This is a genomic window from Actinomyces mediterranea, assembly GCF_900155595.1.
Taxonomy (GTDB): domain Bacteria; phylum Actinomycetota; class Actinomycetes; order Actinomycetales; family Actinomycetaceae; genus Pauljensenia; species Pauljensenia mediterranea.
Window position 1 is genome coordinate 806,245 of record NZ_FTPB01000004.1, and the last position, 56,355, is coordinate 862,599.

At 65.5% G+C, this 56,355-nt stretch carries 53 protein-coding genes and 1 tRNA gene (1 of these 54 only partly in view); 21 read left to right on the plus strand and 33 right to left on the minus strand.

The genetic code is table 11. The features are described from left to right. Positions 1-128: 128 nt before the first annotated feature. From BQ7471_RS07600 to BQ7471_RS07615, 4 genes are all read right to left on the minus strand, one after another. A complete protein-coding gene (locus BQ7471_RS07600) occupies positions 129-1,577 on the minus strand; it encodes a variant leucine-rich repeat-containing protein (RefSeq protein WP_076465343.1) in 1,449 nt (482 codons plus the stop codon). A 58-nt stretch (positions 1,578-1,635) separates the two neighbouring features. Further along, positions 1,636-2,376, minus strand: coding sequence for an anaerobic ribonucleoside-triphosphate reductase activating protein (locus BQ7471_RS07605; RefSeq protein ID WP_076465344.1), 741 nt, complete (start codon positions 2,374-2,376; stop codon positions 1,636-1,638). 1 nt (position 2,377) lies between these two features. Continuing rightward, positions 2,378-4,258, minus strand: coding sequence for a ribonucleoside triphosphate reductase (locus BQ7471_RS07610; protein WP_076465346.1), 1,881 nt, complete (start codon positions 4,256-4,258; stop codon positions 2,378-2,380). A gap of 940 nt (positions 4,259-5,198) precedes the next feature. Continuing rightward, positions 5,199-6,155 carry a phosphatase PAP2 family protein gene (locus tag BQ7471_RS07615; RefSeq protein ID WP_235821267.1) on the minus strand — a complete coding sequence of 319 codons (957 nt, stop codon included), beginning with the start codon at positions 6,153-6,155 and terminating at the stop codon, positions 5,199-5,201. A gap of 243 nt (positions 6,156-6,398) precedes the next feature. On the opposite strand from BQ7471_RS07615, the gene BQ7471_RS07620 reads away from it, so the two are divergent. The 3 genes from BQ7471_RS07620 (at position 6,399) to BQ7471_RS07630 (ending at position 9,901) form a co-directional block, all read left to right on the plus strand. Further along, a complete protein-coding gene (locus BQ7471_RS07620) occupies positions 6,399-6,863 on the plus strand; it encodes a YbjN domain-containing protein (RefSeq protein WP_205408270.1) in 465 nt (154 codons plus the stop codon). Next, positions 6,860-7,339, plus strand: a complete 480-nt coding sequence (locus BQ7471_RS07625) for a YbjN domain-containing protein (protein WP_076465349.1) — start codon at positions 6,860-6,862, stop codon at positions 7,337-7,339. The genes BQ7471_RS07620 and BQ7471_RS07625 overlap by 4 nt, the downstream gene beginning before the upstream one ends. Before the next feature lie 117 nt (positions 7,340-7,456). Then, a complete protein-coding gene (locus BQ7471_RS07630; protein WP_076466269.1) occupies positions 7,457-9,901 on the plus strand; it encodes a DEAD/DEAH box helicase in 2,445 nt (814 codons plus the stop codon). 251 nt (positions 9,902-10,152) lie between these two features. Here BQ7471_RS07630 and BQ7471_RS07635 read toward each other — a convergent pair whose 3' ends face one another. The 6 genes from BQ7471_RS07635 to BQ7471_RS07660 all read right to left on the minus strand — a co-directional run bounded on the left by BQ7471_RS07635 (position 10,153) and on the right by BQ7471_RS07660 (position 14,998). Next, complete coding sequence (locus tag BQ7471_RS07635; protein WP_235821268.1) at positions 10,153-10,638, minus strand: Rv3654c family TadE-like protein; 486 nt, start codon at positions 10,636-10,638, stop codon at positions 10,153-10,155. After that, positions 10,635-11,021 carry a TadE/TadG family type IV pilus assembly protein gene (locus BQ7471_RS07640; protein ID WP_076465350.1) on the minus strand — a complete coding sequence of 129 codons (387 nt, stop codon included), beginning with the start codon at positions 11,019-11,021 and terminating at the stop codon, positions 10,635-10,637. Before BQ7471_RS07640 ends, BQ7471_RS07635 begins: the two co-directional genes overlap by 4 nt. Beyond that, positions 11,018-11,257 carry a DUF4244 domain-containing protein gene (locus BQ7471_RS07645; RefSeq protein WP_083663311.1) on the minus strand — a complete coding sequence of 80 codons (240 nt, stop codon included), beginning with the start codon at positions 11,255-11,257 and terminating at the stop codon, positions 11,018-11,020. The genes BQ7471_RS07640 and BQ7471_RS07645 overlap by 4 nt, the downstream gene beginning before the upstream one ends. A gap of 275 nt (positions 11,258-11,532) precedes the next feature. Then, the gene (locus tag BQ7471_RS07650) at positions 11,533-12,711 is read right to left on the minus strand and encodes a type II secretion system F family protein (protein ID WP_083663312.1); all 1,179 of its coding nucleotides are present in this window, start codon (positions 12,709-12,711) and stop codon (positions 11,533-11,535) included. Beyond that, a complete protein-coding gene (locus tag BQ7471_RS07655; RefSeq protein ID WP_076465353.1) occupies positions 12,708-13,883 on the minus strand; it encodes a TadA family conjugal transfer-associated ATPase in 1,176 nt (391 codons plus the stop codon). Before BQ7471_RS07655 ends, BQ7471_RS07650 begins: the two co-directional genes overlap by 4 nt. Beyond that, the gene (locus BQ7471_RS07660; RefSeq protein WP_076465355.1) at positions 13,880-14,998 is read right to left on the minus strand and encodes a CpaE-like family protein; all 1,119 of its coding nucleotides are present in this window, start codon (positions 14,996-14,998) and stop codon (positions 13,880-13,882) included. The genes BQ7471_RS07655 and BQ7471_RS07660 overlap by 4 nt, the downstream gene beginning before the upstream one ends. A gap of 115 nt (positions 14,999-15,113) precedes the next feature. On the opposite strand from BQ7471_RS07660, the gene BQ7471_RS07665 reads away from it, so the two are divergent. Continuing rightward, positions 15,114-15,920, plus strand: a complete 807-nt coding sequence (locus BQ7471_RS07665) for an HAD family hydrolase (RefSeq protein WP_076465356.1) — start codon at positions 15,114-15,116, stop codon at positions 15,918-15,920. A 49-nt stretch (positions 15,921-15,969) separates the two neighbouring features. Here the strand turns inward: BQ7471_RS07665 and BQ7471_RS07670 are convergent, their stop codons facing one another. Then, positions 15,970-16,809, minus strand: a complete 840-nt coding sequence (locus BQ7471_RS07670) for a hypothetical protein (protein WP_076465358.1) — start codon at positions 16,807-16,809, stop codon at positions 15,970-15,972. Between the two features lie 107 nt (positions 16,810-16,916). Between BQ7471_RS07670 and BQ7471_RS07675 the strand changes: the two genes are divergently transcribed. The 3 genes from BQ7471_RS07675 to BQ7471_RS07685 all read left to right on the plus strand — a co-directional run bounded on the left by BQ7471_RS07675 (position 16,917) and on the right by BQ7471_RS07685 (position 20,653). Continuing rightward, positions 16,917-17,891 carry a hypothetical protein gene (locus tag BQ7471_RS07675; RefSeq protein ID WP_076465359.1) on the plus strand — a complete coding sequence of 325 codons (975 nt, stop codon included), beginning with the start codon at positions 16,917-16,919 and terminating at the stop codon, positions 17,889-17,891. A 78-nt stretch (positions 17,892-17,969) separates the two neighbouring features. After that, positions 17,970-19,763 carry a hypothetical protein gene (locus BQ7471_RS07680; RefSeq protein WP_076465361.1) on the plus strand — a complete coding sequence of 598 codons (1,794 nt, stop codon included), beginning with the start codon at positions 17,970-17,972 and terminating at the stop codon, positions 19,761-19,763. 206 nt (positions 19,764-19,969) lie between these two features. Further along, positions 19,970-20,653, plus strand: a complete 684-nt coding sequence (locus BQ7471_RS07685) for a Crp/Fnr family transcriptional regulator (RefSeq protein ID WP_076465362.1) — start codon at positions 19,970-19,972, stop codon at positions 20,651-20,653. 77 nt (positions 20,654-20,730) lie between these two features. Here the strand turns inward: BQ7471_RS07685 and BQ7471_RS07690 are convergent, their stop codons facing one another. Both BQ7471_RS07690 and BQ7471_RS07695 read right to left on the minus strand, forming a co-directional pair. Then, positions 20,731-20,892, minus strand: coding sequence for a Sp36 family protein (locus tag BQ7471_RS07690; RefSeq protein ID WP_076465364.1), 162 nt, complete (start codon positions 20,890-20,892; stop codon positions 20,731-20,733). A 4-nt stretch (positions 20,893-20,896) separates the two neighbouring features. Continuing rightward, positions 20,897-21,235 (minus strand): WhiB family transcriptional regulator, encoded by a 339-nt coding sequence (locus BQ7471_RS07695; RefSeq protein ID WP_076465365.1) that lies wholly within the window; start codon positions 21,233-21,235, stop codon positions 20,897-20,899. Between the two features lie 151 nt (positions 21,236-21,386). On the opposite strand from BQ7471_RS07695, the gene BQ7471_RS07700 reads away from it, so the two are divergent. The 5 genes from BQ7471_RS07700 to BQ7471_RS07720 all read left to right on the plus strand — a co-directional run bounded on the left by BQ7471_RS07700 (position 21,387) and on the right by BQ7471_RS07720 (position 26,578). Beyond that, positions 21,387-23,540, plus strand: a complete 2,154-nt coding sequence (locus tag BQ7471_RS07700; protein ID WP_076465367.1) for a transglycosylase domain-containing protein — start codon at positions 21,387-21,389, stop codon at positions 23,538-23,540. A gap of 18 nt (positions 23,541-23,558) precedes the next feature. Then, positions 23,559-24,557, plus strand: a complete 999-nt coding sequence (locus BQ7471_RS07705) for a metallophosphoesterase (protein WP_083663313.1) — start codon at positions 23,559-23,561, stop codon at positions 24,555-24,557. Positions 24,558-24,644: 87 nt separating this feature from the next. Continuing rightward, a tRNA-Pro gene (locus BQ7471_RS07710) sits at positions 24,645-24,718 on the plus strand. A 238-nt stretch (positions 24,719-24,956) separates the two neighbouring features. Then, the gene (locus BQ7471_RS07715; RefSeq protein WP_076465368.1) at positions 24,957-25,760 is read left to right on the plus strand and encodes a hydroxymethylpyrimidine/phosphomethylpyrimidine kinase; all 804 of its coding nucleotides are present in this window, start codon (positions 24,957-24,959) and stop codon (positions 25,758-25,760) included. A 197-nt stretch (positions 25,761-25,957) separates the two neighbouring features. After that, a complete protein-coding gene (locus BQ7471_RS07720) occupies positions 25,958-26,578 on the plus strand; it encodes an NYN domain-containing protein (protein WP_235821269.1) in 621 nt (206 codons plus the stop codon). Between the two features lie 435 nt (positions 26,579-27,013). Here the strand turns inward: BQ7471_RS07720 and BQ7471_RS07725 are convergent, their stop codons facing one another. Beyond that, complete coding sequence (locus tag BQ7471_RS07725; protein ID WP_076465371.1) at positions 27,014-28,003, minus strand: bile acid:sodium symporter family protein; 990 nt, start codon at positions 28,001-28,003, stop codon at positions 27,014-27,016. Positions 28,004-28,046: 43 nt separating this feature from the next. Further along, positions 28,047-29,111, minus strand: a complete 1,065-nt coding sequence (gene hisC / locus BQ7471_RS07730; protein ID WP_076465373.1) for a histidinol-phosphate transaminase — start codon at positions 29,109-29,111, stop codon at positions 28,047-28,049. Between the two features lie 111 nt (positions 29,112-29,222). Here hisC and BQ7471_RS07735 point away from each other — a divergent pair, with 111 nt between their 5' ends. After that, positions 29,223-29,606 carry a phage holin family protein gene (locus BQ7471_RS07735; RefSeq protein WP_076465374.1) on the plus strand — a complete coding sequence of 128 codons (384 nt, stop codon included), beginning with the start codon at positions 29,223-29,225 and terminating at the stop codon, positions 29,604-29,606. Between the two features lie 44 nt (positions 29,607-29,650). Here the strand turns inward: BQ7471_RS07735 and BQ7471_RS07740 are convergent, their stop codons facing one another. The 5 genes from BQ7471_RS07740 to BQ7471_RS07760 all read right to left on the minus strand — a co-directional run bounded on the left by BQ7471_RS07740 (position 29,651) and on the right by BQ7471_RS07760 (position 33,695). Further along, entirely contained in the window at positions 29,651-31,294 is a 1,644-nt protein-coding gene (locus BQ7471_RS07740; protein WP_076465376.1) for a hypothetical protein, read from the minus strand. Next, positions 31,284-31,592 carry a hypothetical protein gene (locus BQ7471_RS11160; protein WP_129583385.1) on the minus strand — a complete coding sequence of 103 codons (309 nt, stop codon included), beginning with the start codon at positions 31,590-31,592 and terminating at the stop codon, positions 31,284-31,286. The genes BQ7471_RS07740 and BQ7471_RS11160 overlap by 11 nt, the downstream gene beginning before the upstream one ends. A gap of 182 nt (positions 31,593-31,774) precedes the next feature. After that, a complete protein-coding gene (locus BQ7471_RS07750; RefSeq protein WP_076465379.1) occupies positions 31,775-32,323 on the minus strand; it encodes a hypothetical protein in 549 nt (182 codons plus the stop codon). After that, positions 32,320-32,730 carry a hypothetical protein gene (locus BQ7471_RS07755; RefSeq protein WP_129583386.1) on the minus strand — a complete coding sequence of 137 codons (411 nt, stop codon included), beginning with the start codon at positions 32,728-32,730 and terminating at the stop codon, positions 32,320-32,322. The genes BQ7471_RS07750 and BQ7471_RS07755 overlap by 4 nt, the downstream gene beginning before the upstream one ends. Further along, a complete protein-coding gene (locus BQ7471_RS07760; protein ID WP_129583387.1) occupies positions 32,730-33,695 on the minus strand; it encodes a hypothetical protein in 966 nt (321 codons plus the stop codon). The genes BQ7471_RS07755 and BQ7471_RS07760 overlap by 1 nt, the downstream gene beginning before the upstream one ends. A gap of 165 nt (positions 33,696-33,860) precedes the next feature. Here BQ7471_RS07760 and BQ7471_RS07765 point away from each other — a divergent pair, with 165 nt between their 5' ends. Continuing rightward, positions 33,861-34,643 (plus strand): fructosamine kinase family protein, encoded by a 783-nt coding sequence (locus BQ7471_RS07765; protein ID WP_076465383.1) that lies wholly within the window; start codon positions 33,861-33,863, stop codon positions 34,641-34,643. Between the two features lie 116 nt (positions 34,644-34,759). Here the strand turns inward: BQ7471_RS07765 and BQ7471_RS07770 are convergent, their stop codons facing one another. Then, the gene (locus BQ7471_RS07770) at positions 34,760-34,939 is read right to left on the minus strand and encodes an ATP-binding cassette domain-containing protein (RefSeq protein WP_407922683.1); all 180 of its coding nucleotides are present in this window, start codon (positions 34,937-34,939) and stop codon (positions 34,760-34,762) included. 75 nt (positions 34,940-35,014) lie between these two features. On the opposite strand from BQ7471_RS07770, the gene BQ7471_RS07775 reads away from it, so the two are divergent. From BQ7471_RS07775 to purB, 3 genes are all read left to right on the plus strand, one after another. Then, positions 35,015-36,346, plus strand: coding sequence for a sensor histidine kinase (locus tag BQ7471_RS07775; protein ID WP_083663314.1), 1,332 nt, complete (start codon positions 35,015-35,017; stop codon positions 36,344-36,346). Then, the gene (locus BQ7471_RS07780) at positions 36,343-37,059 is read left to right on the plus strand and encodes a response regulator (RefSeq protein WP_076465386.1); all 717 of its coding nucleotides are present in this window, start codon (positions 36,343-36,345) and stop codon (positions 37,057-37,059) included. The genes BQ7471_RS07775 and BQ7471_RS07780 overlap by 4 nt, the downstream gene beginning before the upstream one ends. Positions 37,060-37,147: 88 nt before the next feature. Then, positions 37,148-38,608 carry an adenylosuccinate lyase gene (gene purB / locus BQ7471_RS07785; RefSeq protein WP_076465388.1) on the plus strand — a complete coding sequence of 487 codons (1,461 nt, stop codon included), beginning with the start codon at positions 37,148-37,150 and terminating at the stop codon, positions 38,606-38,608. A 136-nt stretch (positions 38,609-38,744) separates the two neighbouring features. On the opposite strand, the gene BQ7471_RS07790 is transcribed toward purB, so the two are convergent. The 3 genes from BQ7471_RS07790 to BQ7471_RS07800 are packed head-to-tail and all read right to left on the minus strand — an operon-like array spanning position 38,745 to position 42,740. Further along, positions 38,745-40,403, minus strand: a complete 1,659-nt coding sequence (locus BQ7471_RS07790) for a glycoside hydrolase family 13 protein (RefSeq protein WP_076466276.1) — start codon at positions 40,401-40,403, stop codon at positions 38,745-38,747. Positions 40,404-40,438: 35 nt separating this feature from the next. Beyond that, positions 40,439-41,113: a pyridine nucleotide-disulfide oxidoreductase gene (locus BQ7471_RS07795; RefSeq protein ID WP_235821270.1), complete on the minus strand. Its 675-nt coding sequence runs from the start codon at positions 41,111-41,113 to the stop codon at positions 40,439-40,441. Between the two features lie 10 nt (positions 41,114-41,123). Next, on the minus strand, positions 41,124-42,740 hold the full coding sequence (locus tag BQ7471_RS07800; RefSeq protein WP_076465389.1) for an alpha/beta hydrolase: 1,617 nt from the start codon (positions 42,738-42,740) through the stop codon (positions 41,124-41,126). A gap of 150 nt (positions 42,741-42,890) precedes the next feature. On the opposite strand from BQ7471_RS07800, the gene BQ7471_RS07805 reads away from it, so the two are divergent. The 3 genes from BQ7471_RS07805 to BQ7471_RS07815 all read left to right on the plus strand — a co-directional run bounded on the left by BQ7471_RS07805 (position 42,891) and on the right by BQ7471_RS07815 (position 46,017). Further along, entirely contained in the window at positions 42,891-43,172 is a 282-nt protein-coding gene (locus BQ7471_RS07805) for a metal-sensitive transcriptional regulator (protein WP_076465391.1), read from the plus strand. Between the two features lie 57 nt (positions 43,173-43,229). Then, complete coding sequence (locus tag BQ7471_RS07810) at positions 43,230-43,475, plus strand: heavy-metal-associated domain-containing protein (RefSeq protein ID WP_076465393.1); 246 nt, start codon at positions 43,230-43,232, stop codon at positions 43,473-43,475. A 76-nt stretch (positions 43,476-43,551) separates the two neighbouring features. Further along, positions 43,552-46,017, plus strand: coding sequence for an HAD-IC family P-type ATPase (locus BQ7471_RS07815; RefSeq protein WP_076465394.1), 2,466 nt, complete (start codon positions 43,552-43,554; stop codon positions 46,015-46,017). A gap of 29 nt (positions 46,018-46,046) precedes the next feature. On the opposite strand, the gene BQ7471_RS07820 is transcribed toward BQ7471_RS07815, so the two are convergent. From BQ7471_RS07820 to BQ7471_RS07850, 7 genes are all read right to left on the minus strand, one after another. Further along, positions 46,047-46,922, minus strand: a complete 876-nt coding sequence (locus BQ7471_RS07820; protein ID WP_076465396.1) for a glycosyltransferase family 2 protein — start codon at positions 46,920-46,922, stop codon at positions 46,047-46,049. A 125-nt stretch (positions 46,923-47,047) separates the two neighbouring features. Next, complete coding sequence (locus tag BQ7471_RS07825) at positions 47,048-47,929, minus strand: DUF5926 family protein (protein ID WP_076465397.1); 882 nt, start codon at positions 47,927-47,929, stop codon at positions 47,048-47,050. Between the two features lie 28 nt (positions 47,930-47,957). Then, positions 47,958-48,887, minus strand: coding sequence for an HAD hydrolase family protein (locus BQ7471_RS07830; protein ID WP_083663315.1), 930 nt, complete (start codon positions 48,885-48,887; stop codon positions 47,958-47,960). Next, positions 48,884-50,158, minus strand: coding sequence for a serine--tRNA ligase (gene serS, locus BQ7471_RS07835; protein WP_076465399.1), 1,275 nt, complete (start codon positions 50,156-50,158; stop codon positions 48,884-48,886). Before serS ends, BQ7471_RS07830 begins: the two co-directional genes overlap by 4 nt. Beyond that, the gene (locus tag BQ7471_RS11910) at positions 50,151-50,306 is read right to left on the minus strand and encodes a hypothetical protein (RefSeq protein WP_407922684.1); all 156 of its coding nucleotides are present in this window, start codon (positions 50,304-50,306) and stop codon (positions 50,151-50,153) included. The genes serS and BQ7471_RS11910 overlap by 8 nt, the downstream gene beginning before the upstream one ends. 472 nt (positions 50,307-50,778) lie before the next feature. Beyond that, positions 50,779-51,276: a hypothetical protein gene (locus tag BQ7471_RS07845; RefSeq protein ID WP_083663317.1), complete on the minus strand. Its 498-nt coding sequence runs from the start codon at positions 51,274-51,276 to the stop codon at positions 50,779-50,781. Then, complete coding sequence (locus tag BQ7471_RS07850) at positions 51,273-52,424, minus strand: WXG100 family type VII secretion target (protein WP_076465400.1); 1,152 nt, start codon at positions 52,422-52,424, stop codon at positions 51,273-51,275. Before BQ7471_RS07850 ends, BQ7471_RS07845 begins: the two co-directional genes overlap by 4 nt. Before the next feature lie 209 nt (positions 52,425-52,633). On the opposite strand from BQ7471_RS07850, the gene BQ7471_RS07855 reads away from it, so the two are divergent. Continuing rightward, positions 52,634-53,953 (plus strand): diacylglycerol/lipid kinase family protein, encoded by a 1,320-nt coding sequence (locus BQ7471_RS07855; RefSeq protein ID WP_235821271.1) that lies wholly within the window; start codon positions 52,634-52,636, stop codon positions 53,951-53,953. A gap of 32 nt (positions 53,954-53,985) precedes the next feature. Here BQ7471_RS07855 and pheA read toward each other — a convergent pair whose 3' ends face one another. Together pheA and BQ7471_RS07865 are read right to left on the minus strand one after the other, a co-directional pair. After that, positions 53,986-55,005, minus strand: coding sequence for a prephenate dehydratase (pheA, locus tag BQ7471_RS07860; protein ID WP_076465402.1), 1,020 nt, complete (start codon positions 55,003-55,005; stop codon positions 53,986-53,988). A 120-nt stretch (positions 55,006-55,125) separates the two neighbouring features. Beyond that, positions 55,126-56,355 carry the 3' portion of a DUF6541 family protein gene (locus BQ7471_RS07865; RefSeq protein ID WP_076465403.1) on the minus strand. The gene runs 1,059 nt beyond the window's last position, so 1,230 of the gene's 2,289 nt are visible here — the last part of the coding sequence; the start codon falls outside the window, past its right edge; its stop codon occupies positions 55,126-55,128.

The window sequence follows — 56,355 nt, forward strand, 5'->3', positions numbered from 1 at the left end:
CTTCGCCGAGCCAATAAGATCACGAAAGCCGCGTCGGCTTTTCGCAGCCGAGCAGGTCGCCCCGGCCCGCGATGATCCGTTTCACCACTGAACATAAGGCTCCATGTGGCCTCTGTGTCAGTGTGGAGTCAGCGCCAAGAGAATCGGTCCGGGGTGATCTCGCCCTTGTCTCCGGTCATCCACCCGCTGCGCGACAGGGCGAAGGAGTGACCGGAAACAGTGTTCCAACAGGAGATGCCGTCCTCGGTCGCCGTGCACGCCGAATGGCCGTTCACCGCGTAGCGACCATAGTCGAGGACTGCGGTGACATCCCCCGCGTCTCCTTGCGCGCAACTGTTCTGCGCGCCATCGGCGGTGGCGATGAGGACGCCCCCCTGCGCGCCGCCGCACGCCTCGTAGCCCGTGCCCGCCCAGTTCGTCCGATAGATCTGGCAGAGCACCCGGTCGCCGCCGAGGAGGCAGACGATGTTTCCGGAGGGGGCTCTGAACTGCCTCATGGTCGCAGCGGACGCCGGTGCCGGATACTTCACCTCGTCCTCGTCGGCTTCACTTCCCCGCGACTGGGCGGCGTCGGGCGTCGTCGGAGCTGAGGACTGCGCCGTCTGCGAGCCGGGCGAGGGCGACGGGGCCCGCTGTGTTCCGAATCCGTTGGTGAAGACGAAGGCCACCGCTATGAGGAGGATGACGGCGAGGGCGATGAGCGCGCCGAGCAGTCCGGCGAGCCACGAGCCGCCCTTCTTGGACCCGTCCTCGATAGCCGTTGGCGCCGATGCCGGGACACTGGAACGTGCGGGCGCCACGGCGGGGACCGGCGCATGAACCGGGGGCGTTGCTGCCTGTGACGTCGGAGTCCACCCCATCGGCTGAGTCTGACCGGCGAACGCCGAACCGGGGGCGGCCTGTGCAACGGCGGGCGACGGCCCGGCGGGGTCTATCGGAGACCATGAGAAAACGGAGTCGCCCGGCTCTACCGGGGCGCTTGCAGGCGCGGGGAAGACCGATGTCCGCTCCACAATCGGCTGTTCTCCCCCGGCGCCTGCCCTAGGCGCAGTCTCAACCGCCGGGAGCACTGCGGTGCCACCGGCTGCGGCGGGCGAGAAGACCTCCGGTTCGAGGACCGTCGTCTCTTCAGCCCGGGGTGACGCGGATGTTTCGTGTCTGTCGGCGGCCTCCCCAGTTGCGGGGGTGTCCTCAGCCTGCGGGGTCTTTGCGATCCCCGGTGCGTCTGCGGCCCCAGCCGTCTCCCTGATCTCGGGGGCGCCCTCGTCGGCCTCGGGGTTCCGAGACGACGCAACTGCCTGCTGCGCGGTGTCCACCTGCGGATCTGCATCCGCCTGGGGCGGCGCGTCATCACGGGGCGTCGGCCCTGCTCCGGATCCTCTCACCGCGAGCGCGGCCGCAACCTGCGGATCCCCGAGGTTCTTCAACCACTCGAGCAGCCCCGGATACGCATTCGGATGCACGGCGACCTGCGCGCGCAACTCGGGGTTGTAGTAGGCAATGAGGCGCAGTTGCTCGGCGCTCGTCGTGGGGTCGGCTGCGGCGCGCGCAGCGTCCGGGATCTGCTGATTCGACATCAGTGCTCCTCACGCTCGGGACTCTTCCACGATCCAGCCTAAACCGCGGCGGGCGAACTCACGCGGGCCGGAACGTGAAAACTTCAAATCCCAGGGCTTCGCAGTCGCGCGCGAGGGCGGCCACCTGATCGTCCCACCCGGCCGCCTGCGCCACGAATCCCTCCGAAGTGCCCAGCGCCCTCGCCTGCTGCAGGGCGAAGCACGTCACCCCCATATCCCGCAGCCGACGCGCCACCTCGGCGCCGTCACCGGGACCTTCAGGGTAGACGGTGAGGCGGACCTCGTAGTCGACCTCGGGATGGTCAAGGAGGATGCGCAGCGACTCCCACGCCTTCTCCCCCGCGCCCTGGCGCCCTGCGACGGCCGCGTAGTTCTCGGGCAGCGCCTTGATGTCGATGCCGACCCAGTCGATGAGGCCCTCGTCGAGGAGTTCCTCCAGCCGTTTAGGGTAAGGGCCCGCAGTGTGGAGGCCGACCGCGTAGCCGAATTCCTTCACGCGACGCATCGCAGGGGCGAGGGCGATCTGGCGAGTCGCCTCACCACCGGAGAAGACGACGCCGTCGAGGAGCCCGTGGCGCCTGGCCAGCAGATCCTCCAGCGCGCTCCACGCGACAACCCCGGGGATTTTCGGATCGATGATCGCCACATTCTGGCAATACGGACACATCCACGGGCACCCCTGCAGGAACAGGGACGCGGTGAACTTCCCCGGCCAGTCGACGCTCGACATGGGGACCATGCCTGCGATCTGCAGGTCGTCGGGCAGCCACCGCCTGCCCGACGCCGCAGAGTCGTTCATCTCAGCGCGCCTCGATAGGAGGGAAGGCGGAGACGAGTTCGCCGTGACGCGACGCCGCATCCTCGGAGAACATGGTGCGCTCGGCGTACTCGCCCTTCTTACCGATGTTGAAGGACTGGACGGGGCGGAAGTAGCCCATGACGCGGGTCCACACCTCGCAGGTCTGCGGCTCGCGGTCGGGATGACGCTCGGCACACTTCTCGCAGGTGAAGTGCTCGCCCGCGAGGTAGCCATGAACCGGGCAGATCGAGAAGGTCGGGGTGATCGTGATGTAAGGCAGCTTGAAGGCGGTGAGCGAGCGCTTCACCATCTCCTTGCAGGCGGCGCCGGAAGTCATGCGCTCGCCCATGTACAGGTGCAGGACGGTGCCGCCCGTGTACTTGCCCTGGAGGACCTCTTGATCCTCGAGCGCCTGGAACGGATCATCCGTGTATCCGACGGGCAGTTGCGAGGAGTTCGTGTAGTACGGCTGGTCGGGGGTGCCAGCCTGGATGATGTCCTCGAAGCGCTTCTTGTCCTCCTTCGCGAAGCGGTAGGTGGTGCCTTCGGCGGGGGTCGCCTCGAGGTTGTAGAGGTGGCCCGTCGCCTCTTGGAGTTCCACCATGCGGTCGCGAACGTGATCGAGGATGCGCACGCACATGTCGAAGCCGCGCGGGTCGGTGATGTCGTAAGCGTCGTCGGTGAAGTTGCGGACCATCTCGTTCATGCCATTGACGCCAATGGTGGAGAAGTGGTTGTCGAGGCTGCCGAGGTAGCGCTTGGAGTAGGGGAAGAGACCGTGATCCATGTGGAACTGGATGGTGGAGCGCTTGCGCTCCAGCGACTGGGATGCGAGGTCGATGAGATGGTCGAGGGCTGCGACGAGGCCGTCCTCGTCCCCCTTGAAGAGGTAGCCCAGGCGCGCCATGTTCATGGTGACGACGCCGATGGAGCCGGTGAGCTCGGCCGAGCCGAAGAGGCCATTGCCGCGCTTGAGGAGTTCGCGCAGATCGAGCTGGAGGCGGCAGCACATGGAGCGGATCATGTGCGGGTCGAGGTCGGAGTTGATGAAGTTCTGGAAGTAGGGCAGGCCGTACTTCGCGGTCATTTCGAAGAGGCGGTCGGCGTTGGGGGTGTTCCAGTCGAAGTCGGGGGTGATGTTGTAGGTGGGGATGGGGAAGGTGAAGACGCGCCCGTCGGCGTCGCCGCCGCTCATCACGTCGATGAAAGCGCGGTTGATGAGGTCCATCTCCTCCTGGAGTTCGCCATAGGTGAAGTCCATGACCTCGTCGCCGATGAGTGGGTACTCCTCGGCGAGGTCGTCGGGGCAGGTCCAGTCGAAGGTGAGATTCGTGAAGGGGCACTGGCTGCCCCAGCGGCTGGGCACGTTGAGGTTGTAGATGAGCTCCTGCATGCACTGGACGACCTGCTCGTAGCTCATATTGTCGATGCGCACGAAGGGGGCCATGTAGGTGTCGAAGGAGGAGAATGCCTGGGCGCCCGCCCACTCGTTCTGCAAGGTGCCCAGGAAGTTGACGATCTGGCCGCATGCGGAGGAGAAGTGCTTGGGAGCGGCGGAGGAGATCGCGCCAGTCACCCCGTTGAAACCCTCCTGAATGAGACGCTTGAGGCTCCACCCAGCACAATACCCGGCGAACATGTCGAGGTCGTGGATGTGGTAATCGCCCTCGCGGTGGGCCGCGCCGATCTCAGGGGTGTAGATCTGTTCAAGCCAATAGTTCGCGGTGATCTTCCCAGCGGAGTTGAGGATCATGCCGCCCAGCGAGTAGCCCTGGTTCGCATTGGCGTTGACTCGCCAGTCGGAGCGGTCGAGATACTCCTCGACGGTGGAGATAGCGTCAACGTCGTAGCGCGGGGCACGGTCCTGGGGGCACTGGTCCATGTTTGTCACCTTCATTGGGTACGTCAGTCGGGATATTTCGTCGGGTGTCCGCGCATGCTCGGGCATCCGACGTTCAAACACTGCATCTAGGGTTTGAGACGAACAGGCACCACTGTATCTAGGGGCCCCTGGGGAGTCGAGCCACTAGATATGCAACACGCCGGAATAATTCACCAGACGGTCACCGACCCATAATCTCCTAGGTATAAAGTCCCATTACTGAGTAATGTTCGTCGCTTCATTCACTTGTTTCCCGCATGATCGACCGCCCGTCCTTGGTGCTGCGAGATGCGACCGATGCCGCCGACCGCCCGGCGGGCGGTCCCGGCAGACCTGGTCCGCCCGCTCGTTGTTCGTGTTGGCTGGCATAACTGCACACAGTCTGTGTGTTGGTTCGTGGTGGTCTGTTGAGTTGTTGTTTATATCTGCAGTTCACAGTCACGGACACGTGTGTCGCACAGTGTGGTGTTCGGGGAGTGTGTGCAGTTTGGCTGGTTGCCGTTCGATCGGACGCTATTACAGCATCCTTCCGTCTGCGGGTGGATCAGTGCGTGTTTCCACACGCTGTGGTCCTGTTCCACACGGTGTGGCCTTGTTCGGAGCGGTGCGGCCTGGATGTGAACGGTGCAATGTTCGGATGGTGTGCGGAGTGTTCCGATGGTGTGTGTAGCGTTCGGATCGGCGTTGGTGTTGTGGGGCGCAGGTGGCGGCGTCGACCAGCGCAGGCTTCGGTCGCGGGCACGAGTCGCACAGCCAATCCGAAGCGGACGAGGACGGAGCCCCACCACCTGTGTGTGCTCGGGCGACCTGTGGTCGGCCCCACCGACTGCGAAAACCTTAGACAACCACAGACGAAGGCGCGGCACAGCACGCCGATTCCACCGCTCCCTATGACAACCTCGTACGCATCTTTCGGATCGCCGGTCGTGGGACTTTCGGATCACCGGTCGTGGGAATCGCACAGGGAGTCGACCTCGTGGATGACGAAGCCGGTGACGCTGATGATCCACAGCATCCCGGTCACGGCAAGCAGGCGCGCGCGCCACGGCTGCTCCGCCAAGAAATGGGAGAACCCGTAACCCGACGCCCCGGGAGTCGCGACGGCTGCGACATCCACTCCGATGAGTGCGATCACCGAGGCGACGACGGCGAAGGCGAAGACGATGACGACTGCCCACAGCATTGTGCGGCGCATCCCGGGGACATGCCGGGCCCGCTGCTCGATGGGGGTGAGCAGCAGCGCCCACGCTCCACAGATGAGGACGGAGACGAGAACATCGGCGAGACGGTGCCACGCCGACATCATGACGGCGAACCCCATGAGCGCAGTCCACAGCCACCCCACCCACGCGGACGGGCCTCGCAGCCATTCAGGCGCCACCATGACCAGGGCGAGGGTCACCGACATTGCAACAGTCGTATGACCCGATGGCAGCGAGTTGGGGATCACCGTCGTCACATCGAGATCGGGCCGTTCCAGCACTGCTTTAAGCAATTGGGTCGACGCATTCGCGGCGGCGACCATGCCGACGGCGCGACCGGCGAGGGTCGGGCGACGCCTGGCCACTGCTACTCCGACGACTGCGACCGCGACGAGAATGATCGCCGGCACCGACACGAGCCCCGTGATGAGCGAGGCGTACGAGCCCAATGAGAATCTCCATCTCATCGCCGCCTCCATGAAGAGGGTGTCGGCGCTTTGACCCCAGGCGGTGTATACCGCGCCCCGGGTGAGCGCCGCCGCGGCGATGATGCAGGCAAGGGCCGCGACGAGCCTCCTGCGCAGCCTGGCCCCGTACCACTTGGCCTCCGACAGCGCCCGGCGCTCCCCGGCGGACGGGCGGGGTTCGGCGGAGGGCCGGCGAGTGCGGTCCGCCGATGGGTGCTCGTATGACATCGGAGGCTCCTTCCACATCGCTATCTGCATCGGCCCGGACTTCATCTGTGCTGCGCGCAGTCGGATGACGTTCGAACGCCACCTTACCGTCTTATGCTGCACGATCCCCCGGCGGGTCCTCGACAGTGACTGAATACCGACGAGCATCCGCTCACCGCGCGCACTCGTTTGCCCGGGCCGAGGCGTGCGCCCTCGGATAGAGTTGGTGAGACTGAGTTGCCATCCCTCGCCCCAGGAGAATCCGTGCCCGCCACGACGCCCGTCGACACCGAGCGAATCAGAACGTTGCTCGCCGGTCGCGACGTTTCCTTCGGCCAGTTCGACGATGCCGAACTCGCCTGCCCCACGCGCAACGCCGTCTACTTCTGGAACGCCTCAAACCCGCAGATCCTGCAGCTGCGCGCTCAGTGGCGGGGTATCGCTGAAACGGACGCCCAATTCACCGACCTCGTCGATGAGGTCGCCGCCTGCAACTCCACGCGCACCGGCCCCAAAGCCTATCTCGCACCCCTGGAAGACGGGCGCCGATACGGCCTCATCGCCGAATGCAATGTCGTCGCAATGGAGGGACTCACCGAAGCCCAGTTGAATTCCTTCTTTGAAACATCCATGGCAATGATCATGGGGTTCTTCTCCGATCTCGAAGAGGGGCTGCCTGATTTCGTCACTTGGGCCGATGAGTCCACACCAGTGCAGGAGCAGGCATGAGCACCCCCTATTCCGTCCCCTCCGACGACTCGACGCCCTTCCCTGTCGACTTCGCCCGCCTCGTGACCGATGTGCGTGACATGGGCTACGAACTCGACATCCTCCTCGAAGGGCGAGCCGCAGGAGCCGTCTTCGACAAGGTCCTCTTCCTCCTCACCTTCGATGCATCGGGACGCTTCATTTCGATCCGCGCCATGTGGGACACGGAGCTGTCGGCCGATGCCGCAGCGCATTCGATCTTCGCGGCGGCGGACTCGTGGAACCGCGAGAAGTACTTCCCCACCGTGTACTGGATCCCCTCGGACTCCGGTTCGGTGCAGGTCTGCGCCGATTTCGTCATCGACGCGGGCGCTGGAGTGTCGCGCCGCCAGCTGCGCGAGAATATCTCCGCAGGAATCTCCACCGGCATCTCCGCCATCGCATACATGAAGGAAGCCGCGGCTCACACACTCGGTTGGATGGATCCGCGCACATAGTCCGCCACAAGGAGGTCACTGGTGGAGTCCACACCCTCGTCGACGCCTCCACCCGGCGTAGGCGCCCTCGTCGATCTGTTGCACCGGCGCAGCGCCGACAATGATTGCCTCGTCGGCATGCACGTCCTCCCCGGGCGCAGTGCCCGCCACGCAGACTGGCCCGCATGGGTCGCTCCGCAGGTCGTGGCCGCGTGGGCCGCGCGCGGAGCGGAGTGCCCGTGGAGTCACCAGGCCCAGGCGCTCGACGCAATTCACAGCGGACGTGACGTCGTCGTCGCCACTGGCACCGGCTCGGGCAAGTCCACCATCGCATGGACGCCGATCCTCTCCGACATTATCGAGGGCGACGAAGTCGGGCGCATCTCCCAGATCCGGCGCCGACCCACGTGCTTGTACATGTCGCCGACGAAGGCTCTCGCCGCGGATCAGTTCGCAGGCCTCGGGCGCCTCCTCGGATCCGGCGCCTCGGGCACAGGCTCGGAGCTCGCCGGGGTGCGCGCCACCACCGCCGATGGGGACACCCCGCGCGAGGCGAAGGACTGGGCGAGGACGAATGCCGACATCCTCCTCACCAACCCCGATTACCTCCACTACGTCATGCTGCCCGGCCACGAGAGGTGGACCCGTTTCCTCGCGTCCCTGCGCTACATCGTCATTGACGAACTCCACCACTGGCGCGGCGTCACCGGCAGCCACATCGCCCTCGTTATCCGCCGCCTGTTGCGCATCGCCCACCATCTCGGCGCCGACCCGCGGATCATCATGCTCTCGGCGACCATCCGCGACCCCGCTGCAGTGGGCGAAGCGATGACGGGCAGGCCGACACTGGCGATCGACGAGGACGGCTCCCCAGCGGGAGCGCACCACCTCGCCCTGTGGCAGGGGCAGCTCATCGCCGACGAGTCGGAGGTCGACATCTCCGACTTCCTGCGCGCCGCCTCAGGAGAGGATGTCGTTGTGGAGGCGCCGACGCGCCGCCTCTCCGCACACACCGAAGCCTCCCGGCTCGGCGCCGCAATGGTCGCCGAGGGCGCCCGCCTCCTCACCTTCGTCCGCTCCCGCGGGGGCGCGGAAACAGTGGCGGCGCAAATGCAGCGGCGTTTGAGTGCCCTCGGCTCCCCTGACGCGGGCAGGGTCGCCGCCTATCGGGGCGGATACCTGCCCGAAGAGCGCAGGGCGTTGGAACGGGGACTGCGCACGGGCTCTCTGAGGGCCGTCGCGACGACCTCGGCACTGGAGTTGGGGCTCGACATCTCCGGCCTCGATGCGACGATCAGCGCCGGTTGGCCCGGCACGCGTGCCTCCCTGTTCCAGCAGATCGGCCGCGCGGGGCGGGCGGGCTCTGCGGGAGTGTCCGTGCTCATCGCCTCCGACAATCCCCTGGATGCTTATCTCATCCGCCACCCGGACCAGATCTTCGCGCCCGTCGAGTCCGCGGTCATCGACCCGGGCAATCCGTGGGTCCTCGCCCCGCACCTGTGCGCGGCTGCATCGGAGCTTCCCTTGTCGAAGTCGCGCAATGACGATGAAGACCTGCGGCTTTTCGGCCCGGGTTTTATCGCTCTGGCGGAGCGTTTGACTGCCGATGGTTATCTGCGGCGCAGGGAGGCCGGCTGGTTCTGGGATGCAACGAGGCTCGAACGCGTTTCGGATCTGACGGATCTGCGAGGCGGCGCGGGGGATGTGCAGATCGTGGACGCCCGTTCGGGGGCAGTCATCGGCACCGTTGACGAGGCTGCAGCCGATGCCCAGGTCTTCCCCGATGCGATCTACGTCCATCAGGGCCGCACATTCCACGTCCTGTCCCTGTCGTCCTTGGAGGCCCCCATCCGGGAGGATTCGGTGCAGCAAACGCCGGTGTCCTCACTCATGCCCCCCTCCGCTAGAAGGTCGGCGGATCGGACGAGGGTCGCCGTCGTCGAGGAGGTCCGCACCCCGCTACGGACGAGGGCGAAACAGCACGTGTCGGTGTCGATCGTCAACGCCGAACGATCGTGGTCATCGTCCGACGGTCTCGTCACCTGGAGATTCGGCGCAGTCGATGTGTCGACGCGGGTCACCGACTACGATCTGTTGCGCCTGCCCGGCCTGGAGTTCATCCGCAACGTGGAGCTGAGGATGCCGACGAGGACTCTTGAGACGAAGGCCGTGTGGTACGAACTCGGCCCCGGCGCACTCGTGGCGGCGGGGCTGGAACAGGAGGATCTTCCCGGGGCGCTGCATGCGGCTGAGCATGCGGCGATCGGCCTATTGCCGCTGATCACGACCTGTGACCGCTGGGATCTGGGCGGCTTGTCGACTGCTCTGCACGACGACACGGGAACGGCGACGGTATTCGTCCACGATGCCTTCCGCGGTGGCGCGGGGCACGCGGAGTGCGGTTTCGACAGGGCATCCGAGTGGGTTGAAGCGACGTGGAATGCTGTGGCATCGTGCGACTGCGAGGAGGGGTGTCCGCGCTGTATCCAGTCCCCCAAGTGTGGGAACGGCAATGAGCCCTTGTCCAAAGCGGGCGCCCTCGCGCTCATGGACTTCCTGAGGGAGCGCTGCCCCGGGGAGTAGCCGCGCCCGGCCGCACCGCCATCGTCAGTCGCGGCGGCTCCGGAGCGGCGGTGCTTACTGCAGACACCGTGAGGGGCCGACCGAAGCGGTCGACCCCTCACGGCATCCCATCAACACAGTGCAAGTCTTCGAATATGTCCCTTTCTCGCCTCTCGTGGTGCTCGCTCCACTCGGGGCATTGGCTCGATGGATATAAAGATACGGAGCCCTCCTTGTAACACCATGGAGTGGGCCTGTGAGTTTCCTGGGAATTAGTCGCCCCGGATTGAGCTTTCTTCGGGCCCGGCGCGAGAGCGGGCCCGAAGCGTCACCGACCATCCCGCGATCACCGTCGCATCGGAGACGATCACTCTGGTGTCCGCACCCACGACCTCGCAGGATTCGAGGGTCATGGAATTGCGCTGAGCAACTGTCGCCGCTTGGTCGCAGGGCCGCGACCCCACGTCCTGGAAGGGTGCCGTCGCAGACGCATCCCCTCCCGCCAGTGCGGCGAGGTCGCCGACCGCTTCGACCCGGGCTCGCGCCGCGTACACGTCGCCCATTGCGCCGACCGCGATGGCGAGGACGAGCGCGCAGGCGACAATGCCCGCGACGAGGACGGTGCCCGAACCCCGCTCTCCCCGACGGAGCCCCGAGTCCCGACGCTCGCCGTTCATGCCGATCCGCATGCAGATCACTGCGATGAGCCACGACGCGCCGACGAGTCCGCGACTCATTCGCGGGGTGCGGGATCTCATGGCGCTGTCGATTCCATGAGGGTCTGCACCGTGCACGAAGCGGATCCCGCTGTGAAGGATCCGATGGCGACACCGGGCGCTGTTGCGGTCGCCGTCACCCATCGTTCGGATCGTGACAGGTGCACGGCGCCTCCGCGCTCCGCGAGCACTCCGAGTGCCTTATCGGCCACCGATGCGCTATCGGGGGCACCGAGCGAATAGGCGCGCGCCCCTTCGCGGGCGGCGTGGCACAGCCTGTGCCGTGTCAGGGAGGTCTGGGCGACGACGAGGATGAGGGCGATCATCGTGACGACGGCGACGAACCCGATGGCGAGTTCGACTGTGACGGATCCGCCGTCGCGCCCCCGCCCCGGCCCCCGACGGCGCTCGGGCAGTGCCCTCATAGCGTGAGCGCGGACTCGATGATGCCCTGGAGCAATCCTTTGACGGCCCCCGATTTCAAGATGACGAGGAGCAGGCCCGCGAATCCCGCTGCGGCCACTGCTCCGATCGCGTATTCGACTGTTGTCGACCCCTCTTCTGAATCCCGCCCGTCGGCGCGCGCAAGGGATTCGAAGTGCGCTGCCATTGCGATGCGCGCCGCGATGAGGCGCGTGTGGGCTGCGGCGATCGTGTACATGAGTCCTCCTGAATGTAGTACCGGTAATCGGCCCCGATGTGGGGGCTTTCAGACTCGTTGACGCGGGCGCTCGCGGCGAGTGCGCGGCCTCTGCTCTGTGAACGAATTGGCCTGTCGCACTTCTTTGTGGATCGAGGTGCGCTGTGCACGCACCGCACTATTATGACACAGCGTCAGAAAACAATGTTGTTGTCCACCCCGCCGACCAGCGCCCGCGGGGCGCGCTCGTCACCCTGGCACTCCCCTCGGATCGGACTCGGAGCTGATAGGGGGCTCTACGTGAATCCGCTGCCCGTCGCCATGAGGTGCATGATGATCGGCAATATTCCGAGGGCGATGAATGCGGGCAGGAGCAGGGCGCCCAGAGGGGCGACCAAATGGACACCGAGTTTCTCGGCTTCAATGCGGGCGTCGGCCGCACGCCGGGAACGGATTTGAGCGGATGCGCGGTGGAGCATCGGCCCCGGCGCCACCCCGTCGCACCAGGCGGATTTGAGGGCGCGCGCGAGCGCCCGCGCCTCTTCGGGGGATTCCTCCCACGCGCGATCCCAAGCGACCCCGAGCGCGATCTCGCGGCCGATCCTCTCGAGCCGCTCACTGCCTTCGGCCATTCCAAGGGCTTCAATGATGCGGGGAATCGACGCTCCTGACTCCAAGCCCGCGCAGGCGAGGTCGCATAGGACCGCCGAATCGACTCCGTCGGCTGAGCATTGGGCGCGCCTGATCAGAGTTCTGCTCACAAGATGAGCCGCGATCATGCACGAGACGCCGACGAGGGCGGATAGTGTTCCCACCCCGCCGTCAGTGAAGCGCGCTATCGGATCGGCGCCCAGTCCCCATGCGCCGCCGAGTGCGACGAGGGGCAGGGCGGTCATGATTCGCGCGGAGGTCTGTACTCCTGAGGTCGCGGCTTGTCTCGATTCCTCAGCCGATTCGGCCTCGTCGACTCCGTCGGCGACGAGGTCGAGCACCTGTGCGACGGGCGAGCCCAGCATGACCGTCAGCGAGCATGCCGCCTTAAGGGTTTGCGCCGCTCGTCGCGCGGCCCTGGCCCTCACTCCCCTCCCCCTCCAGTATTGTCGCAGGTCACCGAGGCCCCTCACCTCGGCAAGGGAGTGCTCGTGAGCGAGGGCGGCCACGACGCGCGGAACTCCCCTGTCGTCAATACCGCACCAAGGCGGACGAAGTTCCGCCTCATCCCAGGCGGCGCGCCATGCGCCATCCAGGGGAGCACCCGCGCGCAGTCTCGCTGCGACATCGACGATGAGAAGTGCGAGCACCGGGCCGCTGGGCTCGCGCGCGCTTCCCGCTATCGCCCGCGCTCTGGCGTGTTCTGTCGCACGACTGCTCGTTCTCCGCCACGCGACAATGCATCGGCGCCGGTAGACTCCATCGCCAACGATGACCATGGCGACGAGCACGACGGCGCTGACACCGAGGAGCGTCCCCATCATTCGCCCCGGTCGGGTACGAATGCATCACAGTCAATCGGCCCGGTGACGACGCAGAGCCTGTCCCATCCGGCGTGTGTGCGCGCTGCTCCGTCCTCGTCGACGGTGAGGGCGAGGACGGAGCGCAGTTCCCCGCCTTCTCGTTCCAATACGGCGACCTGCGCCACCCACCGCCTTCTGTTCACGCCGTCTGCCCCGACCGGGCCCCTGCGCATATGAACGACGGCGTCAATCGCTGCGACGGCCTGCGCGGCGATCGCCGTGTCGCTCATCCCCGCAAGCGCTCCGAGCGCCATCAGACGCGCGGGCACATCGTCCGCCCCATTGGCGTGCAGCGTCGCCCACCCGCCGTCGTGGCCCGTGTTGAGGGCAAGGAGGACATCGCGCACCTCGACTCCCCGGCATTCACCGAGGATGAGCCGGTCGGGCCGCATCCTCATGGCGGCTCGCACGAGTTCCGACAGTGGGATCGCGCCCGCCCCCTGGATATTCGCCCTCCTCTCGGCGAGGCAGACGATATGCGGGTGGTCGGGCCGCAGTTCGGGGATCTCTTCAATGCAGACGATCCGCTCGTGAGCGGGGACGAGGCCGAGGAGCGCGGACAGTAGGGTCGTTTTCCCACAGCCCGTCGCCCACGAGACGAGGACATTCGCGCGGCGTTCGACGAGCCTGCGCAGTACCGCCGCCATGAGCGCAGCGATGGAGCCCGATTCCTCCATATCTGTGATGCTCAGCGCCTGCGCCCGCGATGTACGCAACGACACAAGGGTTCCCGATGCGCTCGGGTGGGGCAGGACCGCGTGAAGCCTCACTCCTCCGGGCAATGTCCCATCGACGATGGGGCTCGAGTCATCAAGGCGTTTGCCGCAGGCAGCGGCCATGTGGATGGCGAGGCGACGGGTCCCCTCTTCTCCTGCAATCGCGGTGTCGACCCGTTCGAGTCCCCCGCCGCGGTCGATCCACACGGCCCCGGAGTTGATGAGGACGTCGGTGACCAGAGGGTCTGCAATGAGGGGCGCGAGGTCGGGGCCGATCCCCTGGGCGAGTGTACGCACCCGTTCCATCGCCATAGTGGCCTCGCGCATGCCCGATCCGGGGCGCGCAGTCGATTGGATCGCACGTGCCAGGCCCTCTCCCGCTGCGAGTGCTTTGAGTGCCGCGTCGTCAGTGGTCATGAAGCCTCCTGAGTGAAGCGGTTCGCCCAGTGGCGTCCGAGGAGTCGCCGCACTGCGGTAGTGATGTCGTCGCGTCCGAATCGAAGAGCCCTACTGCCCGATGCATCGGCGTAGGACAGGAGTGGTGCCCCCGGCGCCGCCGCTTCGATGTGCTCGCGGTGGCCGCCGCGGAAGACGAGGATATGGGGCAACTCAGGCGTCCACAATTCGTAGGAGCAGGCCAGAACGGATGCCCCACGAAGGCCGGAGTGTCCGACAAGGACGAGGGCGTCCATATAGGCAATCGATCCTCGGTGCGCGCCCTCCCCCCAGCGCCCCGCGTCAACGACGATGAGGGGATGGTCGCCCGCACCGCGGCGAATGCGGATTCCCCTGCGGCAGGCGTCAATCACTGGGATGAGCCGCGGATCCACGGGGTCTGCGACTCCCCCGACGTCTCCGGCGAGAAATGGGAGGCTCCCCGACTCGGGCAGGTGCGTGATGAAGTCCGCGGCGAAAGCGTTTTCGGCGGGGTCGATATCGCACCACCTGAGGCCCGGGTGCGCCGCTGCGCCCTCGTCAATGATTCCGGGAGCGGACCCCGAGGCGTCGATGAGCACTCCTCCTGCACGGATTGCGAGGCGGTGAGCGAGTGTCGACGCCCCGGCCCCTCCGTTCCAGCCGCACACGCCGATACAGGCAATTGGTGCTGTACGGCCGGACTCCGACTCGTAGTCTGAAGCATCGATAGCCCGCGCCGAGCACTGCCAGGCGCGCGTCAGCCACGAGGCTCGCAAGCGTCCAGAGCGGCTGCCCGGTGGCGTCTCCTGCGCTGTTGCCCCTTCGGTGGAGGCGATGATCTGAGCGAGCAGGGAATTGTCCTGTGGCAGGCGCAGACTCCCGCGCTCCCCGATGCGCACCGTCGCCACTGCGAGACCCGCCCAGTGGGCCGCCGTCTGCGCATCTTGGGTACACACGAGGGCGGGAAGGGAATCCTCGTAGCTCATCGTCCATTCGGTTCCCCCTACGAGTGCGAGGATGTCGCGGACATGCGCGAGGTCGGGGCCCGTCAGTCCATCGCAGTGCACGCCCCGCCTGGGCGTCTGGCGCCCCTGGGCTTCATCTGATCCCGTCATGGTCCTAGGCCACCTCATTGGCACCACCGAACACAAGGACGCGACAGCGGATCTGTGGAAGACTTATTCAACCGATGAAACTGTGGATAACGACACCCCGCCTAGTGGAGGCCCGATGACCGATCAGCCGTCATCTACTCGCTGCGCAGCATTCTTCGACCTGGACAAGACGATCCTCGCGACGTCCTCGTCGCTCGCCCTGCAGGGCTCCTTCGTCGACGCCGGGCTCATTTCGAGGCGCGCCGCACTCATGTCGGTCATCGTCCACCTGCCCTATCTCATCCAAGGCGCCGATGAGGAGCGGATGGATCAGATGGCGCGCGTCATCGGCGATCTCGCTCGGGGCATGGATGCGCATGCGGTCGAGAGGATCGTGGAGGATTCGCTGGGCGCAGTCATCGACCCGGTCTGCTACGTACAGGCGCTCGAGCAGATCGCCTCCCATCGCGCACAGGGGCATCCGATCGTCATCGCCTCTGCCTCCGTCGAGCAGATCGTCCGCCCGATCGCTCGGATGCTCGGGGCCGACCACGTCCTGGCGACCAGCGCGGGCATCGACGAGAATGGCGCATACACCGGGGAGATCCTCCACTACAACCAGGCGCATGGCAAAGCAGAAGCGTGCGCGAGGCTCGCAGCACAACAGGGCTGGGACCTGGCCGAATGCTGGGCGTATTCGGATTCCGTGTCGGATGAGCCTCTGCTCGCGAGCGTCGGGCACCCCGTGGCGGTGAATCCCGACAGAGGACTGCGCGATATCGCTGTTGAACGAGGCTGGCAGATCATGCATTTCACGACGAGGGCGAGAGTGCGCCGCCGAGTCCCGCAACTCCCGCTGCCCGTCGCGGCCGCCGGGGTCGGCATCGCGGTGGGCGTCGGCGTCGGCGCATGGGCGCTCCTCGCATCTCGCAGGGCCGCCTAGGCCATCCGATTCCCCGCCGTCACATGTGGCGCACACGGCGGCTAAATACTCACGACAGCTTGCGCGCTTGAACGTGGAGCGCGATGTCGGCTCCCACCTCGGCGCCGTAGACGATGGAGTCGGCGAAGTGGACCATCCAGCGGGCGAGCCCGTCCTCGTCGACACTCACCCACCCCGCGAGGTCGCGCACACCGCCCGCCTGATCGAGGGCGTCGGCCGCTGAAATGACGCATACCCCCGTCGGGTCGACGCCCCTGACGGTGAGGACCCACCGGGCAAGAGCCGCCCCGACCGCGGCCGAGGCGGGGGTGAAGACCTCGCGGACGCGGAAGTGCGCGACGAGGGCGGCTGCGGATTCGATGGCTCCGAGTCCGCTTCCCAACAGCCGTATCGCGTAGGCGAGCCGGACCGGATCAGCGGGGATCGCCACACCACTGGGGTCGAGGCGCCCCGACTCGACGAGCGCGGAGCACAAGTCCCTGTGCAGGGATGCGATAAGTGCGGGGAATGCGGGCGGACGGTGAAGCGCCGACATGCGCGTATTGAGAGGCGGGAAGAGGGAGACGAGGTGGAATTGAGCCCTCCACGCTCCCAGAGCGGCATCCATCGCGGGATCATCTGCGGCGCGCCCCTCGCCACGGGCATCCTTCAGGGAAGCGATGCGCAGGTCGTCAACGCTGGTGCGCGCACCCATGAGGATCGCGAGTGCGGTCGCCTCCCTGACGCCGGCCTCTGCTCGGGCCTCCTCCCATCCGCGCCGCAGCCCTTCGTGGAATCTCAGGTCGGCGAGCACGCCGCGGGCGGAATCGAATGCCCCGCGCACATCAGCGCGTCCGGCGACGGCTGCGATGAGGCTGATCTCAGGATCGACGAGGGCGTCAATAGTCACCCGTCAAGAGTACGTTGCCGCGGCTCGGAGAGCCCGGCTCCGCTCATCAGCGAGGGCGGGCAGGGCGCGCCCCCTCCAAAGAACTCGTAAAGCACCATACTTAGGGTATGCCGACTCCATCGCCCCTGTCCTCAGCGCATGCGCGCAGCGGCCTCTACGCGCTCATCTTCTCGCCCATCGCCCTCGTCCTCCTCGGGTCGTCAATGGTCGACGTCCAAGGGCAGACGGCGATCGGCCAGCCCCTCGCATCTGTGGAGGGACTCATCGGCATGGCACTGGCTTCCATCCTCCTCGCCCTCATTTCCATGAACTGCGAGGAGTCCCCTGCAGGCATGATCGTGACCTCCGTCGTCTCCTTGTTCATCGGAGCGGCACAATTCACCGGTTTCCTGCGCATCCCGCTCTTGCAGTCGACGCGCATCGACGCATTGGATATGCGCGCGGCCGTCGTGTGGAGCCTCTATCCCGTGTCGGTCACCGTCATGACGGCGTGCGCCGCCATCGCCATTGCGTCGGCTCGACACGCGCCGACCGTTGTCGACGCCGATACTCCCCGGCGAGTGCTGCGCGAGCACAGACATGCGTGGGTGACCTCCGCGACCCTCCCTCTCGCCCTGCTCGCGGTGGTCCTCACCATCATGATCGCCCCCGACGATACGACATCGGTCGCGGCACACGGCCTATCGGGACTGTCCTCGTCGCATCCGCTCATACCCGTGTACGGGCTGGTCATCGCCCTCATCTTCGGGTGCATCACCCTCATGTCGGTCCACTCGCTGACTGGCCCTCAACTCGTCGCGTGGATCGTCCTCGTCATTCCCGGCTATATGCTCGTCCCACTGTGGACGTCCCTCACCGGCAAGGTTGCAACGCCCGGGTATTCGCTGTCGACCCAGGTGTCGCTCGCCGCCCCCGTTCTGACTGCACTCGGCCTTGTTTTGGCGACGACGAGCGTCGGCGTCCATTGGGCGCGGCCACGCCCCGTCGCCGCCCCCGAGGATGAGGGAGAGACAGTCGTCAAGGAGGGGCCCGAGGACGCTGTTGCGCTCGACGACGAGACGGTGACGAACCCGTCCTCCTGAATCGGAGGCGGGCCGACATATGAGCGTGGAATTGCGCCGTTTTCCCGCTATCGTGTGCCCACAAGCAGGAGGAGCACCATGTCTGATACGGATTTCCGCGGCCCCACAGAGTCGGGGGATGCAGCCGACACCGAGTTCACTCTCGACCCCGCCTTCGTCTTCGAGTCCGTTCCCCGAACCGACGGGGACTCAGATCCGCGACGAACCGACGCGGACGAGCACGTCGATTCGCACGCGGATGACCCGGAAACCGATAACGAGTCCGCGTCCACGGATGATTCCACAGTTGAGCCCTCCGACGTCAAACAGCCGGAAGAGGCCGACACTGCGGCTCATGAGGACGCGCCGATTGCGGACGGGGATGCCACGGTCGCGCACGAAAATGCTCCTTTATTCGACCAGGACGAGGAGCCGACACGCTTCGATGAGCCGGAACCGGTTGAAGAGAGCCTCCGGGTCGACGAGCCGGACCCCATAGCGGCTGAAATGGATGACGCCGCTGCTCCGACGCCCGAAACCTTCGAAGAACCCGAGGCGCCCGCCCCTGACATCGACACCGTCGAGGAGCCGATGACGGCACCGGTTGCGGACAAGGCCGAAGAATCCGAGGACCCAACCCGCGATGCCGCTGCTGAAGAAGCACGGCTCGTCGTCGAGGAGGCCGGACCCGTCGTCGCCAAGTATGACGAGCTCAGCGTTGAAACGAGCGGCCCCGTCCTCGTCGATGAATCGCCGGACGAGACGGCGAACTCATCGCCCCTCTCGCCGTCTCCCGCAGATGCGGCGCCCATCACGGCGCCCGAAGCGATGCCCGCCCCTGTGGACGCGGACGACCCGTCGGAGAGGATGTGGGCGGCGGTGCGCGACCGGGGGGCCGTCCTCACCGGTGAAGAAGTCGACATGCCCGGCGAAGTCACCGACGCCGAGGACATCATCGGAGAGTCCTCCCCCGTTGAAACCGCTCAGATCGAACCGGTGATCGTCGGCCATCGCACGACGACCATCCCCGCGATGAGCCCGCAGCCGGAGCCCGAACCCGAAGCCATCTCCACTGACCCGACGCCGACGCCGCGCGACGTCCTCGCGAACCGCACAGAACCAGAGGCGACTGCCCCTACCCCGCGCTCGGATCTGGAAGACACGCTGACACGGCGCCGCTCCCTCATCACCCCGGCGCCCCTCGACGCGCCCGAACCCGAAAGAGAGGCCGCGTGGAAGCCCCGCGAAGAGACCGCAGGGCACCGCATCGCCTCAACGACGCCGAAATCCCTCGATGACGCGCTCTTCGAAGGGACAACCCTCATCGCGGAGGTCCCTTCACGGACCGGGGCGCATTGGGGCTCCCTACTGGGGACCCTCATCGCGGCGCCCGTCGCCTGGTACCTCATGGCGGACGCGGGGGCGCGCTTCACCCTCGCCGACAATAACTCGATGACGACCGGGATCGTCTCCGCTCTCGGGGTGGGCGAACTCCTGGGGGGCCTCCTCGCCCTCGCCGTTATCGTCGCCTTCGCCCGCACATCATCACTGGGCTCCTGGTTCACCGGCGTCCTCGCGCTCATCGCGGGACTGCCGTGGGTCATCGTACCCGGGCTGACGGCGCAGACCGTGCTTCCGATGCTGCGCTGGCTCGACCAGTGGAACACCTTCGGGGCGAATATCTCCCACCACCTGCAAGCATCCGGCTATTCGGGTCGCTTCATCATCGCAGGCGCGCTGCTCATCGGCATGGGAATCGTGTCCCATTCGGTGCGCAGGCGTGGACGCGACGAGGAGGCGCTTCGCGCGCAGGTCGAAAAAGTGAATCCGGTCGGTGCCCATTTCACCGCCCGCGACCGGCGCCAGGCGGAGAAAGCGGCGGACCTGCGCTGAGCGTGGTCGTATTCCCACACCGGTCATCGCTCGTTGACGAATTCAACGGCTCACCGCGCATTGTTACGCACGGCGCACTTCTCGGGGCATAATGTGTGGTGAGTCATGAAAGACTCCAGGACCGAACGTCTTGGAGTTGATGAGACAACCATCGTCGGCCATCCGGACTCCTCCGGGGCCAATGAGCAGAACGGAGCTCGCGCCAAATGTTCGGTGACGGCAACTTCATCAGCCAGGTTCCGCTTTTCGGCGGCCTCGACGAAGCCCAGCAGATTTCCCTCCAACAGAAGATGGGCCACACGACGCTTCGCCGCGGTGAAACCCTTTTCGACGAGGGCGACCTCGGGGATCGTCTGTATATCGTGACCGAGGGCAAGGTGAAACTCGGTCATACCTCGAATGATGGACGCGAGTCCCTGCTCGCCGTCCTCGGCCCCGGCGAGATCATCGGTGAACTCACCCTCTTCGATCCGGGCCCCCGCTCCACGACGGCGACCGCCGTGTCCCCGGCCTCCCTGCTCTTCCTCGAGCACGAGGACCTTATGGAGATCCTCGATACGAATCCCGCACTGGCGAAACACATGCTCAAGGCTCTCGCCCAGCGCCTGCGCCGCACGAACGAGTCCCTGTCCGACCTGGTTTTCTCCGATGTGCCCGGGCGCGTCGCCAAGGCGCTCCTCGATCTGGCGGACCGTTTCGGAACGGTATCCGACAAAGGAGTCCACGTCCCCCACGACCTCACCCAAGAGGAACTCGCCCAGCTGGTCGGCGCGTCTCGTGAGACGGTCAACAAGTCCCTCGCCGACTTCGTGTCGCGCGGATGGATCCGTCTCGAGGGTCGCGCGGTGACTCTGCTCGACGTCGATCGTTTGGCGCGCCGCGCGCGGTGACCCGACGTCCCCCGCCAACGTCACGAGCGGCCTCGAACCGAATGGTTCGAGGCCGCTTCGTCAGTCGGATCAGCGGGTCATTTCTCGATCGGGCGCTTGAGGTAGGCGACGAGGTTCTCCGACCCGGTCGGACCGGGAATCACCTGGACAAGTTCCCACCCGTCGGCGCCCCACTGGTCGAGGATGGCTTTCGTGGCGTGCGTGAGCAACGGGATCGTTGCATATTCCCATGTAGTCATGGCGTCATCCTCTCACGTGTGCGAGGACTCGCGGAACCTTCGGCTCGCGGATCTCCACCGCGAGAGGATCGTTAGACGCCTCCAGCCATTCCTTCCAATTCGTCACGTGGGAATAGTGGCGCAGGATCGCCCGACGCTCTCGTTCGGTCAGGCCGCCCCAGACGCCGAAATTCGCTTCGGATTCGAGGGCGTCGGCCAGGCACTCGAGGCGGACCTGGCATTGAAGGCAGCGCAGCCTCACTTGGCGCTGACTCGCGCCTTGAACGAACAACGCGTCGGGTTCGTAGGAGGCGCACAGCGCCTTCGCCACCCAACTCTGGTCTTCATCGACACCGAGGGTCATGAGATGCACTCCAAATGGCTCGCCTATGAGCTTTCACCTGTGACGATACACACATGTCATGGTTTTCGGCAAACCGAGTCCACGGTGTCATCGGTCATCTCTCAGGCAACACTCAGCGCCGAATCCGTGTACAGCACGTATTCTTGGTGCTATGTCGCAACCGCATCCGCGTCTCGTCCGTCCGGCACAACTCGTCGCGCTACTGCTCGCCTTCCTCAGCGTCTCCGCACTCATGGGAATCCTCGGCGCGGGGATGCTCGTGCCCGCAGCGGGGTCGGCCGCGATCGTCGCGAAGTCCGTTCCGACGATCTTCGACGACCTTCCCAGCGAGATCCAAGTGGTGCGGCCCGCCGAACAGTCGAAGATGCTCGACGCATACGGCGGAGTCATCGCCAGTTTCTACGACAAGCAGCGCATCGTCGTCCCCTCGGCGAATATCGCCGACACCATGAAGCAGGCGATCGTTGCGATCGAGGACAAGCGCTTCTACGACCATCACGGTGTCGACGCGACGGGTATCGCCCGAGCCCTCGTCTCCAACCTGTCGGATTCTGGCACCCAGGGCGCATCCACGATCACTCAGCAGTACGTGCGCAACGCCCTCCAGGAAAAGGGCTATCTCGAGGGCGACACCGATCAGGTGACCTCCGCGACGGAGCAGACCCCCGCGCGCAAGCTCCGCGAAATGAAGTACGCCCTCGCCATCGAACAGAAGATGGATAAGGATTCGATCCTCGCGGGCTATCTCAATATCGCCCCCTTCGGCCCCATCACCTACGGCGTCGAAGCTGCAAGTCAGCGCTACTTCTCCAAATCCGCTTCGGAGCTCAACTACCTCGAGTCCGCTTTGCTCGCCGGCCTCGTCCAGTCGCCCGTCGCCTACGACCCGCTCACCTACCCCGAGGCCGCCCAGGAGCGCCGCAACACCGTCCTCTTCGTGATGCTCAACGAGGGTGTCATCACCCAGGAGGAGTACGACCAGGGCATTGCGACCCCGATCGCCGACATGCTCTACCCGACCACATCGGCCGAGGGCTGCTCGGGCGTCTCTACCTCCGCCGGATACTTCTGCGACTACGTCCTCAGCCAGTTCCTCGCCGATGAGACCTACGGGGCGACCTCGGCTGAACGCGAACACCTGCTCAAGACGGGCGGCCTGACGATCCGCACCACTCTCGACCCCAATATGCAGCAAGCGGCGTGGGACGTCCTCACCGCGACGATCCCCGTCAATGACGCATCCGGCGTTGACGACGCCCTCGTCTCCCTTGAGCCTTCCACCGGCAAGATCTTCGCCATGGCGCAGAACACTGAATACGGTATCGAGGGCGCGCAAACGATGAACAACTACGCCGCCGACGGCGAATTCCAGGTCGGATCGACATTCAAAATATTCACCCTCCTCGAATGGTTCAAGGAGGGGCACTCGGCGTACGAGTCCGTCGGGTCGACGAACCGCAGCTACGGTTCCAGCGCCTTCAGGTGCGGCGGCCAAGCCATCTACACCGAGCCCTACAGAGTGAACGACCTTCCGGGCAAGGACGGCCCCATGAACGTCATCAAGGCGACCGGACTGTCCGTCAACCAGGCCTTCGTCAATATGGCGTCCAGGGTCGATTTCTGCCAGGTGTTCCAAACTGCCTACGACTTCGGCATCACTCAGAACGGTGAGGTGCCCGCAGCGCTTCCCGCGAATATCATCGGCTCCTCATCGGCCTCCCCCCTCGAAGTCGCCAGCGCATTCGGCGCCATCGCGAACCGCGGCCAACTGTGCACCCCCATGTCCATCCTCACGGTCACCGATCGAGATGAGGACACGCTGAAGGAGTACGAGCCGTCCTGCGCGGAGATCGTCTCCCCCACCGTCGCAGACCAGGTGGCCACCCTACTGACCGCGTCGGCGGGTCAGTACTACACGTCGACGCGGCTGTCAGACGGCCGCCCATTCGCAGCGAAGTCGGGAACGACCGACGGCAATTCGAATACGTGGCTCACGGGGTTCACGCCCTCGATCGTCACCTCCGCCTGGGTCGGCCACGCGAACGCCTCGACTACGCCGGTCGCAGATGTCACAATCAACGGACGGTACTACTCCGCGATCTACGGCGAGACCTTCGTCGGGCAGAACATCTGGGCGCCCTACATGTCGGCAGTCCTGGCGGGAACGGAGGCGGAGGCAATGCCCAACGCCTATATCGGCCCCCAGCAGGCCACCCGAACCACCCGGCAGCAGACGACGACCGACTCGGACAACACGCAGGCCCGCACTCAAGAGTCATTCAGCGCCGCCCCCGGGCGGCGCTGAATGAGGACAGGGGGAGCAATGACTGACGCATATCTGCCGCTCGGCCTCGAATACCTCGCCGATCAGCCGTCGATCGCGCCCCGCGGCCTCATCGCATCGGGCCGCGCCCTCGGCATCGCCCTCGGCGGTTTTACCGTCGCGGGTATGGCAGCCCTCGCGTGGGGATCGGTTGAGCGCAGACTGCCCGTCCTCCGCCACGTCACCGTCACCCTCCCGCCCGAGCGCGAGATCCGCGATCTCGACATCCTCCACATCTCCGACCTCCACCTCTACCCGGGCCAGGAGTTCATCGTCCGCTTCCTCAAGGACGTCGCCTCCGCCCACGACATTGACCTCGTCGTCTCAACGGGCGACAACTTCGGCGCCGTCGAGGGCCTCGACCTCGTCAAACGCGCTTACGAGCCCTTCATCCACCTTCCCGGGGTGTTCGTCCTCGGGTCGAACGACTACTACTCGGCGCGCAAGAAGAATTGGGGACGCTACCTCATCGGCGGGCACAAGCTCCCCGAGCCGACGATCCCCGATCTGCCGTGGACGCATATGGTCAAGCTCTTACGCGACGCGGGGTGGCTCGACCTGTCGAACCGTTCGGGCACCCTTGAGATCCCCGTCAATGGGGCTGGTCCCGCCCAGACGGTGTCGTTCCTCGGGACGGATGACGCGCATATCAACCGCGATCGGATCACCCCCGTCGGTGATGAGTGGGCGGCCGAGAACTCCCTGCGGATCGGCGTCACCCACTCCCCCTACACCCGTGTCATCAACGCCTTCACCTCGGCGGGTGCGGATCTCATGCTCGCCGGCCATACCCACGGCGGGCAAATCGGTCTGCCCGGCTTCGGCGCGATCGTGACGAATTGCGACATCGACCGGGCTTATGCGAAGGGTCTGCACGCTTGGAGCGCCAATGGTCACGAGTCGATGCTGCACGTGTCCGCAGGCTTGGGCACCTCCCCCTATGCTCCTGTAAGGATCGCGACGCGCCCCGACGCGACAATGATCCACATCCGTTCATGATCCACACCTGCCCGTGGCGTGTGATGCACACGGCAGCACCCGTTTTTTGCAGGGCGATTCCCCGGTCGCTATACTCAAACAGTCATACGGGGTGTGGCGCAGCTTGGTAGCGCGCTTCGTTCGGGACGAAGAGGCCGTGGGTTCAAATCCCGCCACCCCGACCGTGTGAAGTCCCAGGATATTGTTCCGCAATGTTCTGGGACTTCGTTCAGAACGCACACAGTTTCTGGAAACCAAAGCTAAGCTGAACAGCTCCCAAGCCGGTGACCTGCAGATATGTAATGATCGTCCACGTGCGTGAGGAGTTTTGTAGGGAAACTGTGTGCGTAATAGCGTAGCTTGAATCTCGGTGTCTTCCCCCGAGTGGTATTCCTGCGCCTTTTGGTCCACTCTTGAGTCATGACTACTTTCACGCTCGCAATTGCAGGGTCTGAGGCCTCCGGCGGAGCCGGCGCTCAGACGGACATCAAGACCTTCCACCAGCTCGGCGTATTCGGGGCGACGGCGCTGACGTGCATCGTCTCCTTCGATCCGGCGAACGACTGGGGGCACCGCTTCGTCCCCATCGATCCGACAGTCATCCACGACCAGATCGAAGCGGCGGTATCCGTCCACGGCACGCCCGACGCAGTGAAAATCGGGATGCTCGGCACCCCCGCAACGATCGACGTCGTCGCCCAGGCCTTGGACGAGTACTCGTTCCCGAATGTCATCGTCGACCCGGTCCTCATCTGCAAGGGACAGGAGCCCGGCGCAGCCCTCGACACCGACAATGCTCTGCGCGAGCTCATCCTCCCCAAAGCGACGGTCATCACTCCCAACCTGTTCGAGACGCAGATCCTGTCGGGCATCGACGAGATCACAACGGTCGAGGAACTCTCGGACGCCGCCAAGCGCATCCACGACCAAGGGGTTCCCGTCGTCATCGCGAAGGCGGGGACTCTGTTCAACACGGGAACCGCTCTCGACGTCTATTACGACGGCGAGACCCTTGAGGTCCTTGAGGTTCCCGCAGTCGGCAGGGAACGAGTCTCGGGCGCCGGGTGCACCCTCGCCGCGGCCATCACCGCTGAGATCGCCAAGGGCGCGTCCGCCCTCGATGCGACGCGCACCGCGAAGGATGTCGTGGTGAGCGCCATTGAGAACCGTATGCACGGCAATGCGCCCTTCGACTGCGTCTACCAGGGGCGCTACGGGCGCTAATTCCCCTTCGATACGACGGTGGCCCCGGAGTATCGCTCCGGGGCCACCGTTGATTCACAGGCTGCTCGCCCGCGTCGATGCGCTGTGCGGGCTTGCATGGGTGGTCGGGCACTGATAGTGTCATGCCATAGCTCCCCGTCGTCCTTTGGGATTGGCGGGGTTTACTCTACCTACAAGGGGCCAATATGCTGCCGAAGATGGCCGTTGTTATCGACTACCAGAATGTGCACCTCACAGGGGTTGAACTCTACCTGCCGGGCCGCCCCAAAGAGGAAGGACTCATCGATCCGTTCAAGTTCGCGTGCCAGCTTGCCAAGGCACGCAACAAGGACGGAGACCATGAAGTCGAGCTTGCACGGGTCGAGGTCTACCGCGGCCTCCCCTTGCAGGAGGACGATGCCAGCGCATACAGGCGGAACCTCGAACAACAAGCCAACTGGCAGAGTGGCCACGTCGGTGTGGTGTCAGTGAACCTACGCCCGTTAAAGTACGTGTGGGAGTGGCAACACGGCAAGAAGGTCCCCATCCGATCCACACGCCAAGAAAAGGGCGTGGACGTCCTGTGTGCTCTCGCCCTTGTTCGCCTTGCCCGCTCAGGAATGTACGACATCGTCGTTTTGGCCTCCCGGGACACCGACCTTGCGCCTGCCTTGGACGAGGCCGCGAGCTTGAAGAAGGCCAAGGTTGAGGCCGCGAAGTGGTATGACCACGATGAAAAGCGCACCTACGGCAACATCAAAACTAAGGCGCGGATCTGGACCACGTCCATGTCGCGCGAACACTTCCAACACTCGCTAGATCGACACGATTACAGGTGATTGAGTGCCACTCGTGTGTATCGTCACCATTTCTAGGGCATTCACGGTACCAGGAAGGACACGGACCTAAGGGGAATCCGGGATTGTTGGACTAAATGCACTGCTCTGATCGAGGTCTTCGACTCTCTCATGGAGGAAAGTCCTGGTTTTAGTTGGGTGTGTGTCGTGAGAGTGAACACTGATTCGTGTCCGGTGTGTGGCTCTCGAATGATCCTTCACGGAAAAATGAATCCCCCCAGTTGAAGCAAGTCATATCGGTGATGGACAACCAGATCGAATCAGCCGACACCAAGCCTCACACGCCTGCCCAGCAAACGCATGATCCCCAGGTGGCAGTTGCCATCAGCTGCAACGACCTCCACCACTCGACCCCACACCACACGACCTGGGGCTAGCCCAGCAACACATTGTGCCTTATAACCGCGTCGATGCAGGTCAGTCGGTGATGGGACGACGGCGGTAGAGCATTGCGAGGACGGCGCCGGACAGGTTGTGCCACACCGAGAAGACGGCGCCGGGCAGTGCGGTCTCCGGGGTTGCGGCGAAGTGGGTTACGGCGAGGGTCGCTGCGAGGCCCGAGTTCTGCATTCCGACCTCGACGGAGATCGTGCGGTTGACTCGCTCATGTCCGCCTGTCACCTTCGAGGCGAAATAGCCCAGCAGATAGCCAAGAATGTTGTGGCACGCGACGACGAGCAGGATGAGCAGTCCCGCCGAAAGGATCTTCGATTGCGACACGGAGACGACGGCGAGGACCACGTAGCAGATGCCTACCACGGACACCCACGGCATCGCGGGCAGGAGCGGCTCAACGATCGTCGACAGGAAGCGGCGCACGACGAGGCCGCCGACAACGGGCACGAGAACCATCTTCACAATGGAGATCGCCATCGCCGTGGCATTGACGGGCATATAAGCGCCCGCGAGCCATCCGGTGAGCACAGGCGTCATGAGGGGGGCGAGGAGGGTCGACACGGACGTCATCGTGACCGAGAGGGCGACATCTCCCTTGGAGAGGTAGGAGATGACATTCGAGGACGTGCCGCCGGGTGCGCAGCCGACGAGGATGACACCGACGGCGATCGCGGAGGGTAATTGGAAGACCCATGTGAGCAGCACCGCGAGGAGCGGCATGATGACGAACTGGGCGATGACGCCGATGAGAACCGGGAGTGGCCTTTTGACGACGAGCGCGAAGTCCGGCAGTGTCAGGGTGAGTCCCATGCCGAACATGATGATTCCGAGCGCCCAGTTGGTGCCCGCGGCAAGGGGTGTAAACACGTCAGGGAGGAGCATCGCGAGAATGAAGGAGGCGATGATCATGAGGGGGAAGACGGTGACCGCAATACGCGCGGAGCGGTCTTCGCTCGTCGTAGTTCCTCCCTGTTCGGCGGAGGACTGTGGTGGTGTCGATGTACTATTCATCTCTCCGTGGTACACCTCTGGCTGCTGCCCGAGATGTTTCGTCTCACTGGGTGGGTCCACCGCGCACAAACCTGCGCGCAGCCTCAAGGACGCGGTCATTCGTCGACGGATCTGCGACGGTGACGCGAATGCCCTCGGGGAAAGGACGCACGACGAGGCCCGCAGCAGCGCACGCCTCGACGAAAGCGCTGCCCGTTCCGGACACGAAGACGAAGTTCGCCTGAGAATCGGGCACGTCGTATCCCATGGCCCTCAGCTCGGCGATCATCCGGTCGCGTTCGGCCACGATCCGCTGGGTGCTCATGCGAACCGACTCGTCATCGTCGAGGGAGGCCAGTGCGGCCGCCTGGGCGATACTCGACACTCCGAAGGGGACCGACACCGCTTGGATCGCATCGATCATGTCCGCGTGTCCGATCGCGTATCCGATGCGCACCCCCGCCAGGGCGTGCGCCTTCGAGAAAGTGCGCAGGACGAGGAGGTTCGGATACTGCGCGATGAGGGGGATCGCAGTACGCCCCTCGGGATCCTCAGAGAAGTCGATATATGCCTCGTCGACGAGGACGAGCACGGTCGACGGCACTCCCCCGACGATTGAACGCACATCGTCGCGTGACAGCGCCGGACCCGTCGGGTTATTCGGCGAGCACACGATGACGACCGCCGCATCCTGGGCGGCCTCCACCATCGCGTCGCAGTCGTGGGTCCCGTCATCTCTGAGAGGCACGGGAGCCGCATGGCCGTGGCAGGCGGGGATCGCGATCGGGTAGGACTCGAAGGATCGCCACGGGTAGACGACCTTCGCCCCCGGTTCGCACACGGCAGTCAGCGCGGCGATGAGCAGGGCAGAAGAGCCTGTCCCCACGCAGATCTGGTCGGCGTCGACGCCGAGGCGCCCGGCGAGGGCGTTGCGCACGGGGGCGGCAGTGAGGTCCGGGTATCGGTTGACCGTGTCGAGGTGGCGGGCCATCTGATTGATGACCGCCTGTGATGGCGCATCGGGGATCTCGTTGGAGGAGATCTTCACAGCCCCGGGGGCGCTCTTGCCCGGCGCGTAGCGTGGGAGGTCGACGACTTGGGGACGGATCGGGACACGGCATTCGCTCATATGGCAGTCCTACCGCATACGACGCACGCGCGCGACCATACGGCCACCACGTGAGAGGGGACGAGTTCGGTGCAGCAGGACGAATCAGGCGGAGTGCGGGATAATGGGGTCATGGAGTTCGTTCTTCGCTTGGCCGCGACAATGGCCGGAATCTGGGTGTCGACGCGTCTCGTGCCCTCTATCAGCTTCGATGAGGGGACCTCACTGTCGACGACGCTGATCTCCCTCGCAGTCATCGCACTGGTATTCACCGTCATCAACTCCATTATCAAGCCGATCGTGAAGACCCTCGCCTTCCCCCTGTACATCCTGACCTTCGGGCTCTTCGCACTCATCACGAATTCGTTGATGTTCGCGCTCACGGGGTGGCTGTCCACGCAATTGGGCTTCCCCTTCCACACGGGCGGCTTCGTGTCGTGCGTCCTCGGCGCCCTCATCACCGCTGTCGTCTCATCGATCGTATACGGCCTCGTCGGCTCCGATTCGAAGAACTGAGTCGCTGCCCTGGCCGCTCGGCGCACGCCGCCGAGTCGCACCCGTCACTGTGGTTCGTAGGTTCTGCGCGTATCGAAGACGAATGCGGTCGACGCGGTATTCGCCTCCAACCCGAGGCTGTGTCTGCGATGCTCTTCCCACTCGTATACGTCGCCGCTCTCTCCGCCCTCGATGGACTCCATCAATGTGCGGTAGGTGCCCAGGTCGTGCGCTGTCGGGACGCCATCGGGGGCGACCTCGGGCGGGTAGTGGGCGCCGTCGAAGTGGACGGTGAGCGTATCGGAGTCCGCTCGGTTCGCCGCGCCGTCGAGCGCGGGGACGAGGTCGCGCGTGTTCTCGAGGTGTAGAGCCGATACTCCCGGCGCAGGTGGGGAGGCGGCTGTCGGTGATCCGGCGGTGAGGACCGATGACACTGAGTAGTGTTCGACGACGTCGGGGTCCGATCCGAGTTGGGCGGCGATGATTCCGCCCTGGGAGTGGCCGACGAGTTCGACGTTCTCCCCCGGCGCGATGCCCGCCATGTCCATGGCGGCGAGTACGGCGCGGCGCTGGTCGGAGTCGGCGCCGGATACAGCCTGGAAGTTGGTGAGCATGTCCTGCGGGTTCGTCCCGCCCGCTCCCCACTGCTGGGTTCCCCGGATGATGACGCTCCATGACCTCGTTGTCGTCCCATCGGCGCCGGGGGTGTCGTGGCGGAGGACCGTGATTTGGCCTTCGTCTCCGCCGCTTCGCATGCCCGACAATGCGGCGAGAGCCTGAGAGGGCGAGTGCGGGGTGGCGGCCGGGGTCGGCGCCTGCCCGGGCGGCATGTCGGGGACGACCGGCGTGCTCCGCGTGCGCAGGTGTGTGCCCACGGGGTTGTTCCCCAGTGAGGCGAAGACGGAGAACAGGCCGGCACTGACGGGTATCCCGCCCCCGGGGACGAGGACGGCCCCCGACCAAGCGGGCTCGTTAGAGGGGACGACGCGCGTCATCGCGGCGTCTCCTGTGCCTGTGGAGATGACGACCCCGGTGGGGCGGCCCTTCGCCCAGGCGCTCGCCCCCTGGGCCCAGACCCCTGCCAGCTGAGATGCCCTCTGTGTTCCCACTGCATTGTCGGGTGGTGCGTCCCCCCACGTCAGCGGCGTCCGGGCGGAGATGTGTCGCCCGAAACCGTCGATGTCGAATTGGGTGCGAGGACTGGACAGCAGATCCGATTCGCCGAACGCGAAGGCGAGCCCCGCGGCGCCGATATCCTCCATCCGCGCGCCGGGTTCGATGGTGTGCTCCAGGATGAATCTCTTCAGGGGATGTGCACCATTCGACGGGTGCGAGGAGTCAGTCGGCGCAGTTCCCAGGTGCATCTCCGCTGTCTTCTCGAAGGCGTGGAAGCGCTGGGCGTCCCCCTCTGCTGCGATGTAGATGGCGGCGGCGTAGGCGAGATGAGTGCAGAACTCATTGATCCGCCGGGCGACGGCAGTGGCGAGCGCCAGCGCCTCCGCCACCGATGCTGCGGCGATTGGCGTGGCGATCGGTGCTTTCCTCGAGGCCGTCCGGATGGCCTCTTCCGCGCGGGCGAGAGCAGTGATCACGGCTTCTACATCTTCGCCGTAGCTGCGCAGTCGCAGGTAGGAGGCGATGAGTTCGTCGGTGTCGACACTGGTGCGCCCGCCGGAGATGACGATATGCGCCGTCTGTTCAGGAGGCACGTCCAACCTCCCACCACTGCGGAACCGTCAACGGCAGGAGGCTGATCGGCTCCGGTGCCGCCGCCACCTCATCGCACTGCTCATTGACGTGGGTGAGAGCCCATTCGAGGCTCTCTACAAGAGAGGAGAGGTCTGCTGCGATTGAGGAACGGACGCCGTGAGCGGCATCGGCGCTGGCGCCCTCCCACCCGGTGAGAGGTTCCACTGCGAAGATGAGACGCGCATTGTCTGTTTCAGTGTGTGCAGCGGTGATCTGTGTGCGTGCTGCGTCGAGTTGTTCGAGAATCCACGGGGTCATTGCGCCTCCTGAGTCCATCGCGATCACGGCGCACACTATCGGGGCGTCATATCTCTCTGCGAGGACGAGGAGCGGCTCCTGTGAGTGTTCGGATTCGAGCCGGACAAGTGTGGATGCAATCCCCTTGTGGATAAACCGGTTCCGCCGGATGAGAGCATCAGTGGTCGGTTGAGCGGATCCGATCACCAGTCGGCAATGCCGAATTCTCGACGGGGGGCACTGAGGTCGTCAATGAAACGTTGCTGAGCGTCGAGCCAGTCGATGCGCAGTGTTGCCGCCCGTTCGGCGATGCTACTGGCGAGGTCGAGCGAATCGGGGTTCGTCTCGACGAAAGCGGCGAAGTTGGAGGAGTTGCACACGCAGTCTGCGGGGATTCCCGCTTCGGCGGCATCGGTGAACGCCTGTTCTGCAGCCTCGCGCAGCCTCAGGAGGTTGTCTCCAAGGCCTGCATGGGCGTCGGCGGTGGCCGTTATGAGGGGGGCGATGTCCGCGGGCACGGTCCGGGCCCACTCCTGAAGGTTGACCGCCGCCTGGGACAGGGCGACCGGATCGCCCGGGACGAGTTCGCCGGGAGTCGCCGGGATCCTCGTTACCGTGCCCGTCGGAGAGAATTCTGTGGGGCCGACTCCCTCACATCCTGTGCGTTCGAGCAACAAGACGGCGATGAGGCGGGAGAGCTCACGAGTGTCGGGTCGTCCACAATCGGCGTGCACATCGGCGAGACGCATCATTTGCCTTCTTCAATCCTCTTGATACCGGGGGGCAGCGGCAACGCGTCCCATTCCTTCGTCCATACACCGTCCACCTGCACGACCTTCGAGTGGCCGATATCCGAGGACAATAACCACAGGACGTCCTCGTCCTCCTGCCAGATGACTCCGACGGGGTGGGCGCTCATGAGATAACGCCGATCGTCCTGCCAGACGATCGTGCCCGAGGAGTCCTTGATGACGGGGTAGACATTGCGTTTGCCGTTGATCTGCTCTGAGAGGAACTCCGAGGTATACCCGCCCGATGGGGACGTGCGCGTCTCGCCGTCGCGCAGGACCGCCGGATCGGGCCCGGTGCACGCTGCAAGCCCGAATATTGCGAGGACCGAGGCGAGGAGGACCCCGCCCAGCTTTGCACGACGATTCATCAGTGCGGCCACCCCTTCCCGGAGACGACATTGCCGTGAGCATCGACGATGACAGTCGTCTCTCCCTGCCAGCCGATATGGATGTCATAGGGATCGGCTCTGCCGAAGGTGATGATCTCGGCGATGGTGGATTTCCACCGATCCGTCCCGTATTGAGGATTCGGGTCGATCCTATCGTTCCACCGATAGTTCGACGCCACGGTGACTTCGTAGGTGCCGTCCTCGAGCGGACGGACTCTGGTCGTGCCATTGTGGTTGAATCCCCCGGCATTCGCATCGGTGCCGTGGAGGTACTGGTGGCCGACGATGCCTTCGCCGTTCTCCATCTCCATGGGCGACGTCGTGTTGAAGGTCCCATCGGTCTGCCCGGTCTGAAGGTATTGCTCGACCGCGGCCTTCGCCTGTTCGTCATTGATTGCGGCGACGTTCTGAGTGAGCATCGGGCTGGATTCCATGTATTCCGTCCACGTCGGATCGTTGTCGATGGTCCAATCGTCGCCTCCGCTGAGGTAGCGATCGAGAATCGCCCGACCGGCCCAGTCGTTGGACGTGTGCGAAAATCCTGTGCGGTCCCCGGGCAGGCGATCGTTGCGGACCCGTCTGCCGTCGCGCCCGTCGGGGTTCCGATCCCTATCGCGCCCCCGGTTGCCGTCGCTTGCGCCGCTGCTGGTGAGCACCATGCCGACTCCTGCGATGGCGCCGTCGCTGCTGCTCGTCTTCTCCTGGTCGGCTGCCTCACCATTCAACCGGGTCCTCGTCTCATTCAAGGCGGTGGAACTGTGCGTCAAAAGCGTTCGACAGTGCTTCCACGTGTGCTCGAACCTGTCCGCGTCCGGGCCCCTCCATCCCGCATGCGCTAAGAGGGCCGTCATATCGCGTTCGATGAGGTTGAGTTGCTCGGCCGACTCGCCCATCGCCAACGCCAGTCGGCGAACCTCCTGAGCATCCATCCCAACAAGTGCCACGCTGTATGCTCCAATGGGTCGACGATCGTAGGTTCTCACTGTAGGGGATGGCAAGGAGCCGTTTCAAGGGAATTTGGTGTCGACTGAATGAGCCTCTGCCAGACCGGGGCGGGCACCGCTGGCGACTACTCTGATATCGACTCATGACAGCTGATCGGAGAACGCATGGACACTTGGAGGAAGACCGATCCTCATCCGTCGAGGATCTCCCACGAAGCGTGTTCCCTCGCGTGGCTCGCCAACTCCGGCCCGGGCTCGACGCCCGTCGTCCGCGTCCTCGGTGTCGGGGATACGTGGATCGAAGAGGAGCGTCTCGTCCGCTCCTCGCCCACTGCTGTGGCGGCGGAGGATTTCGGCCGTACCCTCGCCCGCACGCACGCAGCCGGAGCCCCTCACCTCGGGTGCCCGCCCCCGGGTCATGAGGGGGACGGATGGATGGGGCTGGCACCACTGCCCCTGCTCAGCCAGTCGGCAACCTCCTCGTGGGGTGCCTTCTACGCCGAGTACCGCCTCGCCCCCTACCTGGAGTGTGCGGCTTTCAGCGCCGCCGACCGGGCCCTCTTCACCCGCCTCCTCGACCGGCTCGCCTCAGGCGACTTCGACCACCGCCAGCCCGCCCTCGTCGAAGAGGGAGGGGCAGGAGCCGCGCGTACCCACGGGGACCTGTGGAGCGGGAACGTCATGTGGACACCGGCAGGAGCCGTCCTCATCGATCCCGCGGGTCAGGGCGGACACGCCGAAGAGGATCTCGCCCAACTCGACGTCTTCGGATGCCCCTATGGGGGGAGGATCCGCGCCGCCTACGACGAGGCCTCTCCCCTGGCAGACGGGTGGAAGGAGAGGATCGGACTCCACCAGCTCCACATCCTCACGATTCACGCTTCCCTCTTCGGCGCCTCGTATACACCGGATGTCATGAGGATCGTCCGCCGATTCGTCGACCGGTGACGATGGCGCAGACGCCCCCGCCCGCACACATGTCAGCCGTTGGCGGAGGAATCGTCAGTGCTCGACCACGGTCCTCACTCTTACCACCGCCGCAGCGACAAGGACGAGGACGACGCTCACCAGTGCGACCGCCGCGACATAGGGCACAGCAGACCGAGGAGCATTTTCATCGTCGTGGATTTGCCGGACCCATTGGGGCCGAGGAACCCATAGACGCATCCTGCGGGGACATTGAGATCGAGTGAGTCGACAACGGTGCGCCCTGAAAAGGCCTTCGTGAGGCCGTGGGTGGTCACGACGCAGTCAGATAATGGTGTGTGCATGGCATCTATCGTCATCGGTGCTGGTCGCGACGCACATCGTACCGTGGGATGGTTCTACGCTCCGTCGCTTTCATACCGTGGGATGAGGGCGTCGAGGCTGCGGTGCCCTACGGTGGTTCCATGACCTCCTCGTCCGCCGCCCCGCCGTGGCGCCGTTTCATGCCGATGCCCCTGGATGCGGGTCTGGGCATCGTCGTCGGCGCATTGGGGACGGCGCACCCACCAGAACCCGCCACGGCTGTCGCGATGAGCGTCAATACGGTGGCCGTTGTCGTCTGCGCGGTCGGTATCGCATGGCGTCGGCGCTTCCCCCTCGCGGCCGTCGCCCTCATCGGCGTGGGATTGTCCGTCTCGGTCGCGGTGTCCGAGCAGATCACGATCGTCGCCGTTCCCGCGGCGCTCATCGCCGCATGGACCATCGGGTCTCGCGTGGATCCGCCGTGGCGCTGGCCCCTGTACGGGTGGCTGTTCCTCGGCTGCGCAGTCGCCATCGGACGCATCGTCCCGCTCAATGACGACACGACGACCGTCATACAGGTGTTCATCCTCGTCGTGTGGTCGTGGGGGATCCTCTCCGCGGCGGCGCTGGCGGGGGCGCGCAGGCGCACGATACGGGGGCGCATCGAGCTGGCGGAGGAGAGGGCGGCGCTGCTTGCGGCGCAGCAGGAGACTGCGGCTCGACTGGCGGTCGCACAGGATCGTGCCCGCGTGGCGCGGGAGGTTCACGACCTCCTGGGGCATACGCTCACGGCGATCGCCGCCCAGGCCGAGGGCGCGAAGTATGTGCTGTACTCCCAGCCCGAGCGCGCCGAGGAGGCCCTGACAACGATCGCGGAGGTGAGCCGCACAGGCGTGGAGGACGTGCGCGCCCTCGTTGATCTTCTGCGCGATGATTCCACCGGAGCACTCTCCCCTCAACCGCCTGACGGTGGGACTGGGACGCCCACTCCCGCGCTGAGCCCTGTTGCTCCCCCGGTGACGAGGACGGCCTCGTCCCTCATCGCGCAGATCTGCGATATCGCGGCCGCAGTCTCCCCCGCGGTCGAGGTGGAGGTGCAGTGCTCGCAGTCGCCGCACCCGTCGATGGCGGTCGTCGATGCGATCCTCGGGGTGGAGCGCGAAGCGCTGACGAATGCCCTGCGCCACGGCGCGGGGGGTGCCCGCGTTCGGGTCTCCTCAACCGGGGAGCATCTCTCGTTGAGCGTCACGAACCCCATCGTTCCCGACGCGTCCACCTGCGCGAGTCCCGACGAGGACGGTGAGCGCACGGGGGTCGGCATTGAATCCATGCGCATGCGGGCACGCTCCATCGGGGCGCGCGCGACTGTCGGCCCGGCTTCGGACACGACGTGGGCCGTCACCATGGAGGCGCCGCTGTGATCCGTCTCGGACTCGTCGACGATGAACCACTATTCGCCACCGGCCTCGCCATGATCCTCGATTCGCAGGAGGATATGCGCGTCGCCTGGCGGGCGATACACGGCCAGGATGCTTTGGTGCGCCAGAGGGCCGACCCCGTCGACATCATCCTCATGGATGTGCAGATGCCCGTGATGGACGGGGTGGAGGCCACTCATTCCCTCGCCGAGCAGGGCCTCGCCGGGCGCGTCATCGTGCTCACGACATTCGACACCGACGCCTATATCCTCGGGGCGATCGACGCCGGGGCCTCCGGCTTCCTCCTCAAGACGACTCCTCCCGCAGAGTTGATCGCCGCGGTCCGCACTGTGGCGGGCGGCGACGCCGTCATTTCGCCCGGGCCGACCAGGCGCCTTTTGACTGCCGTGCAATCGGGAGGGAGAATCCCCGACGCCCCCGGCCCGTTCAGAGTCCCCTCCCCCACAGGCCATGACGCGCAAGATCTGGAAGCAGTGAAGAGCCTGACGGAACGCGAAACCGAAGTGCTCGCTCTCATCGCCGAGGGCTTGACGAATCAGGAGATCTGCGATCGCCTGTGGTTGTCCATGCCCACTGTGAAGACGCACGTCTCCCACCTACTCGTCAAGACGGGGGCGCGCGACCGTGTCCAGCTCGTGCTCTTCGCCCTGCGCAGCTCCATTGTCTCGGCCGACACTCTCCTCAGGCGCCCCTGAAAGGGATGGTGTCGCGCGGTGACGATCCTCGCGGTTCACAAGGCGAATCGCGAGCCTGGGAGTCGCCCTCGTCTGGAATGATGAGGGCATGAGCGCGAACTGGTCATCCCTCTTCTCCCCCGACGGCGGATACGCCGACCTCGCCGCCGCAGGCGAACCCCTTTCCCCCCTCGACGGCCGCTACCGCGCAGCCGTCGCCCCCCTGTCGAATACCCTGTCCGAGGCGGGCCTTAACCGGGCGCGCGTCCACGTCGAGGTCGAGTGGCTCATCCACCTGCTTGACGGCTCCGTCCTTGCGGGGGCGCCGCGACTGAGCGACGCCGAGCGCGACTATCTTCGCGCCCTGCCGCGCGATTTCTCCGCCGAGCACATCGCCCGCCTCGCCGAGTTCGAGGCCGTTACCCGCCACGACGTCAAAGCGGTGGAATACCTCATCGGCGAGCATCTGGAGGCCGCTGCGACCGTCCTCGGGCAGGACTCCGCCCTGCCGGGCCTGCGAGAAGTCGTCCACATCTTCTGCACCTCGGAAGACATCAATAACCTCGCCTACGCCCTTACCGTCAAAGCCGCAGTCGAACAGGTGTGGCTGCCCCAGGCTCGCGCCCTGCTCACCCGGCTCGAACGCTTCGCCGAAGCGGGCGCCGATATCCCGATGCTCGCCCACACTCACGGACAGCCCGCTACTCCCGTCACCATGGGCAAGGAGATGGCGGTTTTCGCCCACCGCTTCTCCCGCCAGCTGCGCCGCATCGAAGCGACCGACTACCTCGGCAAGATCAATGGCGCGACCGGCACGTGGGCGGCGCATGTCGTCTCCGTGCCCGACGCGGACTGGCCCGCCATTTCCAGCGCCTTCGTGGAGGGACTGGGGCTGACGTGGAATCCGCTCACCACGCAGATCGAATCCCACGACTGGCAGGCGGAACTTTACTCCGACATCGCGCGCGCCGGGCGGATCGCTCACAATCTGGCGACCGACTGCTGGACGTATATCTCGATGGGCTACTTCCATCAGAACCTCGCGGCTCAGGGGTCGACCGGCTCGTCAACCATGCCGCACAAGGTCAATCCGATCCGCTTCGAGAACGCCGAAGCGAATCTCGAAGTGTCGTGCGCGCTCCTCGATTCACTGTCCGCCACTCTCGTCACCTCCCGCATGCAGCGCGATCTGACGGACTCGACGACGCAGCGCAATATCGGCGTCGCCTTCGGGCATTCGGTCCTCGCATTGGACAATCTCGTGCGCGGACTCGACGGCGTCGATATGGATGCGGCGCGCATGGCCGCCGATTTGGATGCGAATTGGGCGGTCTTGGGTGAAGCTGTCCAGCAGGCGATGCGGGCCGCCGCGATCGCCGGGGCGACGGGCATGGCGAACCCCTATGAGAGGCTCAAGGAGTTGACCCGCGGGCACGAGGTCGGCCAGTCGCAGATGCGGGACTTCATCTCAGGACTGGGACTTCCCGCCGAGGTCGAGGCGCGCCTCCTCGCCCTCACCCCGGCCTCCTACATCGGTTTGTCACAGCGCCTGGCCCGCTGGGAGAAGTGAGCGTTCGGAGTCGGTGCAGCCGCGTCCACTAGGCGCGTTTCCCACTCGATCGGCAGCCATGCGACGAGTTCAGGGAGACTCGTATGAAACACCCCCGCTCATTATGAGCACGAAGCCGCTTCGACTCTGGCGCTCCCTAGTCCACGCGGTACCAGGTCGTCGAGTCCGCGGGCAGCACCCGCGCCTGCGCTCCCCCGGCGGTGTTGAGCACGAGCCGCGCATCGTCCGCGCCCTCCCAGGCAATGGCAACGTTCTCGTCCCCCGTGTTCGTCATGCAGACGAGGGCGCCCGCCTTGAATGCGACGACGCTGTCCTCTTCCGAGTCGATCCACTCGATGCGACTCGCCTCCCCCAGCAGCTCACGCCGCCCTCGAATGAGGTCGCGGTACAAGGAGAGCATCGACTCCGGGTCGCCCGTCTGGATGTCGCGGGCGAAGTCGCGGAAACGCTCAGGTTGGGGCAGCCACGGCTCTTGCCCGTCATCGGGTCCGAAACCCATTGACGATCCTTCAGCGCTCCACGGCAGGGGAACGCGGCAGCCGTCCCTGCCCAGGTCCTTCCCATTCGTGCGCAGCCACGCGGGGTCCTGGCGCGCCTCGTCGGGAAGGTCGAGGACCTCGTCGAGGCCGAGTTCCTCCCCTTGATAGACGTACGCCGTCCCCGGGAGGGCGAAGAGCAGCGCTGCGGCCGCTCGCGCGCGACGCACCCCCAGGTCCGCATCAACCGCCCAGGTTCGGCGCGCATCGATGAGCATGTCGGCAGGATCGGGGTCCTTGTCGACCTGTCGTTGCCCCAGTCGGGTGACGAGCCGGTGGACGTCATGATTGGTGAGCGCCCACGCGGGGCCGTCTTCGGCGCCAGCGCTGCGATAGCACCGGTCGATTGCGGCGCGCAGCCGGTGCGCGAACCACGGCTGGACGAGCAGATCAAAGGCGAAGACCTGGTGAAGGCGACCCGGTGCGGTGAAGAGCGCCGCAGTCTCGGGAGAGTCCACCCACGCCTCGCCGACGAAGTATTTCTCGTCCTCGTACGAGTCGGCGATCTCACGCCACTGGCGGTAGATGCCGTCGAGTTCGGGCTGGGCCCACAGACCCGACTGGCCCTCGTCCCACACGGGAAGCGGATCGGCTTTAATGAGGCCGTGCGCGACGTCGATGCGGAATCCGTCGACGCCCCGGTCGAACCAGAATCGCAGGATATCGGCGAACTCGGCGCGCACCTCCTCGTTGCGCCAGTTGAAGTCCGGTTGCGTCGTGTCGAACATGTGGAGGTACCACTGTGGGTTCTCGGACCCGTCGGGTACCCTGTCCCAGGCGCTGCCCCCGAAGATCGACGGCCAGCTGCTCGGAGGCTCATCGGCATCCGGGGCATCCGGGGCTTTTGCGTCGTGGAAGAGGAAGCGGTCGCGCTCGGCGCTCCCCGGCCGTGCCGCAATCGCCGCCTGGAACCATGCGTGCTGGTCCGAGGAGTGATTCGGCACGATGTCCATGAGGACCTTGATGCCGAGGGCGTGGGCATCCGCAACGAGGGCGTCGAATTCGGCGAGGCTGCCGTAGTCGGGGTTGATGTCCCTGTAGTCGGCGACGTCATAGCCGTGGTCGCGCTGGGGCGAGGGGTAGCAGGGGTTGATCCACACCATTGACACCCCCATGTCCGCGATCTGCTCCAGCGCCTCGCGCACGCCCGCAAGGTCGCCGATGCCATCGCCGTCCGAATCTTTGAATGAGCGCACGTACACCTGATAGGCGACCCGGTTGCGCCACCATCGGTCCGTCTGCGTCGATTCACTGGTCATGACTCTCCTCTTCGGTGTCGTCGACTGGCGGCCGATCACGGCCTCCACGCGGGGTCGGAGTCTGGCGCCCCGTATCGCGCATAGAGTTCATCGGGGCGGGCGGTCTCATCAATGAAATCGAGAACCGTCATGTCGGCGAGGACGACCGGCTGGGATCCCCCACCGCTTCCGGCGTTGGACGGGCGCGTTCCATCCGTCGGCGCTTCGCTCTCCCCGTTCGCCGACACGGAGGTGGAGGCGAGGACCCTGCCGCGGATCGCCAGCGGCGCCAGTTCCGAATTGTTCCACGTCGCACTCGTCGCGACATCGAGAATCTCAGCGACCGCCGTCAGGTCGAGGTCGGCGGATGCGGGCACGAGAATGTCGAAGGTCGCCAGGGACGGTTTGCCGAACCCGTCGCTGATCTCCGCCTTGATGTCGATCGGGATGTCTCGGGGGAGGGAGTGGCTGGGCGCGGAGAGTGCGTCATCGAGTGCGGCGAGCAGGAAGAGCCTGAAACGGTCGGATCGGCCCCGTCTGCGGGCGGGTCGCATGGCGCGCAGTGCGAGCCCAGCTCCGACGACGCCGACGCCGAGGGCTCCGATGACGAGGGGGCTGGCGATTTGGGGGATCTGCCTGCCCGCACCGGAGGCGGACTTGTTGACGGGCGTGGAGGCGCGGATCCACTGGGGCACGTCGCGCAGGTGGGGTCCTGTGGGGTCGCTCATCATTGTGGTCCTTTCACGTGGTGACTGCGTCGTCGGTAGCGGGGGGCGTCGGGGCCTCGGCGCCATCCTGAGGGGTCACGGGCTCTTCGTCTGCGGCTGTTGCGGCATCCTGTTGAAGTACACGACTCTTGGGTCCCGCTCCGGTTCCCGCATAGTGCTTGCCGACAGTACCCGAAGCGAAGGGGAATCCGGGAATGGACGCGATGTCGATCGATGGCAGTGCGGGCAGATCGACCAGCGGCGAGGGCGCCCACTCGGAGTCGTAGTCGACCGGTGAGAAGTCCTCGGCGCGGTCGAGCGCGACGAATGTGTCGACGGTGCTCGACTCCGTCGGCTCGAGGATGTCCTGCCACAGCTCGTAGAAGAAGACGCGCACGTCTTCGTCCTCGGCGGGGAAGTAGTCGCGCAATGCAGCGACTGCGGTGGGGGTCGGACCCCAGGGGGTGACTCCCGCCTTGCGCTCCAGTATGCGCACCGTTTGCGTGTACGTGGCGGATGAGTGCGCGTAGTACAGGGGTGAGGTGCGAGGTCTGACGAGCGAGCGGCCCACGCTGACGCGCTGATCGGCGGAGCGCGTCGGTGTGCCGTCCATTGAGGGGATGACGTCTTGATCGTGGGCCACCGACACCATGGTGACGTCGGGGCGCAGGCGGATCCTGCGACAAGGGCTCCCCGTCGCCAGAATCGCACGGACATTGACGCCTGCGCGTTCGGGCGGCATCGATGCGAGGGCGACCGCGATGATCCCTCCCTGCGAGTGCCCGCATACGAGGACGGGGTCGATCGCCCATTGTTCACTCGGGATGCCGTCTCGTCTCATTGCATCGTGGATCGCCCGCACGGTCCCGATGCGCATCGCTGATTCCAGGCCGATCATCTCGCGGATATTGGATTCCATATCCGCTGGATTCGCCGTGGAGTGGAAGTCCATATTCGCCGTTCCGGGCAGGGATACGAGCCAACGCCGCCCGGATCCGGCGCCGACCCGGGTGATCTTGACGGTGTGCCCATCGGTCATCGACCAGTAGAGGTCGTCGATATCGGCGCACATGTCTTTAAGGTCGCGGGGGACGTCAACGCGTCGGAGCTGAGCGGCTGCGTGACCGTCGGGCGCGGGGAGGGACTGGGGTCGGGCGTTGGAGTCGCGGATCGCCTGAGCATGGACGGGACCGCCGCGCATGGCGCCGGTCGCGGTGCCCACAGTGAGCATTGCAGTCATCAGCGCGTCGTAGCCGCGAGTCGGGATGAGGGGAAGGATGCGGCGCGCCCTCGTATCGTTGCGGGTGAGCGCAGCGCCTAGGCGCCACGCGGCCTTCCCCATGCGGGAGACGCTGCCCGCGATCGAGGACAGGGACCTCACGAACAGCGTGTCGAGACCCGGTTCGTCGAAGAAGATCCGCTGAGATCGTTCCGAGGCGCTGGTGCCGAGGGCGTCCGAGCGCGTGCGCGCCGCCTCGCGCCACTGTTCAGGCAGGAGGGGGAGTTCCGCTGCGGCTCCGCATCCGATGGCCGCGGCGAGAGTCGGGATGAGCGGGAGAAGCTTCGCCCGCACATAGGCGGGAGGGTACGACTGGGGGACGCGTCTGGCCGGCAGTCTCTTGGGCCGGTGCAGCCGCATGTTTCGCGCCATGGTCCTCCTTTCTGCGATCCTCCTATTGTCCGTCTTCGATCGGTCTCGCGCTCAATGTAGCGCTCCGGCGGTGCGTGGAGGAGGCACTCCCATTGACACAAATACCCCCTAGGGGTATTTTGAGATGGAATCCCGCAGTGAGGAGCGGAAATGGCGCACGGCTACTCATCATCGACCGACCAGTACCTCGCGCGACTGCGCCGCATCGAAGGCCAGGTCCGCGGCCTGCAGCGCATGGTCACCCAGGACGAATACTGCATTGACATCCTCACGCAGGTGACCGCCGTCCAATCCGCCCTCGATGCAGTCGCCATCGGCCTGCTCCACGACCACCTCGCCCACTGCGTCGTCGACGCGGCCCGACAATCCGATGAGGCGGCGCACGAGAAAATCGAAGAGGCCGCGAAGGCAATCGCGCGCCTCGTCAAATAGGACCCCGCCCACTCCCATCCTCGACACTCGAATCACCCAACCGCGAAGGAGAATCCCATGACCATCGAAATCGACCGCACCGTAGAACTCTCAGTCGATGGCATGACCTGCGGGCACTGCGTCATGTCCGTCACCGAAGAACTCGAAGAGATCGCCGGAGTGAAGAACGTCGAGGTCATCCTCAATTCCGGCGGCACCTCGAAGGTCACCGTCGTCACGGACTCCGAACTCGATGACGATGCGCTGCGCGACGCAGTCGCCGAAGCCGGATTCGAACTCGTCGGCATCACCCGCGACTTCTGACCCCACCGAACGGTCGGCACCCGCGCACCAGGGGCTCGGGCGCCGCACTCACACCCGCACACGTCGAATCACAGTCATGACTCCCACCTCCCCCACCACTGACCGATCCACACATATCGGCGAGGGCGCCCGCTCCCATGCGGACACTCTTCGGCGCCGCCTCCTCGTATGCGCGCCGCCGACACTCCTCGTTCTCGCACTGTCAATGGTCCCCGCATGGCAGTTCACCGGATGGCAATGGGTTGTCGCACTCATGTCCGTCCCGGTCGTCACGTGGGGAGCGTGGCCCTTCCACCGTGCGGCTTTTGCCGCGGGCAGGCACGGGTCGACGACGATGGATACCCTCGTTTCGCTCGGGGTCACGGCATCGACCCTATGGAGTTGGTGGGCCCTCCTCTTCGGCGGAGCGGGCGAACTCGGAATGCGCATGTCGATGACTGTGCTGCCCAGAGCAGCCTCCCACCACGCGGAGATCTATTTCGAGGGCGCCTGCACCATCACCGCGTTCCTCCTGCTGGGCCGGTGGATGGAGGCGCGAGCACGATACCGTGCGGGCGACGCGCTACGGTCGCTGCTCGAGTTGGGTGCCAAGAACGCGAACCGAGTGACCATCGACCCCGTCACCCGGGATCGGCGCATCGAGGTCGTACCCGCATCGGACCTCGTCGCAGGGGACCTGTTCCTCGTGCGGCCCGGGGACAAGGTCGCGACCGACGGCGAGGTCGTCGACGGCGCCTCCGCCCTCGACGCCTCCCTCGTGACCGGGGAGTCCCTGCCCGTTGACGTGGGTGTGGGGGATCTGGTGACGGGCGCGACCATCAACACGTGGGGCACACTCACCGTGCGCGCGACCAGGGTGGGCGAGAATACGACACTCGCCCAGATCGGCCGCATGGTGACCGAGGCTCAGGCGGGCAAGGCGCCCGTCCAACGCCTCGCAGACGCGATCTCCTCCGTCTTCGTCCCCATCGTCATCGCCATCGCAGTCGCGACCCTGATCGGATGGATGGTCTCCGGGGCGTCTCCCCAGGCGGCCTTCACCGCGGGCGTCGCCGTCCTCGTCGTTGCCTGCCCCTGCGCGCTGGGGCTCGCAACCCCGACGGCCCTGCTGGTCGGATCCGGCCGGGCGTCCCGCCTCGGCATCGTCATCAAATCCTCTCAGATCCTCGAACAAATACGGACGATCGACACCATGGTCCTTGATAAGACGGGCACGGTGACGACGGGTCGCATGGAATTGGAATCCGTCATCGCCTGTGACGACCTGTCCGAGGATATCGTCCTCGGGATCGCTGCCGGCGTGGAGACGTGGTCGGAGCATCCCGTCGCCCGGGCGATCATCGCGGGCGCTGAACGCCGCGGCGTGACGGCTGACGCGACGACAGCGTTCACCAACCATATGGGGCTCGGGGCGTCCGCCCTCGTCGGCAAACCCGCGGGTGGTGCCCAACTCGCCCTTGTCGGACGCGCCTCCTGGCTCGAATCCCATCGCGTCCCCATTCCCGACGACATGAGGCGGGCCCTGGCTCAGGCCCGGGACACTGGTGCCTCTCCGGTCATTGCGGCCGTCGTCGACTTCTGGTCGGAGGATGTCGACTACTCGAGCGGTGCGGCTGACGGATCAGCTCCCGCCTCGATGATCCCCCTCGATGCCACTTCCCTCCCCTTGGCGACACTCACCATGGACGTTCAAGGAATGACCTGCGCATCTTGCGTACGCCGCGTCGAGCGCAAGCTTTCAAAGCTCGACGGCGTGAGCGCGACGGTGAACCTCGCCACCGAATCCGCGGCGATCACCCTGACGAAGCCGTTGACGAATGAGGAACTGGAAGCGGTGGTGGATGCGGCCGGGTACCGCGGGCGCGTGGTCGCCAGGACTGACGCCGATGGGGCGGGCGCTGCGGGCGACTTAGATGCCGGATCATCCGAGCGACCATCATCCGAGCGCATTCTGCCCGACGCACTCGAAGGCGCCCGCATCATCGGCGTCCTCATCGTGCGTGACCAGGTGAAGGACTCCTCCCCGGAGGCGGTCGCGCAGCTGCGCGACCTCGATATCGAGCCGATCCTATTGACGGGCGACAATGAGTCTGCGGCGCGCTTCGCGGCCGATCGCGTAGGGATCACCCGAATCATCGCCGACGTCATGCCCGACGAGAAGCGCACCGTCATCGCGGACCTGCAGGCGCAGGGCCGTACTGTGGCGATGGTGGGCGATGGGGTCAATGATGCGGCGGCCCTCGCCCAGGCGGGGATGAACGGCCTGGGAATCGCAATGGGCACCGGCACAGATGTGGCGATAGAGGCTGCGGACATCACTCTCGTGAATTCGGAGCTGACCAGCGCGGCGACCGCGATCCGTGTGTCGCGGAAAATTCTGCGGATCATCAAGCAGAACCTGTTCTGGGCGTTCGCCTACAACGTTGCGATGATCCCCCTGGCGATGGCGGGGCTTCTGAACCCGATGCTCGCGTCAGCGGCGATGGCCTTCTCCTCCGTCTTCGTCGTCACGAACTCCCTGCGTCTGCGCTCCGCGCACTGAGGTCGGCGACTCCACCGCCCGGTACCGCACTAGGAGCAGCGGCTGACGGACTGCACGGGCGCATCTCCCGTCGTCTCCTCCGGTGCCCGACGTTCACGAGCCGCCCTGGGGTAGGGGGCGCCAATGCCGCGATGCGCTCGCGCGCCCGCAATGCGTTGCGACAGGGGGAGGCGGTGACGGCGCAGCATCTTCCTCAAAGACGCGATCGAAGCGTCGGCGTAGCGAGTCCACGGGTTGAGTTCGCCGACGCCGCGATCCGCACCCGTATGGTCGAAATTGCAGGGGATCTCAACAATGGACAGGCCCGCGACGAGAATGTCGATGCTCATGGCGACTTCTAGGCCATAGCCGTTCATGAACGGCATCGCCGCCGTCACCGCTTCACGGGTGAGGCATCTGTGTTGCGACAGGGGGCATTGGGATTCCCAGCCGGTCGAGCGGCGGATTGCCTTCCTGGCGAGGCTCTGGGCGCGTGAGCGGATGTGTTGCGGATCCGGGCTCGCCGGGACGGAGCACGCGCAGTCCGCCTCTCCCGTCATGACCGCTTCGACGAGGGCGGTCGCCTCCACGGCGGATTCTCCGAGATCGCCGGAGAGGATGAGCAGGAGTCTGGGCGGCCAATCAGCGCGGTCCCGCATCGCGGCGACCTTCACTCCCGTTTCAACGGCGGAGGCTCGCCCTCTGTAGACGGAGTGGCGGACGACGACGGCGCCCGCGGCACGGGCAGAGCGCCCCGTGTCGTCATCAGAACCGTCATCGACGACGATCAGCAGGTCCACCCCCGGGATGGCGCGGCACGCCCGAATGGTCTGTGCGACATCGTGGCCGACATTGTGGGCGGGGATGATGGCAGCGACTCGCTGAGGAGCCGCTTTATCTGCGCCGACTCGTCCGGGGATGCTCACATCACCATTCTAGGCGGGCCGCTGCCCTCGCGTGGCGCGCCGCGTCGTCATGTGGAACAGCGCCGGGGGCGTCCACATGAAGTAGACGCTCTCGACACACAGATCAGTCGGCACTCGTCAGGCGGTCAGCGGATCGTCACTTGGCGGGAGATCATGCCCTGGCGGGCGCGGCGCTCGTCTGCGGTCAGCGGCTCGACGGATGCAATCGCCTGATCGAGGTTCTTCGCGAACAGGACCGCATCGGCAGCGATATCGTCAGCAGTGGCGCCCTCGGCGAGCTCAATGACGGGGATCGCGATACCGCACGCGCGGAAGGCTCCGACGAAGCGGGAACCTTCTCCCATCGTCGCCTTGCCCGCCGTCTGCAGGCGCGCGAGGCCATTGAACAGAGCGGATTCGTCAACATCCGTGAGGTAGCGGACGAAGTTGCGATTCATCTGACACCAGTACATGCCCGGAGCGCCGGGGACGGCGACCATCGGGATGATCTCCTCGCGATTGTGCTCCAACGCGTGGCGGGTCTCGTCGTCGATCTCCTCATTCGGATCGAGCCAGAACACGAAGTTGTCGGCGAGTTCAAGGGCGCCGAACCCATCGGTGTCGACGATGTCTTGGAGACGTTCGGAGGGCTCGCGCACGTCAACGTCGATGATCCCCTCATCACCCGCATCCTTCGCGGCGATCGCAGCGAGGATCGCCGCACCCATGTCATGGGACAGGTCCGCCGATGAGAATCGCGTCTGGGCTGCGACGAGGATCCTCCCATCGCCGCGAACCATGGCGGGATGCCCATCCGGGAGCAGGGTGACGATGTCGAATTCGACTGCACCATGATCCTTGTCGGTGCGCGCCGTCATCGTCGCGCACGGGAGGATTTCGCGCATGGCGACGAGTTCGACCTCGCGCGAGAGCCCCTCGAAGGGGCGGGCGACGAAGGGGATCGGTGGACGGTAGGCCGCGACGGCTGCAGGATTGGAGACCTTTTTGCGGCGACTTGCTTTACCCATGGGGGCAATCGTAGTGGTTGTGAGGGGATCACTCCACGCCGCAGTGTTCGAGGATCGCGCGGATCACGGCGGCCGCACCGTCATTCTCCACGGCTCCCGTCACATGATCCGCCTCCGCTTTAATGGCCAAGCTCGCTCCCCCCATCGCGACACCCATATTCGCCCACCGCAGCATGGGAACGTCATTCGTCCCATCGCCGACGGCGACGGTGCCGGATGGGGGGACCCCCAGATCATCTGCGAGGGCCTGCAGGCCGCTCGCCTTCGTCACGCCGAGGGGAAGAACATCCGCCCAGCTGGTCCACCCCACGGAGCACTCCCACGAGTCGAAGACCCCGATGCGTCCGAGCCTGGCCTCGAAGACATCGCGGTCCATCTGCGGGGAGCGGATCACCACTTTGATCGCCAGGGCATCGCGCAATTCGTCGACGCCGCACACCCTGAACTCCTCGATGAACTCGCCCGAAGGGAACCTTCCCGACAGAAGGAACATATTCGCGACCTCCACGCCGATGAGGGCGTCGGGCATCCGATCCACCACCAGGTCGATGAGCGGGGAGGCGTCGAAGGTCTGGATGTGCGAGAAGTCGGCCCTGCCCTCGTGGGTCGCGGAGAAATGGACGCGGATCGCACCATTGGAGCAGACCGCCCACACATTCGGATCCCCAAGCTGGTCGAGGACCGGCGAGGTCGCCTCCAGGGAGCGCCCCGTCGCGATGACCGCGTGGAGTCCCGCATTAGCGGCGTCCGCTATGGCCTGCTGCACGCGCCAGGAAGCGCCCGTCGGCAAGAGCAGCGTCCCATCGAGGTCCAGTCCGACGATGATCTTCTCCGGGTCGGTGGGAAGGTCGTGGGGCAGTGCCGTGCGCGCTCTCGCGACCAGTGTCTCAAAGGGGATCGGCACCTCTCCGGACAGGGGCGGCGACACGAGGTTGGCGATCGGCTCCACGAGCGTCACTTGACGGGTTCGAGGACCGTCAGTCCGCCGAGGTAGGGGTGCAGCGCCTCGGGGACGCGCACCGAGCCGTCGGACAGCTGGTGGTTCTCGAAGAGGGCGACGAGCCAACGGGTCGTCGCCAGCGTCCCGTTGAGGGTCGCGACCGGGTGCATCCCGTCCTCGCGGCGCTCGCGGATGCCGAGGCGGCGGGCCTGGAAGGTCGTGCAATTCGACGTGGAGGTGACCTCCATGTAGCGGCTCTGGGTGGGCAGCCACGCCTCGCAGTCGAACTTGCGGGCGGCCGAGGTGCCGAGGTCCCCGGCGGCCGTGTCGATGATCCGATAGGGCAATTCGACTTTGCGGAGCATCTCCTCCTCCCAGGCGAGGAAGCGCTCGTGCTCGTCGGCGGCGTCCTCGGGACGGCAGTAGGAGAACATCTCCGCCTTGTTGAACTGGTGGACGCGGATGATGCCGCGCGTATCCTTGCCCGCGGATCCGGCCTCGCGGCGGTAGCAGGTCGACCAGCCGAGGTAGCGCTTGGGGCCATCGGACAGGTCGAGGATCTCGTCGGCGTGGAAGCCGGCGAGGGCGACCTCGGAGGTGCCCGTCAGGTAGAGGTCGTCGGTGGGCAGGTAGTAGATCTCGTCGGAGTGCTCGTTGAGGAAGCCTGTGCCGCCCATGACGGCCGGGGTGACCAGCGTCGGCGTCATCATCGGAGTGAATCCCGCGGCGAGCGCCTGGTCGAGGGCCATCATCATGAGGGCGAGTTCGAGGCGCGCTCCGATGCCCGTGAGGTAGTAGAAGCGGGCGCCGGAGACTTTCGCCCCCCGCTTCATGTCGATTGCGCGCAGTCCTTCGGCGATGGCGAGGTGGTCGGCGGGCTCGAAGCCCTCGGCCGCGAAATCGCGGGGCTCGGGGCCCTCATGGCGCAGGACGGTGTAGTCGTCCTCGCCGCCTGTGGGCACGCCCTCGATGATGAGGTTCGGCAGTAGACGCGCCAGGCGATCAGCCTCGGCATCGGCCTCGTTCGCGGTGGTTTCTGCGGCCTTCACCTGTTCGGAGAGCTCTTTCGCCTTCGCGAGCACCGCGGGGCGATCCTCCGGGGAGGACTTCCCGACGGATTTTGAGACCTCTTTCTGCTTGGCTCGCAGCGCCTCGAATTCTTGAAGAGCGGAGCGCCGTTGTGCGTCGGCCTCGATGATCCGGTCGACGAGGTCGACGTCGCCGCCGCGGGCCCGTTGGGAGGCGCGGGCGGGCTCAGGGTTCTCACGCAGTGCACGCACATCAATCATGGTCCCATCCTAGGCCAGACGATGACGCCGGTGATTGCGGGGAACCCCGAAGAGCCCGCTGGCGCTTCCGATACTCGATGACGTCTACGAGGAACAGACGACGATGCCGACGCGCCTTCTCGAAGGGAATCTCACCGGCCTCAAGCATCCTCACAAGAGTCAACCCCGAGATTCCAAGGAAATCGGCCGTCTCCTGTGCCGACGTTTCGAGTGTTCTGAGGAACGACGCTCACCGCCAGCCCCTGTTTCGTGGCCCGGGCGACCGCGGAGAGAACATCAGCCATCTCCTTCGTCAATTCAATCCGTTCATCACCGACCAGCAGACGCGACTTGTCAGAACTCCCGAGAGCCTCAACCATTTCCCCGAAACGCTCAGCAACTTCCTCGTCAGGCGGGTGAGTGGTCTCGTGAACTGATATCCCGGTTCCTCAATACTCTCGAGAACAAATCGCTCGAATTGAACGTTTTACTCGAATTAAGGACATCTTGTTGAGGGTCGAGCGACGAGCCAGTAGCACCGTGGACGACCCCTGCCCGTCGACTTCAACGTCCAGCCGGGGACACATTGGAGTCGTGTTGATGCGGACAGCCCCCGAATCAGACACGTGCAGCGGCGCCGTCTAACGGGCGGAGCCGAGAACCTGCAGCCATCCCCTTCCTAGGGGCCGCTCGAACACGAGCGTCGTATTGCCCACCGTTGTCACCCACGGATTCTCGATTGACGTCAGGCCGAGATCCTCTCGGTTGTGCTCGTCGAGTGAAGCCGGGTATTTGTCGATGATGGCGGAGTTATGACTCGTGTAGTCGTCGACGTAGCGACGGATCGCCTCGTCGTCGGCGCGGTAGGACACGACGTAGCCCCAGCCGGTCGGGTAGCTCTCGGCGAACTTCACAGCCGGGGTGACGGCGATATCGGTCGCACCCTCAGGGATCGCCCCGAGATCGGACAGGGCGAGAATCTCATCGAGGTGTTCCAGATCAGCGGGATAGGGGGCGTCTTCTTGCACAGATGACATTGCAGGATCCTTTGAATCAGACGACGGCGATGGGGGAGCGCACGCGCTCAAGGAGCAGGCGATGAGTACGACGCCCGCGGAGCGCATCAGACGGTTCATCATGGTCCGCTCATCACCTCCGAGTCTCCGACAAGGTCATACTCCTGTGCGATCCCTGCGCGGTGAAGCTCCTGCAGACTCGCATCAGTCACTGTGAACGGACCGATCTGCGTCGACTTGGTTCCGTCCCAATTGTATCGATCCGCAACATTGACCTGGTAGTCGTAACTGTATGTCCACTCGGGATTGTCGGCACTGGGGGGATAGACGGTGACAGTGCCCGCCGTGTTGTGTTGAAAACCGCCAGTTGCGTAGAACCAATTCTGACTCTCTGAGGGGTCAGCATAGTACCCCTGCCATCCCGTTGTGAACGGGTAGGTCATGGGACCAGTTGCCCCAGACTGTTGCGCCGCGGCAACGGCTTCCTCGGCTTTCGCCGTCACGTTCTGCGTCACTGCATTATTCAGGCCTGGCAAGTCGGTCAGCATCTGGTCGACATTGATATCCTGGGGCTCTCCCGAGTTATCCAAGAAGTGGAGGAGGTTCTTCGATGCGTCCGGCCACTTTCCTTTCATGATTTCCGCAGCGGAAGTAGCTGCCTCGTGGGTCACGTAGTCGCCAAGACCGGGACCCCGCTGCCCGTGCTGTCCCGACCCTTCCGCCTCAGCGTCGCCCGGATACGTCCACGGCTTGACTGTGGGGATCGGGGCTTTCTCTCCCGGAACCCCCGTCCCGAGTCCGCCAGTGGTGTCATTCGGATTACTTCCGCCCACCGGCTCACTGTCGTCACCGCGGCGACCATCGCGAGCACTGCGTCGATCTTTTCGCGACCACCACGGTTCCCCGTCTTGTCCGGCAGCGGGCAGCACCGCAGTCGGCACGGCGCCGACACCTGCCATCGCGAGGACGCCCGGCGGAAGAGCCCCTCCATCTGACGTCGAATCTGCCGCTGATGTGTCGTCCTGTGCACGCGCATTGCGTTCGAGGAGTTCAGCCCCTTCAACGAGGCGTGCGGCAACCTCACGAATCGACGGTGCATACTGGCGCTGCCATAGATTGCGGAACTCATCCGCATTCGTCCCCTGCCAGGGGCTGGACAGGATCTGTCGTCCGAGCGTTTGGACGACGTCCGATTGCAGGAAATCGGCGCGCGACTGGAACTGCTTGGCGAGATCGCGCAATTGACTGGTATCGGCGCCTTTTATCGCCACTGGTCACCTCGCGTACTGTTGGTCGTCTGTCAGGGTCCGTCTCAAACAATCGCATGACATGACGATCCCATCTTCGCCTCAACGATCCCCTCTCACAACGAATATGGCAATGGGGAGGACTCCCCCTTCTCGTCATGCGGATCCATTGGGGACGCCGCTACGGCGGTGTTGGCGCGACCGGGAGGCCCGGGACCACTACCCTGGTGGCCATGATGGTGACGGCGCTGACCTGGATGGCAGTCGTGTGCGCACTCGCAATCGGGACTCGTTTCTTATCGCGGTGGCTCCTCGCGCGCGACGCGAGGATCGCCGTGCGACGCGCCGCTATGCTCTCACCCGCATCCGTCATCGACCCCTCCCGAGGGCGCCCCCGCCCCTGGATCATCGTCAACCCCTCGAAGCACGCGGATGTCGGCGCCTTCCGCAGGCACGTCGACGCGATCGCCCAAGAACTCGGCATCACCGGGATCCACTGGTTGGAGACCACCATCGAGGATCCCGGCACCGGCCAAGCCGTCCACGCCGTCCACGAGGGGGCCTCTACCGTCATCGCCGCAGGCGGGGACGGCACCGTCCGCGCCGTCGCCGCGGGGCTCGCGGGCAGCGGGGTGCGCATGGGGATCCTGCCCGTCGGCACGGGGAATCTGCTGGCGCGCAATCTGAGCCTGCCGATTGATGACACCGACGGGGCACTGCGCATCGCCCTGGGCTCCGAACACAGGCTCGTCGACCTCGGCTGGCTGCGCATCGCGAACGTGGAGTCGACCTCGACGCTCCCGCCCGAGGGGATGCTGCTGCGCTCGGCGTACGCGTCGTTGCGCACATCCGGCGTCATTGAAGAACTGCCCGACTATCTCCCCGCAACGGATGAGTATTCTTTCGTCGTCATCGCCGGCCTGGGTTTCGACGGGGAGACGATGGCGACGACCGACCCCGAGCTCAAGAAGCGCATCGGCTGGGTCGCATACGTCGTCGCAGCGCTCGGCGTCATCGTCGGCGGGGCGACGCGACTGCGCCTCCTGCTGCGCGGCCCCCTGCCCGTGTCGGACCCAGTCGGTGATGCTCCAGCCAAGGACGAGACCAGTCATGTGGTCGCACAGTCGGCGACCCTGGGCGGACATCCGCTGACGGATTCCCCGCGCGAAGACGAGGTCGCCTGGATCACCGCCCGGACCATTATGTTCGCCAATTGCGGCGACTTGCCCTATATCACTCTGGCTCCAGGGGCCCGCATCGATGACGGCCTCGTCGATGTCATCGCCGTCAATGCGCAGGCGGGAGTACTCGGGTGGGCGGATCTGTCGTGGAAGATCCTGGGCCAAAAGCTGGGGATCAAGACCATGAATCTGCCCACATCGACGGGGCACATTTCCTTCCGCCAGGCAGAGGGCGCGTCCGTTACGGCACAGTCCGCGCAGGTCATACAGGTCGATGGTGACGCTGTCGGCACTGCCCGCACTGTTCATGTGCGCATCGACCAGGGTGTCCTCGATGTGTCGGTTCCGCCCGCTCCGGACATCGGCGATTAGGCGCCCGCAGCGGCTGGCAGAGCCGACACCCCTCAGCCCAACAGCGGCCAGTTCACGTTCGCAGTCCTGTCGAAGGATGCGCCGTCGCCGCCGTGGAGGATCGACGACACCCACGCGCGCCCCACGCGGAAGTCCTCATCCCGGGTTCCGCGCAACACCGGCGACCTCACTCCGTCGACGCGCGGGTAGGAGCCCATGAAGCGGACCTCGGGCGAATGACGGTGCAAACCGACGAGGGCGGCCTGTACCCGCTCCTCGCTGATGTGTCCGACGATGTCGATGCTGAAGGTGTAGTCGCCTAGGCCGTCGCCGCTGGGACGGGACTCGATGCGCGACAGGTCCACGCCGCGCACGGCGAACTGCTCGAGCATCTTGAGCAGTGCTCCCGACTCGTTGACGGGCAGGGCCACTTGAATCGTCGTCTTGTCGGCGCCAGTGGGAGGGGGCAGGACTCCGGGTTTGGCGACGAGGACGAATCGCGTGACGGCTCCCGGGTTGTCGGCCACGTCCTCATAGAGGGCGTTGAGCCCGTAGTTCCTGACGGACACCGCATTGCACAGCGCGGCGTCGAAGGTTGCGTCCCCGCCGGCGAGTAGTTCGGCGCCCGCAGCGGTCGACGTTGCCGGGACGTGGACCGCTGCGGGGAATGTGGATTCGATCCAGTTGCGGCACTGCGCCCACGCGTGCGGGTGGGTGCCGATCCTTCGGATGTCCTCGGCGCGAGTACCGGGTCGGACGGCGAGTTGGAAGACGACGCTCACCACCATCTCCGCGACGATCACCAGCGGGTCCCCGTGGGAGAGGGCGTCGAGCGTCGCATTGACGCCGCCCTCGATGGAATTCTCGATCGGGACGACTGCTCGGTCGGCTTCGCCCCGCCTCACCGCTGCGAGTGCCTGCGGCGCGGAGGTCGTCGGCAGGAGCTGGGCTCCTGCGGGCGCCACCTGGTGGACCGCCTGCTCGGTGAATGTGCCGAAGGGGCCGAGGAAGGCGATGCGCATGCGATCGCCCGTCGGGGGTGGGCCTGGAAGGTGGGTCGCCGGATTCTGCATGGTCTCAGCCTAACGAGGGCGGCGCGTGCGGGGCGCCGGGGTCCACATCAATGCGATGGGATTTCGACTCAGGGGACTCATGCCGCGCCGCGTCTGGTGGCCCCGTGTCGGTGTGGTGAGTCAGCCGGCGTCGCAGGCGGTGATCTTCCACAGCTTCGCCGTGCCGCCCGTGTCGACCAATTCGAAGCCGGTGGAGGTGTCGACGTTGTACAGACCCGGGAATCGGGAGGATCGGCGGAAGTTGTAGTACCAGCCGTCCTCGTCCTCGTAGAAATGGGTGATGCCGAGTTCGCGGACGACGTCGCACACGTCGGGATTCGTGTGGATCTCATTGAATCGCCGGGTGAGGACCTGCTGCCAGCGCTCCTCGTTATTCGTGAGGGTGAGCTGGGGGAACACAGCCTCATGCTGTCCAATGACCTCGACGTAGGCCGCCCCGGCTATCGGGTCTCCCAGGACGAGGGATTCGCGGGGGATCCGCAGGCGCATGCGGCGGATCATGGCGAGTTCCGCAGTGGTCGCCATGCCGGGCTTGCCGAGGTGCTGAGCGTCGTACACGTAGTCCGTCGCCCACACTCGCGCATCGAAGGCCCCGAATCCCGTGACGACGATGAGGATCGCCCCGATGAACGCGTCGGTCCTCCACCGCGAGTACGGCCGCGGTTGCGGCAGGACGAGTCCTTCGACCCATCGGTGCGCCCCCGCGGTGATCTGTTCGAAACCGATCGCCATGATGGGGACCATCATGAGGCCGTGTACGCCCATGATGCGCCGCGCGTCGAGATACCAGGGGGCGAGGAGGAATGTGCGCAGATCCCCGATGGGCGCATAGGCGAGGGCGGTAAGGGCGCTGAAAATGAGGTAGGCGGCGATCGGCCACAGGAGGTGCTCGCGAGGTCGGGCTTTCACCGGGGGCGGTTCGGGGAACGACGGGGGGACGAGCGGGCCCGTCTCATCGGGATCGGCGTCAGCCGTACTCGCCCCCTCTGGCTCAGGGGGGTCCGGAGCCTTCTCAGCGGACTCGGCATCCCCCGGGTCCGTGTCACCGGACTCAGCACCATCCAGAGTCGTGTCATCGGACTCACCGCCTGTGGGATCGTCGGCGCGAATCATCGTCGCGAGAGAACGCCACAGTCCGAGGATCGTCACGACTCCGACGAAGAGGAGGATCGCCTGAACCCCGATGAGCAGGGCCAACGATCCAGTCGACTGGAACGGCGGGACGGGAATGAACATGCGCGACAGCGCCATCGACCACGAGACACCGGCGCGGGGATACCGCCCCATTGCGCTGATCCTGTCGGTCGTCAGTAGCCACAGCGGCACGACGAGGGCGGCGATCGCGCCGGC

Coding starts and splice junctions, on each gene's coding strand:
- BQ7471_RS07600 (WP_076465343.1), bottom strand. CDS start 1,577: ATGTCGAATCAGCAGATCCCGGACGCTGCGCGCGCCGCAGCCGACCCC.
- BQ7471_RS07605 (WP_076465344.1), bottom strand. CDS start 2,376: ATGAACGACTCTGCGGCGTCGGGCAGGCGGTGGCTGCCCGACGACCTG.
- BQ7471_RS07610 (WP_076465346.1), bottom strand. CDS start 4,258: ATGGACCAGTGCCCCCAGGACCGTGCCCCGCGCTACGACGTTGACGCT.
- BQ7471_RS07615 (WP_235821267.1), bottom strand. CDS start 6,155: ATGTCATACGAGCACCCATCGGCGGACCGCACTCGCCGGCCCTCCGCC.
- BQ7471_RS07625 (WP_076465349.1), top strand. CDS start 6,860: ATGAGCACCCCCTATTCCGTCCCCTCCGACGACTCGACGCCCTTCCCT.
- BQ7471_RS07630 (WP_076466269.1), top strand. CDS start 7,457: ATGCACGTCCTCCCCGGGCGCAGTGCCCGCCACGCAGACTGGCCCGCA.
- BQ7471_RS07635 (WP_235821268.1), bottom strand. CDS start 10,638: ATGAGATCCCGCACCCCGCGAATGAGTCGCGGACTCGTCGGCGCGTCG.
- BQ7471_RS07640 (WP_076465350.1), bottom strand. CDS start 11,021: ATGAGGGCACTGCCCGAGCGCCGTCGGGGGCCGGGGCGGGGGCGCGAC.
- BQ7471_RS07645 (WP_083663311.1), bottom strand. CDS start 11,257: ATGTACACGATCGCCGCAGCCCACACGCGCCTCATCGCGGCGCGCATC.
- BQ7471_RS07650 (WP_083663312.1), bottom strand. CDS start 12,711: ATGATGGGGACGCTCCTCGGTGTCAGCGCCGTCGTGCTCGTCGCCATG.
- BQ7471_RS07655 (WP_076465353.1), bottom strand. CDS start 13,883: ATGACCACTGACGACGCGGCACTCAAAGCACTCGCAGCGGGAGAGGGC.
- BQ7471_RS07660 (WP_076465355.1), bottom strand. CDS start 14,998: ATGACGGGATCAGATGAAGCCCAGGGGCGCCAGACGCCCAGGCGGGGC.
- BQ7471_RS07665 (WP_076465356.1), top strand. CDS start 15,114: ATGACCGATCAGCCGTCATCTACTCGCTGCGCAGCATTCTTCGACCTG.
- BQ7471_RS07675 (WP_076465359.1), top strand. CDS start 16,917: ATGCCGACTCCATCGCCCCTGTCCTCAGCGCATGCGCGCAGCGGCCTC.
- BQ7471_RS07680 (WP_076465361.1), top strand. CDS start 17,970: ATGTCTGATACGGATTTCCGCGGCCCCACAGAGTCGGGGGATGCAGCC.
- BQ7471_RS07685 (WP_076465362.1), top strand. CDS start 19,970: ATGTTCGGTGACGGCAACTTCATCAGCCAGGTTCCGCTTTTCGGCGGC.
- BQ7471_RS07690 (WP_076465364.1), bottom strand. CDS start 20,892: ATGACTACATGGGAATATGCAACGATCCCGTTGCTCACGCACGCCACG.
- BQ7471_RS07695 (WP_076465365.1), bottom strand. CDS start 21,235: ATGACCCTCGGTGTCGATGAAGACCAGAGTTGGGTGGCGAAGGCGCTG.
- BQ7471_RS07700 (WP_076465367.1), top strand. CDS start 21,387: ATGTCGCAACCGCATCCGCGTCTCGTCCGTCCGGCACAACTCGTCGCG.
- BQ7471_RS07705 (WP_083663313.1), top strand. CDS start 23,559: ATGACTGACGCATATCTGCCGCTCGGCCTCGAATACCTCGCCGATCAG.
- BQ7471_RS07715 (WP_076465368.1), top strand. CDS start 24,957: ATGACTACTTTCACGCTCGCAATTGCAGGGTCTGAGGCCTCCGGCGGA.
- BQ7471_RS07720 (WP_235821269.1), top strand. CDS start 25,958: ATGGCCGTTGTTATCGACTACCAGAATGTGCACCTCACAGGGGTTGAA.
- BQ7471_RS07725 (WP_076465371.1), bottom strand. CDS start 28,003: ATGAATAGTACATCGACACCACCACAGTCCTCCGCCGAACAGGGAGGA.
- hisC (WP_076465373.1), bottom strand. CDS start 29,111: ATGAGCGAATGCCGTGTCCCGATCCGTCCCCAAGTCGTCGACCTCCCA.
- BQ7471_RS07735 (WP_076465374.1), top strand. CDS start 29,223: ATGGAGTTCGTTCTTCGCTTGGCCGCGACAATGGCCGGAATCTGGGTG.
- BQ7471_RS11160 (WP_129583385.1), bottom strand. CDS start 31,592: ATGACCCCGTGGATTCTCGAACAACTCGACGCAGCACGCACACAGATC.
- BQ7471_RS07750 (WP_076465379.1), bottom strand. CDS start 32,323: ATGATGCGTCTCGCCGATGTGCACGCCGATTGTGGACGACCCGACACT.
- BQ7471_RS07755 (WP_129583386.1), bottom strand. CDS start 32,730: ATGAATCGTCGTGCAAAGCTGGGCGGGGTCCTCCTCGCCTCGGTCCTC.
- BQ7471_RS07765 (WP_076465383.1), top strand. CDS start 33,861: ATGGACACTTGGAGGAAGACCGATCCTCATCCGTCGAGGATCTCCCAC.
- BQ7471_RS07775 (WP_083663314.1), top strand. CDS start 35,015: ATGGTTCTACGCTCCGTCGCTTTCATACCGTGGGATGAGGGCGTCGAG.
- purB (WP_076465388.1), top strand. CDS start 37,148: ATGAGCGCGAACTGGTCATCCCTCTTCTCCCCCGACGGCGGATACGCC.
- BQ7471_RS07790 (WP_076466276.1), bottom strand. CDS start 40,403: ATGACCAGTGAATCGACGCAGACGGACCGATGGTGGCGCAACCGGGTC.
- BQ7471_RS07795 (WP_235821270.1), bottom strand. CDS start 41,113: ATGATGAGCGACCCCACAGGACCCCACCTGCGCGACGTGCCCCAGTGG.
- BQ7471_RS07800 (WP_076465389.1), bottom strand. CDS start 42,740: ATGGCGCGAAACATGCGGCTGCACCGGCCCAAGAGACTGCCGGCCAGA.
- BQ7471_RS07805 (WP_076465391.1), top strand. CDS start 42,891: ATGGCGCACGGCTACTCATCATCGACCGACCAGTACCTCGCGCGACTG.
- BQ7471_RS07810 (WP_076465393.1), top strand. CDS start 43,230: ATGACCATCGAAATCGACCGCACCGTAGAACTCTCAGTCGATGGCATG.
- BQ7471_RS07815 (WP_076465394.1), top strand. CDS start 43,552: ATGACTCCCACCTCCCCCACCACTGACCGATCCACACATATCGGCGAG.
- BQ7471_RS07825 (WP_076465397.1), bottom strand. CDS start 47,929: ATGGGTAAAGCAAGTCGCCGCAAAAAGGTCTCCAATCCTGCAGCCGTC.
- serS (WP_076465399.1), bottom strand. CDS start 50,158: ATGATTGATGTGCGTGCACTGCGTGAGAACCCTGAGCCCGCCCGCGCC.
- BQ7471_RS11910 (WP_407922684.1), bottom strand. CDS start 50,306: ATGCTTGAGGCCGGTGAGATTCCCTTCGAGAAGGCGCGTCGGCATCGT.
- BQ7471_RS07845 (WP_083663317.1), bottom strand. CDS start 51,276: ATGATGAACCGTCTGATGCGCTCCGCGGGCGTCGTACTCATCGCCTGC.
- BQ7471_RS07855 (WP_235821271.1), top strand. CDS start 52,634: ATGATGGTGACGGCGCTGACCTGGATGGCAGTCGTGTGCGCACTCGCA.
- pheA (WP_076465402.1), bottom strand. CDS start 55,005: ATGCAGAATCCGGCGACCCACCTTCCAGGCCCACCCCCGACGGGCGAT.